The sequence below is a fragment of the Leucobacter sp. GX0328 genome, from assembly GCF_053567315.1.
Map to the genome: position 1 here is coordinate 56,381 of NZ_JBSGPC010000004.1, position 55,847 is coordinate 112,227.

48 protein-coding genes and 1 pseudogene (1 of these 49 cut by a window edge) are annotated in these 55,847 nt (G+C 70.0%); 15 read left to right on the plus strand and 34 right to left on the minus strand.

What is annotated here, in order from left to right; translation table 11 throughout:
* The 5 genes in view from era to ACUYTF_RS12690 are tightly spaced (each overlapping or abutting the next) and all read right to left on the minus strand, a layout consistent with a single transcriptional unit that may run on beyond the window.
* A protein-coding gene (gene era / locus ACUYTF_RS12670; protein ID WP_434143841.1) for a GTPase Era crosses the window boundary here: on the minus strand, window positions 1-674 show its 5' portion. It extends 244 nt beyond the left edge of the window; the window shows 674 of its 918 coding nt (coding positions 1-674); its start codon is at window positions 672-674; its stop codon lies beyond the left edge, outside the window.
* On the minus strand, window positions 671-1,957 hold the full coding sequence (locus tag ACUYTF_RS12675; RefSeq protein ID WP_434143839.1) for a CNNM domain-containing protein: 1,287 nt from the start codon (window positions 1,955-1,957) through the stop codon (window positions 671-673). Before ACUYTF_RS12675 ends, era begins: the two co-directional genes overlap by 4 nt.
* Window positions 1,954-2,415: an rRNA maturation RNase YbeY gene (gene ybeY / locus ACUYTF_RS12680; RefSeq protein WP_434143838.1), complete on the minus strand. Its 462-nt coding sequence runs from the start codon at window positions 2,413-2,415 to the stop codon at window positions 1,954-1,956. Before ybeY ends, ACUYTF_RS12675 begins: the two co-directional genes overlap by 4 nt.
* The gene (locus ACUYTF_RS12685; RefSeq protein WP_449279880.1) at window positions 2,412-3,401 is read right to left on the minus strand and encodes a PhoH family protein; all 990 of its coding nucleotides are present in this window, start codon (window positions 3,399-3,401) and stop codon (window positions 2,412-2,414) included. Before ACUYTF_RS12685 ends, ybeY begins: the two co-directional genes overlap by 4 nt.
* Window positions 3,391-3,741: an HIT domain-containing protein gene (locus ACUYTF_RS12690; RefSeq protein ID WP_434143835.1), complete on the minus strand. Its 351-nt coding sequence runs from the start codon at window positions 3,739-3,741 to the stop codon at window positions 3,391-3,393. The genes ACUYTF_RS12685 and ACUYTF_RS12690 overlap by 11 nt, the downstream gene beginning before the upstream one ends.
* 88 nt (window positions 3,742-3,829) lie before the next feature.
* On the opposite strand from ACUYTF_RS12690, the gene ACUYTF_RS12695 reads away from it, so the two are divergent.
* Window positions 3,830-4,522: a hypothetical protein gene (locus ACUYTF_RS12695; RefSeq protein WP_434143834.1), complete on the plus strand. Its 693-nt coding sequence runs from the start codon at window positions 3,830-3,832 to the stop codon at window positions 4,520-4,522.
* Between the two features lie 24 nt (window positions 4,523-4,546).
* Here ACUYTF_RS12695 and ACUYTF_RS12700 read toward each other — a convergent pair whose 3' ends face one another.
* The 6 genes from ACUYTF_RS12700 to lepA form a co-directional block, all read right to left on the minus strand.
* Window positions 4,547-5,302, minus strand: coding sequence for a 16S rRNA (uracil(1498)-N(3))-methyltransferase (locus ACUYTF_RS12700; protein WP_434143832.1), 756 nt, complete (start codon window positions 5,300-5,302; stop codon window positions 4,547-4,549).
* Between the two features lie 14 nt (window positions 5,303-5,316).
* Window positions 5,317-6,414: a molecular chaperone DnaJ gene (gene dnaJ / locus ACUYTF_RS12705; RefSeq protein ID WP_449279881.1), complete on the minus strand. Its 1,098-nt coding sequence runs from the start codon at window positions 6,412-6,414 to the stop codon at window positions 5,317-5,319.
* A gap of 59 nt (window positions 6,415-6,473) precedes the next feature.
* The gene (gene hrcA, locus ACUYTF_RS12710) at window positions 6,474-7,526 is read right to left on the minus strand and encodes a heat-inducible transcriptional repressor HrcA (protein WP_434143829.1); all 1,053 of its coding nucleotides are present in this window, start codon (window positions 7,524-7,526) and stop codon (window positions 6,474-6,476) included.
* A 210-nt stretch (window positions 7,527-7,736) separates the two neighbouring features.
* The gene (gene hemW / locus ACUYTF_RS12715; RefSeq protein ID WP_449279882.1) at window positions 7,737-8,981 is read right to left on the minus strand and encodes a radical SAM family heme chaperone HemW; all 1,245 of its coding nucleotides are present in this window, start codon (window positions 8,979-8,981) and stop codon (window positions 7,737-7,739) included.
* Window position 8,982: 1 nt separating this feature from the next.
* Window positions 8,983-9,786, minus strand: coding sequence for a DUF1990 family protein (locus ACUYTF_RS12720; RefSeq protein ID WP_449279883.1), 804 nt, complete (start codon window positions 9,784-9,786; stop codon window positions 8,983-8,985).
* On the minus strand, window positions 9,783-11,636 hold the full coding sequence (lepA, locus tag ACUYTF_RS12725) for a translation elongation factor 4 (protein WP_449279884.1): 1,854 nt from the start codon (window positions 11,634-11,636) through the stop codon (window positions 9,783-9,785). The genes ACUYTF_RS12720 and lepA overlap by 4 nt, the downstream gene beginning before the upstream one ends.
* A 231-nt stretch (window positions 11,637-11,867) precedes the next feature.
* Between lepA and rpsT the strand changes: the two genes are divergently transcribed.
* Window positions 11,868-12,128, plus strand: a complete 261-nt coding sequence (rpsT, locus tag ACUYTF_RS12730) for a 30S ribosomal protein S20 (protein ID WP_434143822.1) — start codon at window positions 11,868-11,870, stop codon at window positions 12,126-12,128.
* 81 nt (window positions 12,129-12,209) lie between these two features.
* On the opposite strand, the gene holA is transcribed toward rpsT, so the two are convergent.
* Window positions 12,210-13,223, minus strand: a complete 1,014-nt coding sequence (gene holA / locus ACUYTF_RS12735) for a DNA polymerase III subunit delta (protein WP_434143821.1) — start codon at window positions 13,221-13,223, stop codon at window positions 12,210-12,212.
* A gap of 131 nt (window positions 13,224-13,354) precedes the next feature.
* Here holA and xylA point away from each other — a divergent pair, with 131 nt between their 5' ends.
* Both xylA and xylB read left to right on the plus strand, forming a co-directional pair.
* The gene (gene xylA, locus ACUYTF_RS12740; RefSeq protein ID WP_434143819.1) at window positions 13,355-14,542 is read left to right on the plus strand and encodes a xylose isomerase; all 1,188 of its coding nucleotides are present in this window, start codon (window positions 13,355-13,357) and stop codon (window positions 14,540-14,542) included.
* Between the two features lie 105 nt (window positions 14,543-14,647).
* Window positions 14,648-16,087 carry a xylulokinase gene (gene xylB, locus ACUYTF_RS12745; protein WP_434143817.1) on the plus strand — a complete coding sequence of 480 codons (1,440 nt, stop codon included), beginning with the start codon at window positions 14,648-14,650 and terminating at the stop codon, window positions 16,085-16,087.
* Between the two features lie 17 nt (window positions 16,088-16,104).
* Here the strand turns inward: xylB and ACUYTF_RS12750 are convergent, their stop codons facing one another.
* Window positions 16,105-17,289, minus strand: coding sequence for an ROK family protein (locus ACUYTF_RS12750; protein WP_434143815.1), 1,185 nt, complete (start codon window positions 17,287-17,289; stop codon window positions 16,105-16,107).
* A gap of 254 nt (window positions 17,290-17,543) precedes the next feature.
* Between ACUYTF_RS12750 and chvE the strand changes: the two genes are divergently transcribed.
* The 3 genes from chvE to mmsB all read left to right on the plus strand — a co-directional run bounded on the left by chvE (window position 17,544) and on the right by mmsB (window position 21,480).
* A complete protein-coding gene (chvE, locus tag ACUYTF_RS12755; RefSeq protein ID WP_434143814.1) occupies window positions 17,544-18,662 on the plus strand; it encodes a multiple monosaccharide ABC transporter substrate-binding protein in 1,119 nt (372 codons plus the stop codon).
* 86 nt (window positions 18,663-18,748) lie between these two features.
* Window positions 18,749-20,293 carry a multiple monosaccharide ABC transporter ATP-binding protein gene (gene mmsA / locus ACUYTF_RS12760; RefSeq protein WP_449279885.1) on the plus strand — a complete coding sequence of 515 codons (1,545 nt, stop codon included), beginning with the start codon at window positions 18,749-18,751 and terminating at the stop codon, window positions 20,291-20,293.
* Window positions 20,290-21,480 (plus strand): multiple monosaccharide ABC transporter permease, encoded by a 1,191-nt coding sequence (mmsB, locus tag ACUYTF_RS12765; protein WP_434143810.1) that lies wholly within the window; start codon window positions 20,290-20,292, stop codon window positions 21,478-21,480. The genes mmsA and mmsB overlap by 4 nt, the downstream gene beginning before the upstream one ends.
* A 581-nt stretch (window positions 21,481-22,061) precedes the next feature.
* Here mmsB and ACUYTF_RS12770 read toward each other — a convergent pair.
* The 4 genes and pseudogenes from ACUYTF_RS12770 to ACUYTF_RS12785 form a co-directional block, all read right to left on the minus strand.
* A pseudogene (locus ACUYTF_RS12770) lies at window positions 22,062-23,882 on the minus strand (ComEC/Rec2 family competence protein); the annotation flags it as partial.
* Window positions 23,883-24,077: 195 nt separating this feature from the next.
* A complete protein-coding gene (locus tag ACUYTF_RS12775; protein WP_449279886.1) occupies window positions 24,078-24,959 on the minus strand; it encodes a helix-hairpin-helix domain-containing protein in 882 nt (293 codons plus the stop codon).
* Between the two features lie 166 nt (window positions 24,960-25,125).
* Window positions 25,126-27,648, minus strand: a complete 2,523-nt coding sequence (gene leuS, locus ACUYTF_RS12780; protein ID WP_434143806.1) for a leucine--tRNA ligase — start codon at window positions 27,646-27,648, stop codon at window positions 25,126-25,128.
* 109 nt (window positions 27,649-27,757) lie between these two features.
* Window positions 27,758-29,137 carry an anthranilate synthase component I family protein gene (locus ACUYTF_RS12785; RefSeq protein WP_449279887.1) on the minus strand — a complete coding sequence of 460 codons (1,380 nt, stop codon included), beginning with the start codon at window positions 29,135-29,137 and terminating at the stop codon, window positions 27,758-27,760.
* Window positions 29,138-29,191: 54 nt separating this feature from the next.
* On the opposite strand from ACUYTF_RS12785, the gene ACUYTF_RS12790 reads away from it, so the two are divergent.
* Entirely contained in the window at window positions 29,192-29,998 is an 807-nt protein-coding gene (locus ACUYTF_RS12790; RefSeq protein WP_449279888.1) for an aminotransferase class IV, read from the plus strand.
* Window position 29,999: 1 nt separating this feature from the next.
* Here the strand turns inward: ACUYTF_RS12790 and cydC are convergent, their stop codons facing one another.
* From cydC to ACUYTF_RS12810, 4 genes are read right to left on the minus strand one after another with little or no spacing between them, the layout of a single operon-like run.
* Window positions 30,000-31,679, minus strand: a complete 1,680-nt coding sequence (gene cydC / locus ACUYTF_RS12795) for a thiol reductant ABC exporter subunit CydC (RefSeq protein ID WP_449279889.1) — start codon at window positions 31,677-31,679, stop codon at window positions 30,000-30,002.
* Window positions 31,676-33,379, minus strand: a complete 1,704-nt coding sequence (cydD, locus tag ACUYTF_RS12800) for a thiol reductant ABC exporter subunit CydD (protein WP_449279890.1) — start codon at window positions 33,377-33,379, stop codon at window positions 31,676-31,678. The genes cydC and cydD overlap by 4 nt, the downstream gene beginning before the upstream one ends.
* 10 nt (window positions 33,380-33,389) lie before the next feature.
* On the minus strand, window positions 33,390-34,421 hold the full coding sequence (gene cydB / locus ACUYTF_RS12805) for a cytochrome d ubiquinol oxidase subunit II (protein WP_434143798.1): 1,032 nt from the start codon (window positions 34,419-34,421) through the stop codon (window positions 33,390-33,392).
* A gap of 12 nt (window positions 34,422-34,433) precedes the next feature.
* The gene (locus tag ACUYTF_RS12810) at window positions 34,434-35,903 is read right to left on the minus strand and encodes a cytochrome ubiquinol oxidase subunit I (RefSeq protein ID WP_434143796.1); all 1,470 of its coding nucleotides are present in this window, start codon (window positions 35,901-35,903) and stop codon (window positions 34,434-34,436) included.
* A 293-nt stretch (window positions 35,904-36,196) separates the two neighbouring features.
* On the opposite strand from ACUYTF_RS12810, the gene ACUYTF_RS12815 reads away from it, so the two are divergent.
* Window positions 36,197-36,886, plus strand: a complete 690-nt coding sequence (locus ACUYTF_RS12815) for a DedA family protein (RefSeq protein WP_449279891.1) — start codon at window positions 36,197-36,199, stop codon at window positions 36,884-36,886.
* Between the two features lie 9 nt (window positions 36,887-36,895).
* On the plus strand, window positions 36,896-37,939 hold the full coding sequence (locus tag ACUYTF_RS12820) for an App1 family protein (protein ID WP_449279892.1): 1,044 nt from the start codon (window positions 36,896-36,898) through the stop codon (window positions 37,937-37,939).
* Between the two features lie 93 nt (window positions 37,940-38,032).
* Here the strand turns inward: ACUYTF_RS12820 and ACUYTF_RS12825 are convergent, their stop codons facing one another.
* The 8 genes from ACUYTF_RS12825 to ffh all read right to left on the minus strand — a co-directional run bounded on the left by ACUYTF_RS12825 (window position 38,033) and on the right by ffh (window position 44,779).
* Window positions 38,033-38,590, minus strand: a complete 558-nt coding sequence (locus ACUYTF_RS12825) for a YceI family protein (RefSeq protein WP_449279893.1) — start codon at window positions 38,588-38,590, stop codon at window positions 38,033-38,035.
* 207 nt (window positions 38,591-38,797) lie between these two features.
* Window positions 38,798-39,529: a type 1 glutamine amidotransferase gene (locus ACUYTF_RS12830; protein ID WP_449279894.1), complete on the minus strand. Its 732-nt coding sequence runs from the start codon at window positions 39,527-39,529 to the stop codon at window positions 38,798-38,800.
* Window positions 39,526-40,857 carry a MurT ligase domain-containing protein gene (locus ACUYTF_RS12835; protein ID WP_449279895.1) on the minus strand — a complete coding sequence of 444 codons (1,332 nt, stop codon included), beginning with the start codon at window positions 40,855-40,857 and terminating at the stop codon, window positions 39,526-39,528. The genes ACUYTF_RS12830 and ACUYTF_RS12835 overlap by 4 nt, the downstream gene beginning before the upstream one ends.
* Window positions 40,858-40,897: 40 nt before the next feature.
* Entirely contained in the window at window positions 40,898-41,629 is a 732-nt protein-coding gene (gene trmD, locus ACUYTF_RS12840; protein ID WP_449279896.1) for a tRNA (guanosine(37)-N1)-methyltransferase TrmD, read from the minus strand.
* Complete coding sequence (gene rimM / locus ACUYTF_RS12845; protein ID WP_434143788.1) at window positions 41,626-42,294, minus strand: ribosome maturation factor RimM; 669 nt, start codon at window positions 42,292-42,294, stop codon at window positions 41,626-41,628. Before rimM ends, trmD begins: the two co-directional genes overlap by 4 nt.
* Window positions 42,294-42,605: an RNA-binding protein gene (locus ACUYTF_RS12850; RefSeq protein ID WP_434143786.1), complete on the minus strand. Its 312-nt coding sequence runs from the start codon at window positions 42,603-42,605 to the stop codon at window positions 42,294-42,296. The genes rimM and ACUYTF_RS12850 overlap by 1 nt, the downstream gene beginning before the upstream one ends.
* A 5-nt stretch (window positions 42,606-42,610) precedes the next feature.
* Window positions 42,611-43,039 carry a 30S ribosomal protein S16 gene (gene rpsP, locus ACUYTF_RS12855; RefSeq protein ID WP_434143785.1) on the minus strand — a complete coding sequence of 143 codons (429 nt, stop codon included), beginning with the start codon at window positions 43,037-43,039 and terminating at the stop codon, window positions 42,611-42,613.
* 177 nt (window positions 43,040-43,216) lie between these two features.
* The gene (ffh, locus tag ACUYTF_RS12860) at window positions 43,217-44,779 is read right to left on the minus strand and encodes a signal recognition particle protein (protein ID WP_434143783.1); all 1,563 of its coding nucleotides are present in this window, start codon (window positions 44,777-44,779) and stop codon (window positions 43,217-43,219) included.
* 70 nt (window positions 44,780-44,849) lie between these two features.
* On the opposite strand from ffh, the gene ACUYTF_RS12865 reads away from it, so the two are divergent.
* Complete coding sequence (locus ACUYTF_RS12865; RefSeq protein WP_449279897.1) at window positions 44,850-45,707, plus strand: macro domain-containing protein; 858 nt, start codon at window positions 44,850-44,852, stop codon at window positions 45,705-45,707.
* Window positions 45,708-45,752: 45 nt separating this feature from the next.
* Window positions 45,753-46,481, plus strand: a complete 729-nt coding sequence (locus ACUYTF_RS12870) for an SDR family oxidoreductase (RefSeq protein WP_449279898.1) — start codon at window positions 45,753-45,755, stop codon at window positions 46,479-46,481.
* A 14-nt stretch (window positions 46,482-46,495) separates the two neighbouring features.
* Here the strand turns inward: ACUYTF_RS12870 and ftsY are convergent, their stop codons facing one another.
* The 4 genes from ftsY to ACUYTF_RS12890 form a co-directional block, all read right to left on the minus strand.
* Window positions 46,496-47,374 carry a signal recognition particle-docking protein FtsY gene (gene ftsY, locus ACUYTF_RS12875; protein WP_434143778.1) on the minus strand — a complete coding sequence of 293 codons (879 nt, stop codon included), beginning with the start codon at window positions 47,372-47,374 and terminating at the stop codon, window positions 46,496-46,498.
* 41 nt (window positions 47,375-47,415) lie between these two features.
* Window positions 47,416-48,384, minus strand: coding sequence for a hypothetical protein (locus ACUYTF_RS12880; protein ID WP_449279899.1), 969 nt, complete (start codon window positions 48,382-48,384; stop codon window positions 47,416-47,418).
* 159 nt (window positions 48,385-48,543) lie between these two features.
* On the minus strand, window positions 48,544-52,227 hold the full coding sequence (gene smc, locus ACUYTF_RS12885; RefSeq protein ID WP_449279900.1) for a chromosome segregation protein SMC: 3,684 nt from the start codon (window positions 52,225-52,227) through the stop codon (window positions 48,544-48,546).
* A gap of 5 nt (window positions 52,228-52,232) precedes the next feature.
* Window positions 52,233-52,631 carry a DUF4260 family protein gene (locus ACUYTF_RS12890; RefSeq protein ID WP_449279901.1) on the minus strand — a complete coding sequence of 133 codons (399 nt, stop codon included), beginning with the start codon at window positions 52,629-52,631 and terminating at the stop codon, window positions 52,233-52,235.
* A gap of 131 nt (window positions 52,632-52,762) precedes the next feature.
* On the opposite strand from ACUYTF_RS12890, the gene ACUYTF_RS12895 reads away from it, so the two are divergent.
* From ACUYTF_RS12895 to ACUYTF_RS12905, 3 genes are all read left to right on the plus strand, one after another.
* Window positions 52,763-53,224: a hypothetical protein gene (locus ACUYTF_RS12895; protein WP_449279902.1), complete on the plus strand. Its 462-nt coding sequence runs from the start codon at window positions 52,763-52,765 to the stop codon at window positions 53,222-53,224.
* Window positions 53,225-53,325: 101 nt separating this feature from the next.
* Window positions 53,326-53,814 (plus strand): hypothetical protein, encoded by a 489-nt coding sequence (locus tag ACUYTF_RS12900; RefSeq protein ID WP_449279903.1) that lies wholly within the window; start codon window positions 53,326-53,328, stop codon window positions 53,812-53,814.
* Between the two features lie 105 nt (window positions 53,815-53,919).
* Window positions 53,920-54,963, plus strand: coding sequence for a magnesium and cobalt transport protein CorA (locus ACUYTF_RS12905; RefSeq protein WP_434143767.1), 1,044 nt, complete (start codon window positions 53,920-53,922; stop codon window positions 54,961-54,963).
* 47 nt (window positions 54,964-55,010) lie between these two features.
* Here the strand turns inward: ACUYTF_RS12905 and ACUYTF_RS12910 are convergent.
* Window positions 55,011-55,847: HNH endonuclease signature motif containing protein (locus ACUYTF_RS12910; RefSeq protein WP_449279904.1), on the minus strand; the 837-nt coding region annotated here is incomplete at its 5' end.

Sequence of the window (55,847 nt, forward strand, 5' to 3'; positions counted from 1 at the left end):
TCGCGGTCGTCGACGGTCGCGGCGAGCGAGTGCGGCAGCTCTTCGCGGGCGCCTTCGAGGGCCGCTTCGCGGATGAGCTCGGCGATGCGGTCGTCCTCGCTCTCCTCGGTGGACTCGCTGTCGACGTAGAGCGGAGGCGATTCGGGCATGAGGTCGAGCAGCACGTCGCTCAGCACGTCGAGCTGCTCGTTGGCGACCGAGGAGACCGGTACGACCGCATCCCATTCGCGCAGTTCTCCGAGACGCGTGAGCTGGTCGATGATCTCGGTCTTCGACGCCCGGTCGACCTTCGTGAGGATGGCGACCTTCTTGGCGCGCGGGAAGTCGTTCAGGCGATCGTTGATGAAGCGGTCGCCGGGGCCGAGCTTCTCGTTCGCGGGCACGCAGAAGCCGATGACGTCGACGTCTCCGAGGGTCGACTCGACGAGCGCGTTCAGACGTTCGCCGAGCAGGGTGCGGGGGCGGTGGATGCCCGGCGTGTCGACGATGACGAGCTGGCCGTTCGGGCGATGCGCGATGCCGCGAATCGCCCGCCGCGTCGTCTGCGGCTTCGGGCTGGTGATGGCGATCTTCTCGCCGACGAGCGCGTTGGTGAGCGTCGATTTGCCGACGTTGGGGCGTCCGACGAAGGAGGCGAAGCCGGCCCGGTACCCCTCGGGTGTCTGCGCGTTCATTCCTGTTCCTCCTCGGTCCCGACGAATCGGGCTTCCACTGACATGAGTCGTCGATTGCGCCGCAGCGTCTCCGCGGCGATGAGTTCGATACCCGCGACCACGACGCGGTCCCCCGTTTCGGGCAGCCTGCCGAGGTGCTTCGCGACGATACCGCCGACCGAATCGACCTCGTCGTCCTCGAGCTCGATGTCGAAGAGCTCTCCGAGCCGCTCGACCGAGAGGCGGGCGCTCACGAGCAGCGACCCGTCGGCCTGCAGTTCGACCTCCGCGACCTCTCGGTCGTGCTCATCCGAGATGTCGCCGAGCAGCTCCTCGATGAGATCCTCGAGGGTGACCAGGCCCGATATCCCGCCGTACTCGTCGACCACGATCGCGAGGTGGGTCGCTTCGCGCTGCATCTGCCGCAGCAGTTCGTCGGCGCGCTGCAGCTCGGGGGCGAACATCGCGGGCTTCATGATGCGGGTGACGAGGGCCGTCTCGGCCTCCTCGGGCCGCCTGAACAGGAAGCCGCTGGCGTCGCGCAGGTGGACGATGCCGGCGATCTCGTCGATGTCGCCGTCGAAGACCGGCATGCGCGAGTGGCGCGAGGCGAGCAGCTGCTCGAGCGCTTCGCGCACGCTCGCCTCGTTCGATACCGCGATCATGTCGATGCGCGGCACCATCACCTCGCGCACGAGGGTATCGCCGAATTCGACGAGCGAGTGGATGTATTCGCGGTCGTCATCCTCGAGCACGGCGTGCTCGGCGGCCTGGTCGACCATGGACAGCAGCTGCTGCTCGTCGCGGATGCGCCCCGAGGAGCCGGCCCGCCCCGGGGTGACGCGATCGCCGAGGCGGATCAGCCCGGTCGCGATCGGCCCGAGGATGATGCGCAGACCGCGCACGAGCCGCGCGGTCGTGCGGATGAAGGCGTCGGCGTGATGCGTGCCGACCGTGCGCGGGCTCGACCCGACGAGCACGAAGGTGGCGGCGGTCATGACGAGGCCGGCGACGATCAGCGTGAGCCAGATGCGGTCGAGCGAGTATGCGAGCACGAGCGTGATGAGCACGGCGGAGAGCGTTTCGGTGAACACGCGTACGAAGCCGATGGTGTTCAGATGCGCGCGTTCGTCGTCGGCGATCGCCTGGATCGCGCGCCCGGTCTGGGTGCCCTCTTCCGCGAGGGCGAGCAGATCGGCCTTCGAGCGCACGCCGAGGGCCGCGTCCGTCGCTGCGAGCAGCCCGCCGAACGAGAGCAGCAGCACCGCGGCCGCCAGCAGCAGTGCGGCGAGGCCGGGGCTCACCGGGAGCGCTCGCGCATGGCGAAGGAGAGCAGCAGATCGCGCTGCAGGCCGAACATCTCCGCCTCTTCATCGGGCGTCGCGTGGTCGAAGCCGAGCAGGTGCAGCATGCCGTGCGTGAGCAGCACCGAGATCTCCTGCTGCAGGTCGTGACCGGCGGCCTCGGCCTGCATCTCGGCGACCTGGGGGCAGATCACGACGTCGCCGAGCAGCCCGGCCGGGGTCTTCGCGTCGACGCGCCCGGGGCGCAGCTCGTCCATCGGGAAGCTGAGCACGTCGGTCGGGCCCGGCTCGTCCATCCATTGGACGTGCAGCCGTTCGATCGAGGCTTCGTCGACGAGCAGCACGCCGAGCTCGGTGTCGGGGTGCACGTGCAGCGATTCGAGCACGAAGGCGCTGAGCCGCTGCAGGCGCGTCTCCTCGACCTCGATGGCCGACTCGTTGTTGATCTCGACACTCATGAGGCGTCGTCCTTTCGCTGCTGTATGCGCTCCTCGTAGGCAGTGTACGCATCGACGATGCGCCCGACGAGACTGTGCCGCACGATGTCGTCGGCGGTGAGGGACGCGAAGTGCATGTCTTCGACATCGTGCAGAATGCGGCTCGCGACGCTCAGCCCGCTCGAGCGCAGTGGCAGGTCGGCCTGCGTGCTGTCGCCGGTGATGACCATCTTCGAGCCGTAGCCGAGGCGGGTGAGGAACATCTTCATCTGCTCGGGTGTGGTGTTCTGCGCTTCGTCGAGGATGATGAACGCCTCGTTGAGGGTACGGCCGCGCATGTAGGCGAGCGGCGCGACCTCGATCGTGCCGTTCGCGAGGAGCCGGGGCACGAGCTCCGGGTCCATCATCGAGCCGACCGCGTCGAAGAGCGGTCGCAGATAGGGGTCGATCTTGTCCTCGAGGCTGCCGGGCAGGTAGCCGAGGCGCTCCCCCGCTTCGACGGCGGGGCGGGTCAGGATGATCTTCGCGACCTCGCGCTGCTGCAGCGCCTGAACGGCCTTGGCCATCGCGAGGTAGGTCTTGCCGGTGCCCGCCGGGCCCGTGCCGAAGACGATGGTGTTCTCGTCGATCGCATCGACGTAGGCGCGCTGGCCGGCGGTCTGGGCCCGCACGGACTGGCCCCGCACGGAGAGGATCGGCTCGCCGAGCGCGCGCCCCGCAGCGGCCCCTGCCCCGTTCTGCACCATCTTCGTGACGGCCTGCACATCGGTGCGCGAGACCGCGCCGCTGAGTCGGGCGACCTCGAGCACCTCGGCGACGACCTGCTCGGCCCGGCGCACGGCCTCGATCGGCCCGCGCAGCGACAGTACCTCGTCGCGCGCATGGAAGGACACATCGGGGTGCTGCGCCTCGAGATCGGCGATGAGCTGATCCCTGTGGCCGAGGAAGGCCGCGAGATCGACCCCGGTGAGCCGTACCGTGCGCTGCAGTTCCGGTTCAGGAGCCAACGAGCGAGCTCTCCCCGAATGCGCCGGCGAGCACGTGGGCGTGGACGTGGAAGACGGTCTGGCCGGCGCTCGCGCCGTTGTTGAAGATGAGCCGGAACTCGCCGTTGGCGCGTTCGGTCGCGATCTGCTGGGCCACCGCGATCATCTCTGCGAGGGTCTCGGGAGAGCCGGCCGCGAGCTCGGTCACGTTCGCGTACTCGGTCGACTTCGGCACGACGAGCACGTGCAGCGGCGCCTGGGGGGCGATATCGGGGAATGCGATGACGCGGTCGGTCTCGGCGATGATCTCGACCGGGATCTCGCCCGAGACGATCTTGCCGAACACGGTTTCTTCTGCCATGCGCTCAAGTCTACAGCGAGGTCCGCCGCGGCGTTCCGGGCCCCAGGGGTCGACGGGCCCGCATTCCGCGTTCTGGCAGAATGAAGCGGTGACCGAAACCTCGACCGAGCGGAGCGGCGGGCCCCCGTCGCGCCGACGTCTCCGACGGACTGCGCTCGGGCTCCCCGCAGTGGCGGTGCTCGGGGCGCTGCTCGTCGGCGTCGGTCTGCCGCTCGCGAACCCGCTCTTCCCCGCGAGCGAGGTGTCGTCGTGCACGATCGGCAAGAAGCTGATCCGCGAGCGCCGGGTGATCGTGCCGAAGCAGGTCAGCGACTGCGGCCGGTTCGTCTCGCGCCAGCGGGTCGCCTGCTCGAGCGACCCGGGCACCGAGGTGCCGCTCATCGCGGGGGTCACCTACGATCTCGTGGTGCGCGGCCCCAGGCTGGGCCGGCTGACGTCGCCGACCATCGCCTCGGCCACGGTATCGGAGGTGCAGAAGTACCCTCGGACCGCTGCCGGAGCCGACCTGGAGAATTCGTGGAGCGGGGCCGCGCACGCCCTCATGGAAGAGTTCTCGGTCGAAGCGCTGCGCGCCTTCGACTACGAGCAGCCGCCCTACGATGCGGAGTGCGAGGTCGGTCGCAGCGTCATGACGACGAAGGGCATCCAGTTCGTCGACGCCGAACGGGCGGCTGAACTGCTCGCGCCGCCGCCCGGCACTGCGCCGCGCGCACCGCTGCTGCCGTGCAGGGGCTTCCCGTGCACCGACCCGTTCGACGACCTGCCGCCGCAAGCGCCTTGAGGCGCGGCGTCGCCGCCGAGGGCTCTACCAGCGGCCGAGCGCCGTAGCCAGCACCGCGAGGGCGGCGGGGCCCGCCGACGAGGTGCGCAACACCGTATCGCCGAGCACGAGCGTACGCGCACCGGCGGCCTCCAGGGCATCGAGTTCGGCGTCGGCGAAGCCGCCCTCCGGGCCGACCACGAGCACGATCTCGTGCGCGGCGCGCGCCGCGCCGCCGTTCGCCCACTCGGAGAGTCGAGCGCCGCTGCGCGGATGCAGCGCGATGACCTCGGTGCCCGCGGCACCGGCGAGGGTGCAGAGCTCCGGCAGACCTACGGGCCGGTCGATGCCCGGAATGCGGGCGCGGAGCGACTGCTTCGAGGCCTCGCGGGCGATGCGCGCCCACTTCGCGACGCCCTTATCGGCCTTCTCGGCCCCCCACCGCGACACGGAGCGCGAAGCCTCCCACGGCACGATCGCGTCGACGCCGAACTCGGTGGCCTGCTCGACGGCCCGCTCGTCGCGGTCGCCCTTCGCGAGCGCCTGCACGAGCACCACGCGCTGCGCGGGCGCGGGCGCGGCGTGCCCCGTGTCGAGACGCACCGAGAAGCGGTCCCGCTCCAGCGTCACCACCTCGCCCGAGCCGATCGCACCGGAGCCGTTGCCCACCGAGATCCGCTCTCCGAGGCGCAGGCGCGAGACCTTCACGGCGTGACGCGCTTCGTCGCCGACGACCTCGACGGTCGCGCCGGCGCCGAAGGCACTGTCGTCGAGGTCTTCGCGGTAGTAGAGGTTGGCCATCTCGCGCTCGCCTCCTAGCGGAAGAAGCGGTCCCTGATCTTGCCGAAGAAGCTCTGGTGGAACTCGCCGAGATGCGGCGCGTCGTCCTTCCGGAGCGCGGCGAGCTGCCGCACCAGATCCTGCTCCCGCTTCGAGAGCTTCGTCGGAGTCGCGACCTGCACCGCGATCTTGAGGTCACCGCGGTTCGTCGTGCGCAGCCCCTGGATGCCGCGCCCGCGCACCGTGATGATGTCGCCCGATTGCACCCCGGCCTCGATTTCAACGGGGATCTCCCCGTCGAGGCCCTCGAGCTTCGACTGCACGCCGAGGATGGCGTCGGTCATCGACACCTGCATGGTGCACAGCAGGTCGTCGCCGTCGCGGCTGAAGATGTCGTGGTGGGTGACCCGGAACTCGATGAAGAGGTCGCCGTTCGGGCCGCCGCCCGGGCCGACCTCGCCGCCGCCGCGCATCTGGAGGCGGGTGCCCGTGTCGATGCCGGAGGGGATGTCGACCGGGATCGTGCGCCGTTCGCGCACGCGGCCCTTGCCGCCGCAGGTGATGCACGGATGCTCGATGACGGTGCCGTAGCCCTGGCAGCTGCCGCAGGGGTGCATCGTCACGACGTTGCCGAACAGCGAGCGCACCTGGCGCTGCACCTGTCCCTGGCCGCCGCAGACGTCGCAGGTGACGGGGTGCGTGCCGGGCTGGCAGCAGCTGCCCTGGCACGTGTCGCACAGCACGGCCGTGTTGACGGTGATGTCGCGCTGCGAGCCGAAGATGACCTCGTCGAGCGCGACGTCGACGCGGATCATGGCGTCGTCGCCGCGTTCGGAGCGGGAGCGCGGGCCTCGCTGGCCCCCGCCGAAGCCGCCCCCGCCGAAGAACGTCTCGAAGATGTCGCCGAAGCCGCCCATGCCGCCGTTCGCGTCGCCGCCGACGTCGTAGCGCTGGCGCTGCTCGGGATCGCTCAGCACGTCGTAGGCGTGGGTGACCGCCTTGAAGCGCTCGGACGCCTCCTCGCTCGGGTTCACGTCGGGGTGCAGCTCGCGCGCGAGACGGCGGTACGCCTTCTTGATCTCTTCGGGGGTCGCCTCACGAGAGACTCCCAGCGTTTCGTAGTGATCGGCCACGTTCTCGCTCCTCAGCAGATGGTGTCGTGTTCAAGCGGCGCGCTGCCCGCGCGCCGAGGTCAATGGTCTTCGTCGAGCAGACGGTTCAGGTATCGTGCGACCGCGCGCACCGCGGCCATGTTCCCCGCGTAGTCCATGCGCAGCGGGCCGAGCACTCCGAGTCGCGACGACGATGCGCCGTCGCTCTCGTAGCTCGACGCGATCACGGAGGTCGCCTGCAGCCCGTACGGGGCGTTCTCGCGGCCGATCGAGGCCGAGACCTCGCGCTCGTCCTGCACGAGCTCGCCGAAGAGCCGCAGCAGGGTGACCTGCTCTTCGATCGCCTCGAGCACGGTGTGCAGGGATCCCGAGAACTCCTCGGGCCGGGAGAGGTTCGCGGCGCCCGAGATGACGATCTTCTCGCTCCGGTTCGCCTGCAGCTGCGCGCTCACGAGCTCGAGCAGCAGCCTGACGAGGTCGGTCTCCTGCGGATGCGCCCATTCGGCGATCGTGTCGCCGAGCGCGGAGAGCGCTGCGATGCCGGCGTCGACGTCGGCGCCGACGATGGCGTCGGCCAGCCGGTCGCGCAGCCCGTGCACCCAGGTCTCGGTCACGAACGATGCCGGCAGACGGGTCATCTGCTGCTCGACGACGCCGCTGCCGAGGATGAGTACCGAGAGCACCCGGTCCTGGCCGAGGACGACCAGGTCGATGTGCCGGATGGTCGTACGGCGCAGCGAGGGGTACTGCACCACCGCGACCTGGTTCGTGAGCTGCGCGAGCAGCCGCACCGAGCGCACCATGGCATCGTCGAGATCGCTCGATTCGCCGAGGAACCGTGTGATGGCTGCGCGCTGCGCCGTTGTGAGCGGACGGATCTTCGCGAGCGTGTCGACGTACAGCCGATACCCCTTGTCCGTGGGGACGCGCCCCGACGAGGTGTGCGTCTGGGCGATCAGCTCGTCCTCCTCGAGCAGCGCCATGTCGTTGCGGATGGTGGCCGCCGACACGCCGAAGCTGTGCCGGTCGACGATGGCCTTCGACCCGACGGGCTCGCTCGACGCGATGTAGTCGCCCACGATCGCGTGCAGCACGGCGAGACTGCGTTCGGAGACGTTGCGTTCACCGCTCATGCGCATCCTCTCCCATCGGTCGACCCTCTGCGGGGTGAAGTCCTCGGCCGCGCCCGGCCCGTCGCACTCGGGTGCATTTGGCACTCGCCATGACTGAGTGCCAGTCTAACGCACGAGGAGTTCGCGGCCGATCCCGGCGGTCGGCGTTCGCGCTCCGCTGATTCCGCGGGAACCCGTCGGTGCCGAACCCGCTACGCGGCCCGCCCGCGATCAACCCGCGAGCAAGCGGTGCACGACGGTATCGGCGAGCAGCCGACCGCGCAGCGTCGGAACGATCCTCCCGCCCGCGGTGCCGTCGGCGGCGATCGCGGCGCGACCGTCGATGAGACCCTCGGCGATGAGCCCCGGCACGGCCCGCCGCTCGTCTGCATCGAGTACCGCGATCGGCAGGCCGTCGGCGATGCGGGTCTCGAGGAGGATGCGCTCCTCGCGCCGGGCCTCGTCGCTCAGCACCTCTCGGGCGTGCGCGGGCGAGACGCCGGCGTGCATGCGCTGCGCGTACGCCGCCGGGTGCTTCACGTTCCACCACCGGGTGCCGCCGACGTGGCTGTGCGAACCGGGGCCGGCGGCCCACCAGTCCTCGCCCGTCCAGTACGAGAGGTTGTGCCGAGACCGGGTCTCGGGGCTGCGCGACCAGTTGCTGATCTCGTACCACGAGAACCCGGCGGCGGCGAAGCGCCCGTCGGCCAGCTCGTACATCTCCGCGTGCAGATCGTCGTCGGGTTCGGGCACCTCGCCGCGGCGGATCTGGGCCGCGAGCTTCGTGCCGCGCTCGACGATCAGCGCGTAGGCGGAGATGTGGTCGGGCTCGGTCGCGAGGGCCGCATCGATCGACCGTTCCCAATCGGCGAGGCTCTCCCCCGGCGTACCGTAGATGAGATCGACGCTCACCTGCAGCCCGGCCGCTTTCGCCCAGCTCGTCACGAGCGGGATGCGCTCGGGCGTGTGCGTGCGGTCGAGCGTGGCGAGCACGTGCGGCACCGCGGACTGCATGCCGAAGCTCACCCGCGTGAAACCGGCGTCGGCGAGGGCCGCGAGGTATTCCGCGTCGACGGAGTCGGGGTTGGCCTCGGTGGTCACTTCGGCGCCCGGTGCGAGCCCCCACTCGTCGCGGATGCCCGCGAGCATGGAGACGAGGTCGGTCGCCGGGAGGAGCGTCGGCGTTCCGCCGCCGAAGAAGACGGTGCTGACGGGGCGCTCGACCACGCCGGAACGGCGCAGCACGTCGGCGCCGAACGCGAGCTCGCCGCGCACTTCGCCCGCGTAGTCGTCGCGGCTCGTGCCGGCGAGCTCGGTCGCGGTGTAGGTGTTGAAGTCGCAGTACCCGCACCGTACGCGGCAGTAGGGCACGTGCACGTAGACCCCGAACGCGCGTTCGGCCGAACCGACGGCGGCGCTCGCGGGGAGCAGACCGGTCTCGGGAGCCGGGTCGCCCTCGGGCAGAGCCGACGGCACGCTACTCGCCCGTCGCGCTCTCGTGCGAATCGACGGGCTCCGCGGCGGCCTCCGAATGGTCCGACGTCTCCGCGGGCTGCGCAGTCGCCTCGGGCTCCGCGGCGGCCTCCGCTCGCGCCGTGCCCGTCGAGGCGCCCGCGGTCACGGTCGCGGCGGCGCCCGGCGCCAGCGCGCCGATCTGCAGTTTGACGGCGTCGATGGCCGCGCGCAGGTCGGCGCGCGCCTTGAGGCCCAGCAGGCCGTTCTTGGCCGGGGTCAGGAAGCCGCGGGCCACGGCCCAGACGGTGTCGTCGTCGCGGCGCTCCACGACGAAGCGCTGCTCGCCGATCGCGCCGAGCTCATCGCCGGTGCCCCAGGCGAATCCGACGCGGCGCTCCTCGTCGACGGTGTAGACGATGAGCACGCGCCGCGCGATCCCGCCCTGCAGCGCGATATCCGCGCTCGTACCCGCATTCAGATAGGGCTCGCCGTCGGGCCCGAAGGTGTCCTCGCGGGGCGCGGCCGCCTGCGCGACGCCGTGCTCGTCGAACTCGACGCCTTCGTACTCGTCATCGGGTCCGCGCTCGACGACCTCGACCGTCATGCCGGCGCCGCGCTGCGCGCCCCAGGTCATGAGCAGGCTCGACGCCGAGAGGAAGCGCTCCTCGCCGCTGCCGAGCCGCTGCTCCTCCTCGTAGGGCGTGCTGCCCTCGGGCGGGAAGCGGAGCAGATCGGGGTCGCGGGTCGCGCCGATCGAAGCGTACGCGGCCGGCATGCCGACATGACTGCTGCGCCGCCCGCCGTGGTCCCGGTTCGAGCTCGTCATTTCTTCGACCCCTCCTTGCCCTCCACATCTCCGGACAGCGCGGCGATGAACGCCTCCTGGGGCACCTCGACGCGGCCGACCATTTTCATGCGCTTCTTGCCCTCCTTCTGCTTCTCGAGCAGCTTGCGCTTGCGGCTGATATCGCCGCCGTAGCACTTGGCGAGCACATCCTTGCGGATGGCGCGGATGTTCTCTCGCGCGATGATGCGCGAGCCGATCGCGGCCTGGATCGGCACCTCGAACTGCTGCCTCGGGATCAGCTTGCGCAGGCGCTCGGTCATCATGGTGCCGTAGTGGTACGCGTTGTCCTTGTGGACGATCGCGCTGAACGCATCGACCTTGTCGCCCTGCAGCAGGATGTCGACCTTGACGAGATCGGCCTCCTGCTCGCCCATCGGCTCGTAGTCGAGCGAGGCGTAGCCCTGCGTGCGGCTCTTCAGGTGGTCGAAGAAGTCGAAGACGATCTCGCCGAGCGGCACGGCGTAGCGCAGCTCGACCCGCTCGCCCAGGTACTCCATGCCGAGCAGGCTGCCGCGGCGGCTCTGGCAGAGCTCCATGATCGTGCCGACGTAGTCCTTCGGGGCGAGGATCGCGACGCGCACCATCGGCTCGCGCACCGAGGCGATCTTGCCTTCGGGGTACTCGGACGGGTTCGTCACCGTCACCTCGGTGCCGTCCTCCGCAGTCACCTCGTAGACGACGCTCGGAGCGGTCGCGATGAGGTCGAGGTCGAACTCGCGGCGCAGGCGCTCGGAGATGATCTCGAGGTGCAGGAGGCCGAGGAAGCCGCAGCGGAAGCCGAAGCCGAGCGCCACGGAGGTCTCGGGCTCGTACTGCAGGGCCGCGTCTTCGAGCTTCAGCTTGTCGAGGGCCTCGCGCAGCGCCGGGTAGTCGCTGCCGTCGATCGGGTAGAGGCCCGAGAAGACCATGGGCTTGGGGTCGGTATAGCCGGGCAGCGCTTCGTCGGCGCCGTGGATCTTCGACGTGATCGTGTCGCCGACCTTCGACTGGCGCACATCCTTGACGCCCGTGATGAGGTATCCCACCTCGCCGACCGCGAGCCCCCGGGTCGCACGCGGTTCGGGCGACGACACGCCGATCTCGAGCGCTTCGTGATCGCTGCCGGTCGACATCATCTGGATCTTCTCGCGCGGAGCGAGCTTGCCGTCGACCATGCGCACATAGGTGACGACGCCCCGATAGGGGTCGTAGACCGAATCGAAGATCATGGCGCGCGCCGGGGCCTCGGCGTCGCCGACCGGTGCGGGGATGCGCTCCACGACCCGGTCGAGCAGGGCCTCGACGCCCATGCCGGTCTTGCCCGACACCGCGAGGATGTCGGCCGGGTCGCCGCCGATGAGGTCCGAGATCTCGCGCGCCACGCGCTCGGGGTCCGCCGCCGGCAGGTCGATCTTGTTGAGCACGGGGATGATCTCGAGATCGTGCTCCATCGCGAGGTAGAGGTTCGCGAGCGTCTGGGCCTCCATGCCCTGGGCCGCATCGACGAGCAGAATGGCGCCTTCGCAGGCCGCCAGGGATCGGCTGACCTCGTAGCTGAAGTCGACGTGGCCCGGCGTATCGATCATGTTGAGGGCGTACTCGACCCCGTCGGCCTGCCAGTGCATGCGCACGGCCTGCGACTTGATCGTGATGCCGCGCTCGCGCTCGATGTCCATGCGGTCGAGGTACTGGGCGCGCATCTCGCGCTCGGGCACCGTGCCGGTGATCTGGAGCATGCGGTCGGCAAGCGTCGACTTGCCGTGATCGATGTGCGCGATGATGCAGAAGTTGCGGATCTTCGCGGGGTCGGTCGACGCCGGCACGGGAGGGTTCACACTACGAGGAGACATCGCCTGCCATTATCGCATGATCCGGCCGTGCGACCGGCCAGGCGGGCGCCGTTCGGCGAGGCGCGCCGCGCCGCGAGATTTCGGCCCTCGCTGCCACCGATCGGGGGGCGATCTGCTAAAGTTGATTCTTGGCTTGCGTGTGGAGATCATCCACACCCTCTGCAAGGTGCCCTCTCTCACCGCGCAGAACAATCCCGACTGACCTGAAGAATCGTAAGGAATCACCCCAACGTGGCAAATATCAAGTCGCAGATCAAGCGCATCAAGACCAACCAGAAGGCTACCGAGCGCAACCGCGCGTACAAGAGCGAGCTCCGCACGCTCATCCGCAAGACGCGCGAGGCCATCACCGCCGGCGACAAGGCCGCTGCCGAAGGCAACCTGAAGGTCGCCGCGCGCAAGCTCGACAAGGCCGTCTCGAAGGGCGTCATCCACAAGAACCAGGCTGCGAACCGCAAGTCGAAGCTCGCTGCGAAGGTCGCCGCGCTCTAAGCAGCCGCACCTCTCGGATCCTCCGAAAGGCCCCGCTTCGGCGGGGCCTTTCGTGCGTTCTGCGGGCCTTCGGGGCGACGGTCAGCGGGTGCGACCGCGCCGCGCGATGAAGAGCACGTACTTCTCGAGCGCGTACTCGGGATCCCTGCTGCCACCCTTCAACCGCCATTCGGTCTCGGCGGCGAGATCGACGGCGCGCGCCAGATCCTCCTCCTGCCAGCCGCGCACCTCGCGCAGCGCGCGATCGACCTGCCACGGCGCCATGCCGAGCTGCGAGGCGAGCTGACCGCTCGATCCTCGCGCGCCGTGCACCCGCGCCATGCCGCGCACCTTCATGTTGAGCGCGGCGAGGACGGGGATCGGATCGGTGCCCGTCGAGAGCGCCTGGCGCAGCAGCACGAGCGCCTCAGCCGCGCGGCCCGCGGTCGCCGCATCGGCGACCTTGAACCCCGTGGTCTCGACACGGCCCTCGGTCGCCCGGCCGACTTCGGCCTCCGCGATGCGCGGCCCGACATCGGCGACGAGCTGGGCGCACGCCCCGGCGAGCTCGCCGAGGCCGCCGGAGTACGCGTCGACGAGCATGCGAGCGCCTCCGGGGGTGATCTGCGCGCCGAGGCGCCGGAACTCCGCTTGCACGAACGCGAGGCGATCCTGATCCTTCTTCATCTCCGGGCAGACGATTTCGATGCCGGCCCCCGCCCCCGCGCGCACGCGGTCGAGCAGGGCCTTGCCGCGCTGGCCGCCGGAATGCCGGAGCACCAGCGTCGTATCGTCTGCGGCGGCTTCGACGTAGCGCTTCGCGTCTTCGAGGAAGGCGTCGGAGCACTTCTCGACGCCCGAGACGCGGATGAGGCGCGGCTCGGCGAACAGCGACGGGCTCGCGATCGTGAACAGCTCCCCCGCGGCGTACGATGCCGCGTCGACGTCGTGGACCTCGAGTTCGCCGTGCGACTCGCGCAGCGCCTCGCGGATCGCGTGGGTGGCGCGGTCGGCGAGGAACGCCTCGGGACCGCTGATGAGCACGACCGGCGCGGGGGCCGCCGCGGTCCACTCGAGCTGAGGGATCTTGGACTTCGAACCACGCGCTGCTGCCACGCCACCAGCCTAGTGGGGCCCGCGCGGGCGCACTGCGCTGCAACGCCCGTCGCTGGACAGCACCCGCCGATTCTTATATGTTGTCAGTAAGTACATATTTGATCCTTCATCCCCTTCGCAAAGGAGCGACCATGCATGCACCCACTCGTGAAGACCAGTTCTCGTTCGGCCTCTGGACCTTCGGCTGGCAGGCGCAGGACCAGTTCGGCAGCGCGACCCGCGCACCGATCGACACGGTCGAAGCCGTGCACCGCCTGAGCGATCTCGGCGTGTGGGGCATGACCTTCCACGACGACGACCTCTTCCCGTTCGAGAGCAGCGACGCCGAGCGCCGTGCAGAGATCGACCGCCTCAAGGGCGCGCTCGACGAGACCGGCCTGGTCATCCCGATGATCACCACCAACCTGTTCAGCCACCCCGTGTTCAAGGACGGCGGATTCACATCGAACGACCGCTCGGTGCGGCGCTTCGCGCTGCGCAAGGTGCTGCGCAACATCGACCTCGCCGCCGAGCTCGGCGCCGAGACCTTCGTCATGTGGGGCGGCCGCGAGGGCAGCGAGTACGATGCGGCGAAGGATGTGCAGGCCGCCCTGGCCCGCTACCGCGAGGCGGTGAACCTGCTCTCGGAGTACGTGCGCGAACAGGGATACGGCATCCGATTCGCGATCGAGCCCAAGCCGAACGAGCCGCGCGGCGACATCCTGCTGCCGACCATCGGACACGCGCTCGGCTTCATCGAGACGCTCGAGCACCCCGAGATGGTCGGCCTGAACCCCGAGACCGGCCACGAGCAGATGGCGGGCCTCAACTACACCCACGGCATCGCCCAGGCGCTCGACGCGGGCAAGCTCTTCCACATCGACCTCAACGGTCAGCGCGGGGTGAAGTTCGATCAGGATCTCGTCTTCGGCCACGGCGATCTGCAGAACGCGTTCTCGCTCGTCGACCTGCTCGAGTTCGGCTCGCCCGAGGGCGGCACCGCCTACACCGGCCCGCGCCACTTCGACTACAAGCCGTCGCGCACCGAGGATTCGGACGGGGTCTGGGAGTCGGTAGCCGCGAACATGCGCATGTACCTCCTGCTGAAGGAGCGCGCCGCGGCATTCCGCGCGGACCCCGAGGTGCGGAGCGCACTGGAGGCCGCACGGGTCGCCGAACTGCGCACCCCCACGCTCGCCCCGGGCGAGACCCTGAACGATCTGCTGGCCGACCGCGCGAGCTACGAGGACTTCGACGCGACGCCGTACTTCGACGGTCGAGGCTTCGGCTTCGTCCGTCTGCAGCAGCTCGCGATGGAGCACCTCATGGGAGCACGCTGATCCAGACTATCCTCCTTGAGTGGGCCCCTGCACGGGGCCCACTCAGTTCTCCAACCCGCGGAGGCCGGTCCCCGGTTCCGCACCCGAACCACCGAAGGGCCCGGCATGCTCGTCGCAGGCATTGATAGTTCCACGCAGAGTTGCAAGGTCGTCATCTGCGACGCCGAGACCGGCCGCATCGTGCGCGAGGGCCGCGCGTCGCATCCGACGGGCACCGAAGTCGACCCGCAGGCGTGGTGGGACGCGCTGCAGGTCGCGCTCGCCGATGCGGGCGGCCTCGCCGATGTCGCGTCGATCGCCATCGGCGGGCAGCAGCACGGCATGGTCGCGCTCGACGAGCACGGGCGCGTGATCCGCGATGCGCTGCTCTGGAACGACACCCGCTCCGCGGCCGCGGCCGATGACCTGCGCCGGGAGTTCGGCGAGGAGGCGCTCGCCGAACGCGTCGGGCTCGTGCCGGTCGCATCGTTCACCATCTCCAAACTGCGCTGGCTGCGCGACCACGAGCCGCAGCATGCAGCGGCGGTGGCCGCCGTCGCACTGCCCCACGACTGGCTCAGCTGGCGCCTTGCCGGGTACGGCCCCGCGGACGACGCGCCCCGCGGCGCCGACCTGACCGCGCTCTTCACCGACCGATCCGACGCGAGCGGCACCGGCTACTGGAGCGCTCGTACCGGAGCGTACGACACCGAGCTGCTGCGCGCCGCGCTCGGGCACGACGCGGTCGTCCCCCGAGTACTCGACCCGCTCGGCATCGGCGCCCGCACCGCGGGGCTCGCCGACGCCGGCATTCCCGACGGGATCGCGATCGCTCCCGGCGCCGGAGACAATGCCGCCGGCGGTCTGGGCCTCGGCATCGGCGTCGGCGATGCCGTCGTCTCCATCGGCACGAGCGGAACGGTGTTCGGCGTGTCGGAGACTCCGATCGCCGACCCCAGCGGCACGGTCGCGGGGTTCGCGGATGCGGCCGGCGCGCACTTGCCGCTGATCGCGACCCTGAACGCCGCGCGCGTGCTCGACAGCATCGCGGGGCTCCTCGGCGTCGACCACGAGGAACTCGGGCGCCTGGCGCTCACCGCGCCCCCGGGGGCGGACGGTCTGGTGCTCCAGCCCTATTTCGAGGGCGAGCGCACCCCGAACCTGCCCGATGCGACCGCCACGCTCTTCGGCATGACGCTCGCCTCGACGCGGCGGGAGCACCTCGCGCGCGCCGCCATCGAGGGCCTCCTGTGCGGGCTCGCCGACGGCCTCGAAGCGCTGCGCGAGGTCGGCCTGGCGGCGCGCTCCGTCACGCTGATCGGCGGCGCCGCGATGAACCCCGCCGTGCAGTCGATCGCGGCCGAGGTCTTCGGCCTCCCGATCCGGGTGCCGCAGCCCGCGGAGTACGTCGCTCTGGGGGCCGCGCGTCAGGCGAGTTCGGCGGCACGTGGCTCGTGGGCGGAATGGCCCGTAGACCTCGTGCGCGAACTGCCCGTGAACGAGCAGCCGATCATCCGCGAGCAGTACGGGCGGCATCGCCGGTCAGGCGTCGGCGCGCAGCGCTGAGCCCGGCTCCGGCGCGCTCACGCGGCGGTCGCGGATCCGAATACCACCGGGTCTGCGAACACGCGCTCGAACACCCGCTCGCTGATGCCGACGAGCACTTCGTGCGCTCCCAGGCCGCCGCTCACGACGCGGACGTCTGCCGAGAGCGCCCCGAACGATCGCTCGGCGAGCCGTGCTGCAAGGCGCTCCGGCCGTGCTCGGTAGAGCGAGGAGAGGAAGCCGCCGAGCACCACGAGCTGCGGCGCGAGCGCGCTGACGAGCACGGCGATGCCGTCTCCGAGGCGATCGACCTGCTGATCCATCGCCCGAGCGAGGGCGGCATCGGTGTTCGAGACGAGCGCCTGCTCGAGCTCATCGGCGTCGAGGGATCCGCGCCCGATCAGCTCCAGCAGTTCGCTCTGCCGCACGACCCGCTCGAAGCAGCCGCGCTGACCGCAGTAGCAGGCCTCGCCGCCGGGATCGATGACGATATGGCCGAACTCGGCGCCGAATCCCCGGTAGCCCCGGAGCTCGTGGCCGTCGACGTACGCTCCGCCGCCGATGCCGCCGCCGGAGCCGTTCACGTAGATCATGTGATCGACTCCCCTGCCCGGCCCGAACTGCCGCTCGGCGGCGGCGCCGACCTGCGCATCGTTCGCGAGTACGACCGGAATATCGAGGCGCTCCTCGAGCAGGCGCGCGAGCGGCTCCCCCGTCCATTTCAGGTTGGGAGCCAGTTCGACCGTGCCGGTCTCCACATCGACGAGCGCGGGCACGGCGACGCCGAGGCCGACCACGCGGTCGTAGGCGTCGAGCTCGGGGCGCAATCGCTCGACCGCCACCGCGATCTCGTGGACCACCTCGACGGCGGAGGGGCGCTCGGAGAGTTCACGGCGCTGCCGCACATGCACGACGCCGCCGAGGCCGACGATGCCGACGACCACCGCACCGACGTCGGGGTACGCGACGAGTGCCACGATGCGCGGGTTGATGGCCACGATCGGGCTCGGCCGCCCGACCCCGGTCCGCTCCTCGGGAAGCGCCTCGGAGGCGAGATCCAGCTGCACGAGTTCGCTCACGAGCGCCGCGATCGTCGAACGGTAGAAGCCCGTGCGCTTCGTCAGCGCGGCGCGCGAATGCGGACCGTCGTAGTGCAGCGCATGGAGCACCCCTCTGAGGTTCGCGCGTCTCACCTGCTCGTTGCTGCGCTGATGCTGGCTCATCTTTCGCTTCCGCCTGTTCCGGGCTCTCCGCTCCCCGTTCGGACCGATTTCTTCCCCTATAGAACATCCCAGTTCGGGCATCGCCTGCGCAAGTCGCGAAGGGTCCGATAACGGTTCGGAAACGAAGCGATCCCCAGCAGTACGGGAGTTGACAGGGTCCATATCCATGAATAGGTTGTTAGACGCGACAAATTCCCGAAAGGCAGTTCGCACCGATGCAGTATCGACTGCAAGATGTTCAGAGAGGAACACCGATGAAGACCACCCGTACCCTCGCGGCGCTCGCCCTCGCGGGCTCCGCGGCGCTCGCGCTCTCGGCCTGCACGGCCAGCCCCGCGAACACCTCGGACGCCGGCACCGAGGGAGTCGATTGCAACGTCGGCATCTCCATGCCGACCCGCAGCCTCGAGCGCTGGATCAACGACGGCGAGCAGCTGCAGGCGTCGCTCAAGGACGCCGACTGCACCACCGATCTGCAGTACGCCGACAACAAGACCGACCAGCAGATCTCGCAGATCCAGAACCAGATCGCCGGCGGCGCGAAGATCCTCGTCATCGCCGCGATCGACGGCGAAGCGCTCGCGCCGGTGCTCGAGGAGGCGAAGACGCAGGGCGTCACCGTCATCGCGTACGACCGCCTGATCAACGGCAGCGAGAACGTCGACTACTATGCGACGTTCGATAACTACCAGGTCGGTCAGCTGCAGGGCGAGTACATCGTCGAGACGCTGGACCTCGAGAACACGGAAGAGACCTTCACGCTCGAGCCGTTCGCCGGCAGCCCCGACGACAACAACGCGAAGTACTTCTTCTCGGGGGCTTGGGACGTGCTCCTCCCCTATGTCGAATCGGGCCGGCTGACCGTGCCGTCGGGCAAGGCGCCGAAATCGAACGACGACTGGGCGTCGATCGGCGTCCAGGGCTGGGACTCCGCGAAGGCGCAGGCCGAGATGGACAACCGCCTCTCGTCGTTCTACACCGGCGGCGACAAGGTCGATGTCGTACTCTCCCCCAACGACAGCCTCGCGATCGGCATCATCGCCTCGCTGAAGTCGGCCGGCTACACCCCGGGCGCCGACTACCCGGTGCTCACCGGCCAGGACGCCGACAAGGCGAACGTGAAGGCCGTGCTCGACGGCGAGCAGTCGATGACCGTCTGGAAGGACACTCGTACGCTCGGTGATCGCGTGTTCCAGATGACGCAGTCGATCGTGAACGGCGAGGAGCCCGAGGTCAACGACACGGAGACCTACGACAACGGCGCGAAGGTCGTCCCGTCGTTCCTGCTGCCGCCGGAGACCGTGACCGCCGATCTGGTGCAGTCGAAGCTCATCGACTCCGGCTTCATCCAGGCGAGCGACGTCGGCCTCTGACCCGTCTCGGGGGCCGGGAGCCGTTCGGCGACTCCCGGCCCCCGTCCCCCTTTTCCGTCACGTTCGGTCAGCACCGAGGAGGTCATATGTCCGAACCAGCAATTCTCGAGATGCACGGCATCGTGAAGGAGTTCGCCGGCGGCGTGCGCGCGCTCGACGGCGTCTCGCTCACCGTCGCCTCGGGCGAGGTGCACGCCATCTGCGGTGAGAACGGCGCCGGCAAGTCCACGCTGATGAAGGTGCTCTCGGGCGTCTACTCGCACGGCAGCTTCGGCGGCAGCATCGAGTTCGACGGGCACTCCGCCGAGTACCGCGGCATCAACGACAGCGAGGCCGACGGCATCGTCATCATCCATCAGGAGCTGGCGCTGAGCCCGTACCTCTCGATCGCCGAGAACATCTTCCTCGGCAACGAACGCGCACGCGGCGGCGTCATCGATTGGAACGCCACGAACTCAGAGGCGATGGCCCTGCTCGAACGGGTCGGCCTCGACGAGAACCCCGCGACGCCCATCAACCAGCTCGGTGTCGGCAAGCAGCAGCTCGTCGAGATCGCGAAGGCGCTCGCGAAGGAGGTGAAGCTCCTCATCCTCGATGAACCCACCGCAGCGCTCAACGACACCGATAGCGCGCACCTGCTCGGGCTGATCGACCAGCTGCGCACGCAGGGCATCACCTCGATCATCATCTCCCACAAGCTGAAGGAGATCCAGCAGATCGCCGACTCCGTCACGATCATCCGCGACGGGCAGAGCATCGAATCGTTCTCGATGTCCGAGGGCGATGCGGACGAGGGCCGCATCATCCGCGCGATGGTCGGGCGCGAGCTCTCGCAGCTCTTCCCGGAGCACCGCCCGAACATCGGCGCGGAGAAGCTGCGCGTCGAGGGCTGGACCGTGCGCCACCCGAACGACCACGACCGGATCGTCATCGAGGACGCTTCGTTCTCGGTCCGCGCCGGCGAGATCGTCGGCTTCGCCGGTCTCATGGGCGCCGGCCGCACCGAGCTCGCCATGAGCATCTTCGGCCACAGCTACGGCACCGTGCTCTCCGGCCGCGTGTTCAAGGACGGCGTCGAGTTCCAGACCCGCACCATCCAGGAGGCGATCGGGCACCACATCGCCTACGTCACCGAGGATCGCAAGCGCTACGGCCTGAACCTCATCGAGTCGATCACCTCGAACATCTCGATCGCCGGCATCGGCGAGGTGTCGAAGCGCGGCGTGATCGATCAACATCGCGAGAACGCGGTCGCCGAGCGCTTCCGCAAGATCATGCGCATCAAGACCCCGGATGTCTCGGTGCACACCGGCAAGCTCTCCGGCGGCAATCAGCAGAAGGTCGTGCTGGCCAAATGGCTGCACACGAAGCCCGACGTGCTGATCCTCGACGAGCCGACCCGCGGCGTCGACGTCGGCGCGAAGCAGGAGATCTACACCGTGATCAACGAACTCGCGCAAGAGGGCAAGGCGATCGTCGTCATCTCCTCCGAGCTTCCCGAGCTCCTCGGCCTCTCGGACCGCATCTACACCATCTCCGAGGGCCGCATCTCCGGCGAGCTCTCACGCGCAGAGGCCACGCAGGAGGCCCTCATGACTCTCATGACCTCAGGAAAGGAACGCGCCGCATGAGCACCCAGACTCCCGCGCGCACAGCGCCCCGCAAGAAGATCAGTTTCAACGTCCGCCAGTACGGCATCCTCGTCGCGCTCGTCATCATCATCCTGCTCTTCCAGGTGCTGACCGCCGGCCGTCTGCTGATGCCCGGCAACGTCAACAACCTGATCCAGCAGAACGCCTACGTGCTCATCCTGGCGATCGGCATGGTGATGGTGATCATCGCCGGCCATATCGACCTCTCGGTCGGCTCCGTGGTGGCGATGGTCGGCGCGGTCTCGGCGATCGCGATGCAGCAATGGGGGCTGCCGTGGTGGGCGGCGGTGCTCGTCGCGCTCGTCGTCGGCGCGGTCGTCGGCGCGTGGCAGGGCTTCTGGATCGCCTACGTCGGCATACCGGCGTTCATCGTGACGCTCGCGGGCATGCTGCTCTTCCGCGGCCTCACACTCGTGCTGCTGACCGGGGGCACCATCAGCGGCCTCCCGAAACCCTTCATCGCGATCGGCGCGAGCTGGCTGCCCGGAGTCTTCGGCGGTATCGCGAACCGGGATGCGCTCACCCTCATCCTCGGCCTGATCGCCTGCGCGTTCTTCTTCGCCGACCGGTTCCGGAACCGCCGCACGCTGCAGAAGCTCGGGCTTCCAATGGAGCCCGCAGGTCTCTACTGGGGCAAGTTCGCCGCGGCCGTCGTCGCCATCATGGCGCTGTGCTGGCTGCTCGCCGGGTACAACGGCACGCCGATCATCCTCGTCATCCTCGGCGCGCTGATCCTCGCGTACTCGTTCGTGCTCAACCGCACCGTCTTCGGCCGCCACATCTACGCGATCGGCGGCAACCGTTTCGCGGCGGAAATGAGCGGCGTGAACACGAAGCGCGTCGACTTCATGCTCTTCGTGAACATCGGCGTGCTCGCCGCCGTCGCCGGCGTCGTCAGCACCGCCCGTGCCGGCGGCGCGGTCGCCTCGGCGGGTGTCAACTACGAGCTCGATGCGATCGCCGCGGCGTTCATCGGCGGCGCCGCGGTGCAGGGCGGCGTCGGCACTGTCGTCGGCGCGGTCATCGGCGGCCTGGTGATGGGCGTCCTGAACATGGGCCTGTCGATCCTCGCCGTCGATGCCGCATGGCAGATGGCGATCAAGGGCATGGTGCTGCTGCTGGCCGTCGCCTTCGACATCTGGAACAAGCGGCGTTCGGGTCGCTGATCCAGCGCACCGCGCACTCCCGCTGGAGCGGGCACCGGTCGTTCCGGGGCCCGCTCCAGCCATATGCCCCATCGTTCGCGCGCGACATCCCCCGACCCGAAACTGATGGCGATGGAGCCGTGCTCGTCGGTGCGGAGCACCCGAGTGCCCGTCGACGCGTAGTCGTCGAGCGTCTCGGCCACCGGATGCCCGTACCGGTTCTCGGCCCCGACCGAGACCAGCCCGAGCGCTGCGCCGGCCTCCGCCGCGAAGCCGGCGTCGCGATCCCTGCTGCCGTGGTGGGCGATCTTCACGATATCGGCACGCAGCTCCGCACCGGCCGCGCGCAACGCGCGCTGCTCGGCCTCGCCCGTGTCGGCGAGCAGCAGCGCTCGCAGGCCGCGGATCTGCACGGCGAGCACGAGGCTCGCCGAGTTCGCGTCGGCCGGCCGGGCGGCCGCATCGGGCGCGAGCACCTCCCAGGACATCGCCGGCCCGCCGCCGCGCATACCGCTCGCGCCGACGATCGTCGGCACCCCGGCTTCCCCGAGTGCGCCGAGCACCGGACGGTCGTCGCCATCGAGCGCGTTCGCCGGTGCGACGAGCGCCTCGCGAGTGCGGCCGACCACCTCGCCGAGCGCTCCGACATGGTCGCGGTCGTCATGGGTGAGCACCAGCAGTGCGATCTCCGAGACTCCGAATCGGTCGAGGCAGGCTCGCAGCTTCTCGGGGTCGTCCCCGGTGTCGACGAGCATGACCTCGCCCCGCGGCTCGCCGTCGCGCAGCAGCAGCGCGTCGCCCTGACCGACATCACAGGCGACGACGCTCCAATCCGCGGGCACCGTCGATCCGGTTGCGATCGGCACGACGAGCGTGGGCCCGGCGAACACGCCGAGCGCGGCGCAGACGAGGCACGCGACGATGCTGCGCGAGCGCAGCGGCGTCTGCGCGCGACCCGCCCACGGCGCCGTGCGCGACTCTTCGGGGTCGCCGAGGCGTCGGGGAGCGAACCGGCCGCTCGCCAGCAGCCACGCGACGAGCACGGAGCCTTCGACCGCCGTCAGCAGCAGCGCCCCCGGCCAGTCGCCCGGCCAGGCCCAGCGCGCCGCGGGCAGGCCCGCCGCGATCTCGGAGGCCGCGGCGACCCAGCTCGCGGGCCAGCTCCCGAGCCGTACGAACGCATCGCCGAGCTCGGCCGACAGGGGCAGGGCGACCAGGGCCGCGAGCCCGAGGCCCGTGCCGAGCGGCGCCGCGGTCTCGATCAAGCAGTTCGCGAGAATGCCCGCGGCAGGGATACCGGGCTGCAGCAGCAGGAGCAGCGGGCCGCAGGCGAGCTGCGCGGAGAGTGCCACCGCGACCGGCAGTACGAGCCATCGCGGCGGGCCCGCGGCGAACGGCCAGCGCTTCGCCGTTCCGCGTTCCAGGGCAGGCACGATCAGCAGTATCCCGGCGGTCGCCGCGACGGAGAGGGCGAATCCGGGCTGCAGCGCCTGCCACGGGTCGGCGATGAGCATCGCGTTCATGGCGAGCCCGAGCGCGGGCAACGACCTCGAGCGGTGCCCGCCGAAGTCGGAGACCAGCATGACGACGGCCATGATCGCAGCCCGCTGCACGCTCGAGTCGGGGCCGACGATGATGACGAAGCCGCCGAGCGCGATCGCGGCCGCGAGGATGCGCAGCCTGCGGCCGAAGCCGAGACGGCTCACCAGCCCGATGACGCAGGCCGTGAGCAGGCCGATGTTCGCCCCGGACACGGCGGTGACGTGCACCGTAGACGCCTGCTTCATGCTCGATTCGAGCGCGTCGGAGACGAGCGACGTGTCGCCCACGGCGAAGCCGGGCAGCAGCTCGGCTCCGGACACCCGGCTCGCGGTCTCCCGCAAACCGTTGCGGAGATCGGCCGCGACCCGCGCACTGCGTTCGGCGAGCCGCTGCCGCGCGCCCGCCGCCGGGGACGACCGCGTGCCGGGCGGCGGAGGGCCGATGACGTCGAACGCGTCGACGCGGATGCCGTAGGCCGACATCGCCCCGGCTTCAAGCGGCACCGCCGTACCTGCGATGAGCACCCGGCTCCCGGGTCCGAGCCGCGCACCGGCCGCTGCCTCGGTCTCGCCGAGCCACAGCACGACCGGCACGGACCGGTACGGCGCATCGAGCACCGCCGTCGCCCACGCCGATCGCACGGCGCCGTCGTCGCCGAGCCGCAGTTGGGGGAATGCGCTCAGCGTCGCGGCGGCTCGGATCGGTTCCCGGCGTTCAGCCGCCGCGAGGATCTCCGGATCGGCGCGCTGCTGACCGTGGACGGCGACGCTCGACCCGAGCAGCACGAGCAGCGCACAGCCCACTGCGCCGCCCTCGAACAGCAGGCGGAGCCGGTGCGCCGAGGCCGCCGACCGGCCCCGCCCGAAGAGCGCCGATCCCATCAGCGCCAGGCCGCCGCAGGTCGCCGCCGCGATGGCGATGCCCCAGCCCGCCGCGGGCCGCAGCACGGCGCATGCGGCGACCGCCCACACGACGAGCGCGGGCGCGAACAGCCGCCAGGTACCGGGCGGGGACCGCTCGCGCTCCTCGCGCCAGTGCAGCGTCTCCCCCTGCGGGTGTGCGCGGGTTCCCGGCGGTCATCGCACCGACACCAGCTCTCGCAGCCCGTCGAAGGTCTTCTCGCCGATGCCCGAGACCTCCCGCAGCTGGTCGACGGCGGTGAAGCCGCCGTTCGCCTCGCGCCACTCGAGAATCCGCTGCGACAGGGCCGGGCCCACCCGCGGCAGGGTCTCGAGCTCCGCGGCGGTCGCCGCGTTCAGGTCGACCGATGCGGCTCCCTGCCCCGACCCGCTCGCGGCGGCACCGGCCGGCTCCGCGGCCGCGGGCGCGTCCACCGCGGTGCCGGTTTCGATCTGCGCCGCGTTCGGCACGAGCAGCTGCTCGCCGTCCACGATCGTCCGCGCGAGGTTCACCGCCGAGAGCACTGCGGCCTCCGTTGCTCCTCCGGCCGATTCGATCGCGTCGGCGGCGCGCGAGCCCGCGGGGAGGCGTACGACACCGGGCGCGGCGACCTCTCCGATCACGTGCACGATGATCTCGGAGTCGGCGGAATCCACCGCGCCCCCGGCGGCTTCGGGTTCGTCATCCGCTCCGCTGCCGGCCGCGGTCGCTGCCGACAGCGCGGGCTCCACTTCCGACGCTGCCGCGGCTCCCGGCCGCATCTGCAGCGTCGCCATGATGATGGCGATCGCGACCGCGACGACGAACACCGTCGCGCCGGCGAGCACCGGCACCGCGACCGCGCGCTTCAGCTGCGCCGCGAGCCCGGGCGCCTCCGCACGTGCGATCGGCGCCGACACGGCGCGATGCGCGGCAGCGGGCCCGCTGCCGTCCGTCTCCGCGGCCCGCGCGCGCAGCACCGCTTCGGAGCTCCAGATCACCGCGCCCGGCGAGGCGGACTCCCGCAGCGCCGCACTCCCCCGCGTCCTGGGCTCGATCTCTTCGATGTCCGGCTTCATGCGGCCAATGTAGGCCGAACTCCGGGTGCCGGTGCGCGCGGATCCGGCTATCCGAACAAGTCGCCGCTGAAATGCCCGATTCGTCGCCTGTGGAGGAAGGTACTGCCCGCACATGCGACGATCCCGGCCCCGCGTCAGACGCCGGGCCGGGATCGGGAGAGCAGCGTCAGCCGCGCGTCGCGATGCTCACGATCTTCGGCACGCGCACGACGACGTTCACGACCTCGCGTGCGCCGATCGAGCGCTGCACGGAGGCCGAAGCGCGGGCCGCCGCCTCCGCCTCCGCCTCGGTGACGTTGGCGGGCAGCGTCAGGCGATCCCTGACCTTGCCGTCGACCTGCACCACCATGGTGACCTCGTCCTCGACGAGCAGCGATGCGTCCGATGCCGGCCACTCGGCCAGGGCGACCGAGGGTTCGTGACCGAGCTTGGCCCACATGTCCTCCGCGGCGTACGGGGCGAACAGCGACAGGATCATCGCGATCGCCTCGGCCGATTCGCGCACGGCCGGATCGGCGACGCCGCAGCCCGAGTCGATCGCCTTGCGCGTGAAGTTCACCTGATCCATGAGTCGCGCGACGACCACGTTGAACTTGTACGCTTCGACGAGGCCGGGCGCATCGGCGAGCAGCTGATGGGTGTGCTTGCGCAGCGCCTTGTCGCCGGCGGCGAACGCCACGCCGGGGGCTGCGCCCCGCTGCTCCACGTCGTCAGCGATGCGCCAGGCGCGCGCGAGGAACTTCGCCGACCCCTGCACCGACACATCGGCCCAGTCGATATCGTCCTCGGGCGGGCCGGCGAAGGCGAGCGTGACGCGCAGCGCGTCGGCGCCGTGCTCCTGCAGCTCCGAGGCGAACTCGACGAGGTTGCCCTTCGACTTCGACATCTTCGCACCGTCGAGCAGCACCATGCCCTGGTTCAGCAGCGCGGTGAAGGGCTCCTCGAAGTCGAGGTAGCCGAGGTCGTGCAGCACCTTCGTGATGAAGCGCGAGTACAGTAGGTGCAGGATGGCGTGCTCGACTCCGCCCGCGTACTGGTCGATCGGGCCCCACTGCTTCGCGAGCTCCGGATCGAACGCCTGGGTGTCGTCGTTCGACGACAGGAAGCGCAGGTAGTACCAGCAGCTGTCCACGAAGGTGTCCATGGTGTCGGGGTCGCGCAGCCAGACGTCGCCGTCGGCCTCCGCGACCGTGGCCCATTCCGTGGCGGCGCCGAGCGGCGACGCGCCCTTCGGCTTCAGATCGAGGCCCTGCGATGCGGGGAGCTCGACGGGGAGCGAAGCGGCGTCGACGGGCTTCATCCGACCCTCGTTGCCGCCCGTGCCGTGCAGGATCGGGATCGGGGTGCCCCAGTAGCGCTGGCGCGAGATGAGCCAGTCCCGCAGGCGGTAGGTCGTCGCGGCGCGGCCGGTGCCGCGCGCCTCGAGCACCTCGATCGCCCGCGCGATCGCGGCCGACTTCTCGAGGCCGTCGAGCTCGCCCGAGTTCACGAGCACGCCATCGCCCGCTGTGGCGATGCCGCTCGCGGCGGGATCGGGCAGGGCCGCGCCGTCGGCATCGCGCACGTCGACGACGACGCGCACCGGGAGGTCGAACTTCAGGGCGAAGTCGAGGTCGCGCTGGTCGTGAGCGGGCACTGCCATGATCGCGCCGTGGCCGTAGTCGGCGAGCACGTAGTCGGATACCCAGACGGGAATGCGCTCGCCGTTGACCGGGTTCACGGCGAAGTGGTCGAGGGAGACGCCGGTCTTCTCGCGCTCGGTGCTCTGGCGCTCGATCTCGGTCTGCTTCTGGGCCTGGTCGAGATATTCCTGGAAGCGGATGCGCGTCTCCTCGGACGCTCCCGCGGCCAGCTCCGCGGCCAGCTCGGAATCGGGTGCGACGACCATGAAGGTGGCGCCGTGCAGCGTATCGGGGCGGGTGGTGAACACCGGCACCTTCTCCTCGCGGCCCTCGATCTCGAACTCGACCTCGGCGCCGCGCGATCGGCCGATCCAATTGCGCTGCATGTTCAGCACCTTGGTCGGCCACTTGCCCTCGAGCTGGTCGAGGTCGTCGAGCAGCCGATCCGCGTAGTCGGTGATGCGGAAGTACCACTGGGTGAGCTTCTTCTTCACGACGACGGCGCCCGAGCGCTCGGAGGTGCCGTCGGAGAGCACCTGCTCGTTCGCGAGCACCGTCTGATCCACCGGGTCCCAGTTGACCCAGCTGGCCTTGCGGTACGCGAGCCCCTTCTCGTACATCTTCAGGAAGAGCCACTGGTTCCAACGGTAGTACTCGGGGTCGCTCGTGTGCAGCACGCGGCTCCAGTCGAACGACGGGGCGTACTTGCGGAACGAGTCCTTCTGCTGCGCGATATTCGCGTACGTCCATTCGCGGGGGTCGACGCCGCGCTTGATCGCGGCGTTCTCGGCGGGCAGCCCGAACGAGTCCCACCCGATCGGGTGCAGCACCTCGTAGCCGCGGCCGCGCCAGTAGCGCGCGAGCACATCGCCGAAGCAGAACGCCTCGGCGTGCCCCATGTGCAGGTCGCCCGAGGGGTACGGGAACATGTCGAGCACGTACTTGCGCGGCTTCGGCGAGGCCTCATCGACCTCGAAGGGCTTCAGCTCGTCCCAGACGGGCAGCCATCGATCCTGGATCGCCCTGAAGTCGTAGCCCTCTGATTCTCGCCGCTGCTGGTCGGTCACGCGCACCTCTACTAGTCGTCGGATCGCTCGCCGGAGCGAGCACACACCGTTCAAGGATACCGCGCCGAGCCGGCCGCATTCGCCCTTCGGCCGGGCAGTGCGCGATCGGTCAGCGAGGGCCGAGCGCCGAGAAGATCGCGGCCGCCTTGAGGTGCTTCTCCGCGACCTCCCGCGGCGGGTCGGAGTCGGCCGTGATGCCGCCTCCCGCCCCGACGAGCGCCGCCGCGAAACGCCTGGCGCTCGAGACCCCGTCGCGCAGCGGTTCGCGCAGTTCGATACCGCGGATGGTCATCGCGAGTTCGGCGTCGCCGCGATCGTCGATCCATCCGAAGCAGCCGGAGTAGAGCCCTCGCGGCCGCTCTTCGAGCTGTTGGAGGATCTGCACGGCGCTCCGCTTCGGCGCGCCGGTCATGGAACCGCCCGGGAAGCAGGCCGCGATGGCGTCGGCGATGCCGAGCCCCGGAAGCAGGCGACCGGAGACCGTGCTCACGAGCTGGTGCACGTGCGGATGGGTCTCGACGCGGAGGAAGTCGGCGACGCCGACGGTGCCGGCCGCGCAGACCCGGCTGAAGTCGTTGCGCATGAGGTCCACGATCATGAGGTTCTCGGCGCGCTCCTTCGGGTCCGCTGCCAGATCCGCGGCGAGCACCGCGTCTTCGGCTGCGTTCGCCCCGCGCGGTCGGGTGCCCTTGATCGGATGCGTTTCGAGCGCCCCGTCGTGGAGGCCGAGGAAGCGCTCGGGGCTCGCGCTCACGAGCGAGCGATCGTGGGCGACCACGACGGCGCCGCGGGCAGCCGGGCCGCTCCGCCGCAAGCGGAGGTAGGTGCGGAGCGGATCGAACTCGCCTCGAGCCGCTGCGGTGTCGGTGAGGCAGAGCACGTAGGCGTCGCCGTCGCCGATCGCGGCGCGGCAGGCTTCGATCTCATCTGCATAGCGGACGTCGTCGCGCCGCCACGAGGTCGGGACGGGCCGCTGCCCCTCCCCCGGATTCGGTATCGGCGCCGGTGCCGGTTGCGGTGCGGCGGCCGGTGCCGGGAAGCGCGCGGCCCACGCGGCGGCATCCGCTCCATGCACCTCGGCGACCCCCGAGTCGTGGTCGACCGCGAGCACGGCATCGACGCGCAGTGCGAAGGCCGGTGCGCCGTCATCGGGCGAAGGGTGGAGCCCCATGAGCGAGACGCCGAACTCGTAGCTCAGTGCGACGACCCAGCCGCTGCGGAACCCGCGGCCGGCGCCGGCGCCGACCTCGGTCTCGGCGCGCAGCCCGTCGAGGAACTCCCGTTCGCGGCCGCGCTCCGCGATGCGGATCGCGCTCGCCGTACCGAGATAGCTCGTGCGGCTCTCGCCCGCCGGCGCCGCAGCGCCGTCGAACCAGAACCACGGCTCCCCGCTCGCAGCGAGCCGCTCGGCGATGCCGACGACCTCCGCGGAAGCCATGACGAACGGGCCGCGCGACGCGGCCGCCCCGCGTTCGTCGCTCTGCTGCACAGGAACAGCGTAGCGGCCGCGGGCGCGGCATTCGCGCGGCAGTAGGGTGAAGGCATGACTGCAGCGACGAGCGCCGGCGAGCTCCTGGTCGCCGATTCGTTCCGAGTGCGCATCGACGACGCGAGCGGGCGGGCCGAGGTGCGGGGATTCCCGCTGCACCTCGACCGCTTCCGCGCCGGTGTCGTCGAGGCGATCGGCGGCGCGGAAGCGGAGAACGCGGTCGGCACCGACTGGTTCGAACGCGTCTGCGATCCCTTCCTCGCATCGACGCCCGAGCGGATCTCGCGCGGCGGTGCCGGCTTCCCGCGATTGGAGCTGCGAACCGACCCCGGGCTCGAGGCGCGCCGGGATGCCGCCCCGTTCGCCCTCGACCTGCGGGTGCGCCCGCTGCCCGCGCTCGGCCGCCGCGTCGACCTCGTCTCGGCCGCGTTCGAGAACGCCCGCACCCCGTGGGTGAAGGGGCCGAACCTCGCGCGCCACACTGCGCTGAACCGTTCGAGCGGAGCGGAGGCCCTGCTGCTCGGTGACGCCGGCGAAGCGCTCGAAGGGGCGACCACGGCGATCGTATGGTGGGACGACGATGCGCTGTGCGTCGTCGAGTCGCCCTTCCGCGTGGCATCGGTCTGCGAGGCGCTCATCACCGTCATCGCCGAGCATGCCGGGGTAGCGGTGCATCGCGCGACGATCGCACCTGCGCAGCTCGCGGCGCACGAGGTCTGGGCGCTCAACGCGCTGCACGGCATCCGCCCGGTGCGCACCATCGACGGAGTGGCACTGCGCACCCCGGAACGGGCCCGGCTGGCGCAGTACCGGCGGGCGCTCGAAGCGACCTGGCACCCGGTGCTCGGCGAAGAGTTCTGACTCAGGCGCGCCCGGCCGGGAGGTCGATGACGCGCGCGATCGGCAGGCCCTCGGGCAGTTCGGTGTGCGTGATCAGGATCACGGCCCGGTCTGCGGGCACGGACCCGAGCAGGTCGATGAGCAGCCGATCCGCCAGGTCGCGATCGACGCCCGCGGTCGGCTCGTCGAGCACGACCACGGGGAGGTCTGCGAGGATCGCCCGCGCGAGCGCGATGCGCTGCGCCTGCCCGCCCGAGACGAGTGCACCGCGTTCGCCGACCGGCGCGTCGAGCCCGCCCCGCTCCACGGCCCAGTCGCCGAGCCCGACCCGGTCGAGCACCGACTGCAGTGCGTCGTCGCTCGCGGTGTCGCGTGCGAACTTCAGATTCTGCCGCAGATCGGTGTCGAAGAGGTGCGGCGTCTGTTCGCAGAGGCCGACGAAGCGGCGCACCTCATCGGGGGCGAGGCCTCGAGCCTCGACGCCGTGCAGGCGATACGAGCCGCGGTAGTCGATGAACCGCACGAGCGCCTGCGCGAGCGTGCTCTTGCCCGAGCCGCTCGGCCCCCGCACGACCACCGCCTCGCCCGCGCTCACGTCGAACGAGACGCCCGACACGGCATCGCGCGCGGCCCCGGCGTGGCGCACGGCGAGGCCGCGCACCGAGATCACGGGGGCCGCGGGGTCGGCAGGCCCATCGAGCCGGGCGCCCGCCGTATTCGAGACCACCTCCGGCGCGATCGGAGTCTCGGTCAGCGCGGCGACGCGATCGGCGCTCGCCGCGACGGCTCGACGGGCGACGAGCGCGGCCGGCACCTGCGCGAAGACTTCGAACACGGCGGCGGGCACGACGACCGCGGCGGCGAAGAGCGGGGCCGAGATCTGCGCCCCGAGCTGCGGCATCACGAGCAGCAGTACGAGCACGGAGGCGACCCCCGACCCGAGCGCCAGCAGCGCGCCGGTGAGGCCGGCCGAGCGTGCGCGCCGCAGCTGCACCCGCTGCAGCCGTGCTTCGGCCGAGCGCACCCGTTCGCGGTGCTGCGGCAGCGCGCCGAACGCGGCGAGCACGTCGGCCGATGCGAGGTGCTCGAGCAGCGCGTCGACGAGGGCGGCACGCGCCGCGCCCAGCGCGCGGTCGAAGCGGCTCGCCATCCGTCGCGACAGGACGACCGCGGCACCACCGCTCAGCAGCAGCATCCCGAGCACGATCAGGGCCGCGAGCGGCGACGCGCACGCCATCGCGATGAGGCTCAGTGCCACGACGACCGTGCCGACGACGAGCGGCTGCCGCACGCGCAACGGCTCGTCCTGCAGCTGGTCGACGTCTTCGACGAAGGCGGCGAGCACGTCGCCCCGGCGGCTCGACTCGATGGCGCCGGGCACCCGCGGCACCAGCGCCTCGAACGTGCCGGCGCGCAGCCCGGCGAGCTCGGTCAGCGCCGCATCGTGGCTCGACAGCCGTTCGGCGTAGCGGAGGCCCGCGCGGCCGACGGCGAACGCGCGCACGCCGACGATCGCGAAGGTCAGGTAGAGAATGGGCGGCTGCTCCCCCGCCCTGACGATCAACCACATGCTCAGGCCGAGCAGCCCGACGACGCAGACGTCGGCGAGCACCCCGAGCACGATGCCCATGAGCCGCTTCGCGCGCGGCGGCATCGCACGGGCGATCACCCGTCGCCGCATCGCCGCATCCGCCGCGCTCACCGGGCGGCCTCCGCCTCGAGGCCGACGGCGGCCGCGCAGGGGGCGCCGACGCGCACGATACGATCGGCCGCAGCGAGCACGGCCGGCCGGTGACTGACGACGAGCACCGGGCGCCGCTCGAGTTCGGCGGCCTCGCGCACGACGCGGATGATGCGCGCCTCGCTCTCCGCGTCGAGCGCCGAGGTCGGTTCGTCGAGCACGAGGGCAGCCCCGGGTCGGGAGTCAGCCCGGTAGAGGGCCCGTGCGATCGCGACGCGCTGCGCCTGGCCTCCCGAGACCCCCGAACCGCCGGCGCCGAGCTCGTGGTCGATGCCGAGGCCCTCGAGCCCGACGCGAGCGAGCGCCCGCGCGGCGCGCGCACGGTCCGGGGCCGCATCGCCGATCGCGATGTTCTGCGCCAGCGATCCCTGCAGCAGCCCGGGCCGCTGCCCGCACCACGCGAGCTCGACGGAGCGCGAGATCGACCCCGAGGCCGGCGGCACGAATCCGAGGAGCGCGGCGACGATCGAGGATTTGCCCGCCCCCGAGGGCCCTGCGAGCGCGACGACGCTGCCCGGCTCGACCGCGAGGCTCACCGGGCCGATCCGGCGGTCGCCCCGACGGATCTCGAGCCGATCGATGCGGAGCGCCGCGCGGCCCGCGCCTGCCTCGACGACGGCGGCCGATGGCGCGAGCCCCGCCGTGCGTACGGCCGGCTCGGCCTCGCCGTCGCCGTCGATGATCGAGAACACATCGGCCGAAGCCGCGAGCCCCTCGGCGGATGAGTGATAGGCGGCGCCGACCTGCCGGATCGGGATGAAGGTCTCGGGCAGCAGGAGCAGCACGAAGAGCCCGAGCGCGATCGGAAAGGCGCCGTCGACCAACCGGGTACCGACGGTGACGGCGACGAGCGCGATCGAGAAGGTACCGGCGAGATCGAGCACGAACCCCGAGAGGAAGGTCACGCGCAGCACCTGCATCGTGCGCGACCGGTACTCCTCGGTCTCACGGGCGATGCGCGACGACTGGCGCCCCTCCCGCCGGTACAGCTTCAGCGTCGGCACTCCCGAGACGGCGTCCATGAACGATGACGAGAGCCGCTGCAGCTGGCGCCACTGCCGGTCCTGCACCGCCTGCGTGGCGAGGCCGATGAGGATCATGAAGACGGGGATGATCGGGAACACCGCGATCACGATGGCACCGCTCACGGGGTCGGCGAGCAGCACACCGAGGACGAGCACGGGCGTCGACACCGCAGTGAGGATCAGCTGGGGCACGTAGCCCGAGAAGTACCCGTCGAGCGCATCGAGCCCGCGCCCGAGCACCGTCGCGAGCTCCGCGTCCGGTCTCCCGCCGGTCCGCAACGGCGAGCGGGCGTCGAGCGCGTCGAGCGCCGCTTCGCGCAACTGCGTCTTCACGAGCGCGGCGCCGCGACTCGCCACGATGTCCATTCCCCAGCCCGCGGCGGAGCGCACCACGAGCGCCGTGAGGCCGACGGCGATGATCTGCGGCAGGGCCGAGGCGGGGGCGGCGTATTCGAGCGGGCGCCCGGCCGGTTCGCCCCCCAGCACCGGCAGCACCGCGATCGCGAGGGCCTGGGCGAGGCACCAGCACCAGGCCGTGATCGCGACGGCGCGCACGAGGCCGAGCGCGGCCCCCGCGCCCAGCACCCACCGCGAGGCGCGGGCCGAGCGCAGCAGCCGCGGGTCGAACGGTTTCATCGTCGCGCTCCTACGCGTGGGCCTCGACAGGGATCATCTCCCGTGTCAGCCGCTTGCGGAAGATCCAGTACGTCCAGGCCTGGTAGGCGATGACGAGCGGCAGCGTCAGGAGCGCGAGCCAGGTCATCAGCTCGAGGGTCTGCTGCGAGCTCGCCGCTCCCTCGATCGACATGGAGAACGTCGGATCGATGGTCGAACGCATGAGGTGCGGGAACATGGCCATGAAGATCGCGAGCAGCGCGAACACGATGCCGAGGGCATTGCCGGTGAAGGCCCACCCCTCCCGGCCCCGGAAGTTCGCGATCCAGGCGCCGATGAGCCCGATCGCGGCGATGGCGGAGCAGAGCGCGACGACCCCGGCCGTCTCACTGCCGAGATGCTGCACCACGGTCCAGCCGAGGAAGACGGCGCCGGCGCTGATCGCCGCGACGCCGACCTTCGACGCGAGCGCCCGCGCCCGCAGCCGCATCTCGCCGGCGGTCTTCAACGAGATGAAGACGAGCCCGTGCGTCCACACGATCAGGAGCAGCGTCAGGCCGCCGAGCAGCCCGTACGGGTTCAGCAGCGTGAGGAGCGTGCCCTCGTACAGCCATCCGCCGGTCTCGGTCGGGCGGATGGGCAGCCCCTGCGCGAGATTCGCGAACGCGACGCCCCACAGGAGCGGAGGCACGACCGACCCCCAGAAGATGAACTGGTCGAACCAGCGCGTCCACTCGCGCCCCTTGCCGAGATGGCGGTATTCGAACGAGACGCCGCGCAGGATGAGTGCGACGAGGATCACGAGCAGAGCGAGATAGAGCCCCGAGAACATGGTCGCGTACCACTCGGGGAAGGCGGCGAAGAGCGAGGCGCCGGCCACGATGAGCCAGGTCTCGTTGAGGTCCCAGACCGGGCCGATCGTGTTGATGATGACGCGGCGGTCGGTGTCGTCCCTGCCGAGGAACGGGAGTGAGATGCCGACTCCGAAGTCGAATCCGTCGAGCACCAGGTAGCCGATGAGCATGATGCCGACGATGAAGAACCAGAGTGTCGTGAGTTCCATGATCCTGCGCTCCTAGTAGACCGTCGCGAGGCTGCGCGCATCGGGAGCCCCCGGTGCGCCGTCGGGCCCCTCTGGCGCTTCGATGTCGGGCGGGCCGTCTTTCGCGGCCTTCGTGATCAGCTTGAATTCGACGACCGCGAGGGCGCCGTACACCACGGTGAAGACGATGAGCGATACGAGCACCGCCCATCCGGGCACGCCGGGCGAGACGCCGTTCTCCGTCGTCATCACGCCGAACACGATCCAGGGCTGGCGCCCCATCTCGGTGAAGACCCAGCCGACGAGCGAGGCCAGCATCGGCAGGGGCGCCGACCACACGGCGACCTGCCAGACCCACTTCGGCAGTTCGGCGTTCTTGCGGGTGACCCAGAGCCCGACGGCCGACACGAGCGCGGCGAGGGCGCCGAGGCCGATCATCCAGCGGAAGGCCCAGTAGGTGACCCAGACGATCGGCACGAAGCTGCCGTCGCTCGGGCAGGTGAGCATCGAATCGGCTCCGCAGTACAGCGCCTCGTAGTCGGCCTGCAGATCGCGGATGCCCTCGACGCTGCCGTCGAAGGTGCCGTTCGACAGGAACGAGAGCAGGTACGGGATGCGGATCGAGAAGATCTCGTGCGCGCCATCGGGCGTTCCCCAGCTGAAGATCGAGAACGAGGCATCGGCGCCGCTCGCGTTGTTGTACAGCGCCTCGGCGGCGGCCATCTTCATCGGCTGGGTCTCGGTCATGACCATGCCGAGCGAGTGCCCCGTGAGGCCGACGCCCATGAACGAGACGATGTTCGCCCAGGCGCCGAAGCGCAGCGCGGTGCGCATCTCGTCGACGTACTGGCCCCGCTGCAGATGCCAGGCGGCGGTGGCCACCACGACGACGGCCGCGAACATGATGGCGGCGAAGATGGTGTGCGGGAACTGCGTGACCGCGACCGGGTTCGTCAGCACCGCCATGATGTCGGTGAGTTCGGCTCTGCCGCGCTCGGCGTTGATCTCGAAGCCGACCGGGTTCTGCATGAATGCGTTCGCCGCGAGGATGAAGTAGCCCGAGAGCACCGTGCCGATCCAGACGAACCAGATCGAGAGCACGTGCACCCGCTTCGGCAGCTTGTCCCAGCCGAAGATCCAGACGCCGATGAAGGTCGCTTCGAAGAAGAAGGCGAAGAGCCCCTCCATCGCGAGCGGTGCGCCGAAGATGTCGCCGACGAAGCGCGAGTACTCCGACCAGTTCATGCCGAACTGGAATTCCTGCACGATTCCGGTGACGACGCCCATCGCGAAGTTGATGAGGAATATCTTGCCGAAGAGCTTGGTGAGGCGCAGGTACTTCGTCTTGCCGGTGCGCACCCACGCGGTCTGCAGCAGCGCGACGAGCAGCGCCATGCCGATCGTCAGCGGCACGAAGATGAAGTGGTACAGCGTCGTGAGCCCGAATTGCCAGCGGGCGAGGGCGAGCGGGTCGAGTGCCGCCGTGCGGAGGAGTTCGTTCACCTGTTGCTCCAGGTCGATCGAGGTGCGCGATCGACCACGGAGGCGATCGCACTTCCGTAGTGGATTCCGACGCGGAGCGGTGCGCTCCGGAAGGGGGCCGGTCGACGACCGACTGCCTCGATTTTATCGATTCTGAGAGTTTCCTACGAATGCGTCTCGACGTCGAGACATCAATATCTCGGCCTCGAAATACATTCCTCTCGGCCTCGAAATACATTCCTCTCGATGTCGAGAGACCCCGTATCCGAGCGGCTCCCCGGGCCCACCGGTGTCGCCTCGCATACACTCGTCTCGTGACCGAGGTACTGCAGACGTTGATCGAGTTCGTGCGCGACCTCGATCCCCTGCTGCGTACGCTCGTGGCAGGGATCGGCATGATGCTCGAGACCTCCATCTTCATCGGCCTGATCATTCCGGGTGACACGATCGCGCTCGTCTCGGCCGTCGGCGTCCAGGGCCCGCTCGAGTTCGCGCTGCTCGTCGTCGCACTCGTGCTCGGCGCCATCGCCGGCGAGTCGATCGGCTTCGCGATCGGCCGCTGGCTCGGGCCGAAGATCAGGACGAGCCGCCTCGGCCGCAGGCTCGGAGACCGCAACTGGCAGATGGCCGATCGGTACCTCGGCAGGCGCGGCGGCTTCGCCGTCTTCCTCTCCCGCTTCATCCCGGTGTTCCACTCGCTCATCCCGCTCTCGGCCGGCATGATCGGCATGTCGTACCGTCGCTTCCTCGCCTGGACCTCCTCCGCGAGCGTGATCTGGGCGGTGCTCGTCGTCGGGCTCGGGTCGGGGGCGGCCGCCGGGTACGAGCAGCTCGCCCGCCATGTGAAAGGCGCGGGCTACGTCTTCGTCGCCGCCGCACTGGTCGTCGTTGGGGGCGTCTGGCTCGTGAAGCGGCTGCTCCTGCGCCTCGAACGCGTGCATCTCATCGCCGACGATACGGGGCAACGCGAGTCGCGCGGCGAAGCGGGCGACCCCACGCCCTAGACTGGCTGCGTGACTTCGTCAGCAGCTTCGCGCCCGCGCATGGCCGCGCGCCTGGAGGATTGGCTCCACGGCAAGCGCACGAAGCGCGCGACCTCGCGCGGCAAGACCCCCTCGGTCATCCCGTACATCGGCTACGGCAGCACGCAGTGGGTGCGCGTGCTCGGCCGGGTGCTCTATCTGAAGCCCGAGACCCGCGAGCACACCCGGTTCCGCCCCGATGTCGCCGCGGTTTCGCGCGTGCGCGGATGGCGCACCTTCACGAGCCTCTACGCGCCGCACGAGCAGGTCGACGTGCTGATCGGCGACCGCCTGATCGGCACCGTTCGGGCCGACCGCGGCGGAGTCATCGATTCGAACGTCCCGGTCGAGCTCGCACCCGGATGGCACACGCTCACACTGCGCACCGGTGACGGCGAGACGGCCGATGCCCCCGTCTCGATCGTCGACCCGGAGGCGAGGGTCGGCGTCATCTCCGATGTGGACGACACGGTCCTCATCACCGCGCTGCCGCGGCCGTTCCTCGCGGCCTGGAACAGCTTCGTGCTCGACGAGCACGCGCGTGCGGCGACCCCCGGCATGGCCGTGATGCTCGATCACCTCGTGGCGGCGCACCCCGGCGCACCCGTGATCTATCTCTCGACGGGCGCCTGGAACGCGGCGCCCGCCCTCAGCCGCTTCCTCGCGCGCAATCTCTACCCGATGGGTCCGCTGCTGCTCACCGACTGGGGCCCGACGCACGACCGGTGGTTCCGCAGCGGCAAGGAGCACAAGCGGCTCGAGCTGCTCCGGCTCGCCCGAGAGTTCCCGTCCGTGAAATGGGTGCTCTTCGGCGATGACGGGCAGCACGACGAGACGCTGTACCACGAGTTCGCGATCCGCCACCCCGAGAACGTCGCGGCCGTCGCCATCCGGCAGCTCTCCGTCGGCGAGGCGGTGCTCGCCGGCGGCCGATCGAAGGCCCGCGTGCACCGCACCTCGAGCGGGGTGCCCTGGCTCTACGGCCCCGACGGCGCGAAACTGCGCGAGGAGCTGCGGCGGCTCGACCTCATCTGATGCCGAACAAGCCGACGGCGGCCCGCACTCCTCGAGAGGAGGCGGGCCGCCGTTGTCGCGCGGGTCAGAGCTCAGCGCTCCGCAGTGCGGACCTTACGCGTTGAGCGCGGCCTGAACATCCAGGGTGATCGTGACGTCCGAACCGAGCATGAAGCCGCCCTTCTCGAGCGCGGCGTTCCAATTCAGACCGAAGTCCTCGCGCTTGACCACTGCGGTCGCGGTGAAGCCGGCCTTGTAGTTGCCGTACGGATCCTCGCCGAAGCCGCCGAAGTCGAAGTCGAAGGTGACGGGCTGGGTCACGCCGCGCAGGGTCAGGTCGCCGTCCACCTTGAAGTCGCCGCCCTCGGTGCGGACGCCGGTCGAGACGAAGCTCAGCTTCGGGAATTCGTCGGCCGAGAAGAAATCGCCGGTGCGCAGGTGCTCGTCGCGCTGCGCCTGATTCGTGTTGATCGAGGCGACATCCGCCGTAGCGGTCACCGTCGAATCGATCGGGTTCTCACCGGTGACGAACGTTGCGTCGAAGTTCTCGAACTTGCCGCGCACCTTGCTGATCGCGAGGTGGCGAACGGTGAAGCCGACCTCCGAGTGCGTCGGGTCGATGGTCCAGGTGCCCGCACGGTAGCCGGGGATCTGCTCAGCGGTGATGGTCATAGAAGCGCCTTTCGTTTCACGGGTGCGGCCGGGTCGCCGGCCTGTCACAAGGGAACAACGGGACCCCCGCAAACTATATTCCCATGCATGTAAATTTTTTCGAGAAAGTTCTTCGGGGCCGACGCCGCGCGTGGTGCTCCGGCCCCGATCGCTACGATCGCGCAGCGCAGACCGCCGCGCAGGCCGACTGCACGGGGGCGCGGGCGATCAGCGCGGGCGCCTCTTCGCGCTGGCGCGGGCCCGCTCCACCGATTCGGGCATCGCGGCCGACGGCGCAAACGAACCGTAGCGGCGCTCCGCGGCCGTGCCGATGAGGAAGTCGCTGATCGCGGGATTCTTCGGCAGGAGTGCACCGTGCAGGTAACTGCCGATGACGTTGCCGGTGCGGGCGCCCTCGGTGCCGTCGTCGGGGTTGTTGCCCGATCCCTGCAGCACCCGCCCGAGCGGCTGCGAGCCCGGTCCGAGCTTCGTGTTGCCGCTGTGGTTCTCGTAGCCGATGATCTCGCCGAACTCGTCGGAGTGCAGCACGATGTTGCCGATCATGCGCTCGTCGCCACCGCGGGTCTCGACGTCGAGCACGCCGATGCCCTTGAGCTCCGAGCCGGTCTGCGTGACGAAGCGGTGGCCGAACAACTGGAACAGGCCGCAGATCATGAGCATGGGAACACCGCTCGTCGCGAGATCGCGCAGCTCATCGGCACGGTGCTGCAGGTCGTCGGCGACACGGCCCTGCCCCGAGTCCTGCCCGCCACCGCCGATGACGATGTCGACGCGGTCGGGCATCGGGTCGCCCGGGTTCACTTCGACGATGCGCGGTGCGAACCCGTGGGCGCGAGCGCGCCGCACGAGCGAGAGCACGTTGCCGCGGTCGCCGTAGATGTTCATGTCGCGCGGGTAGAGCGAGACGATGACGAGCTCGTTCGAGGGGTTCCCGGTCACCAGATATCCTCCACATCGGTCATCTCGCCGAGCATCTTGCGCAGCGCCAGCATCGCCGTGTAGGTGCAGTAGATGCGCCGCGGATGCCCCATCGTGCGCTCGCGGAACCCCGAGAGCGCGAGCGCCAGGTCCTCCTCGACGTGCCGTACCGCGACGTCGTCGTGCTCGAGGCGCAGCGCCATGTCCCAGGCCCGCACCCCGGAGACGGTGTCGACCCCGGCTTCGGCAAGGGACCCGAAGTCGACGTCCCACAGCCACGACATGTCGCGGCCATCGGCGTACTGATCGTTGATCGCGATCATCGCTTCGACGTCGCGAGCATCGAACGAGGCGAGGCCGAGCCTGAAACCGGCCGGGTTCTTGACGAGCACGAGTTCGAGGGGCGCCCCGTCGAGCTCGAGCTGCTCGCCGCGCCCGAATGCGGGCTTGACCTCGGCGAGGGAGGCGAGCACCGCGGCGGCCGAGGCGTCGCGCGGCGCGCGTCCGCTGCCGGTGCGCGGCCCGGCGTCGAGCACCATGCGCACGGTCGAGAGGGCCGCAGCAGCGTTGAAGGTGTTGTAGAGCCCTTCGAGCTTCAACGTCGTGCGGTGGGTCGCACCGTCGAACTCGAACTCGGCGGCGTGGTCGCCGAGCCCGACGAGGGTGACGTCGCACGCCTCGCGGGGGCCGCCCGGTGCAGCAGCACCGGAGTGGAAGTCGTCGTCGCCCGGGAAGGTCGCGAGCAGCTCGTCCGAGAGGCCGAATTCGCGCACCTCGGGATGCTCGCCCGCCGACGCCTGGCGGGCTCGCGTGCGCTGCCCGATCTCGGCCACGAGCCGGTCCTCGCGATTGACCACCAGGCCGTCGGTCGTGGCATCGGCGATGCGCTGCAGCAGGCGGGCGGTGGTGTCGATCTCGCCGAAGCGGTCGAGCTGGTCGCGCAGCACGTTCAGCAGCAGCGTGAACCGGGGCTTCACCCGATCGATGAAGTACATCGCGTGGGCCTCGTCGAGCTCGAGCACCGCGATATCGGCGTCGAGGCGGCCGCCCATCGAGCATCCCTGAATGGCCGCGGCGACGACGCCGCGCGAGAAGTTCGACCCGGTCTTGTTCGTGAACACCCGCAGCCCCTGGGCCTCGAGCATCTCGGTGATCATCTTCGTGGTCGTCGTCTTGCCGTTCGTGCCGCTCACCGCGATCACGCCGTAGGGCAGCCGGCCGAGCACGCGGGAGAGGAACCCGGGGTCGATCTTCTCGACGACGAGCCCGGGCAGCGCCGACCCTCCGCCGCGCAGCCTGGCCGCCTGCCGCACTGATTTGCCGATGATGGCCGAAAGAGCGTCGCGCATGCGAATAAGAATATCGGGCTTCACCTGCGACGAAGCCGCACTATTCGGCGGCGTGCCGGCCGCGACGCCCGCCGTCGAAGTCGCGGGGCAGCAGATCGGGCCTCACGCGGCGCGTGCGCTCGACGCGCTGCTCGTGGCGCCAGGCCTCGATCGCGGCATGATTGCCACTGAGCAGCACCGGAGGCACCTCGCGCCCCCGCCACTCGGCGGGCTTCGTATAGCTCGGGTACTCGAGCAGGCCGTCGGCCTCGTGCGACTCCTCGACGAGGCTCTCGGGGTTGCCCACGACTCCCGGAATCAGCCGGCCGATCGCCTCGACCATCGCGATCGTCGCGACCTCGCCGCCGTTGAGCACGTAGTCGCCGATGCTCACGAGGCGCACGCGCCCGCGCTCGGCGTACTCGTCGAACACGCGCTGATCGATGCCCTCGTATCGGCCGCAGCCGAACACGAGGTGCGACTCCCCCGCGAGTTCGCGCGCCATCTTCTGCGTGAACACATCGCCTGCCGGCGACGGGAAGACGATGAGCGGGTCGGCGTCGGCGGAGCCCAGGATGCCGTCGAGGGCCTCGCCCCACGGTTCGGGCTTCATGACCATTCCGGCGCCGCCGCCGGTCGGGGTGTCGTCGACCGTGCGGTGCCTGTCGTGCGCGGAGTCGCGCAGGTCGTGCACGCGCAGGTCGATCAGCCCCTGCCGCTTGGCCTTGCCGAGCAGCGAGATCTCGAGCGCGTCGAAGTATCCCGGGAAGATCGAGACGACATCGATCCTCATGCAGTCGGCTCGCCGTCGGTCGCAGCCTCCGGGCCGGCTTCGGCCCGGACCGACTCGTCGACGTCTCCCTCTGTCTCGGGTATCGCATCGAAGAGCCCTGCCGGCGGCGTGACCCGCACGACTCCGGCTTCGATATCGACGCTCGGCACGATGGCCTCGACGAACGGCACGAGCACGGTGCCCGATGCGGTAGTCACGGCGAGCAGATCCTGCGCCGGGAAGTGCTGCACCTCGGCGATGACCCCGAGCTTCTCGGGCGCGCCGCTCTCGGATTGGCGTACGACGTCGAGCCCGACGAGCTCGTGGTTGTACCAGGCGTTCGCCTCTGCGCTGCTGGCGACGGTCTCCGCATCGATCCAGAGGATCGCGCGCACGATGCTCTCGGCGGAGGTGCGATCGGGCACCTGCTCGAAGAAGCCGACGGGGGCATTGTTGAACCAGCGCAGTTCGCGCATCGTGATCGTGCGGCCGAACCACGGCGATGCCTCGGGCACCTGCAGGTGGAACTCGGCGCCCGGCACGAATCGCGCTTCGGGGTTGTCGGTGAAGAGTTCGAGCTTGAGCCCGCCCTTCAGGCCGTGCGGCTTGGTGAGCCTGCCGACGCGCAAACTCCCCGTCCCGCTAGCGGGACGGGGAGCGCGCTGACGCTCGGAAGCATCTGCCATCAGGCCGAGACCTCCGAGTCCAGGCTCGTCTCGGCACCGGCCGCGTCGTGCTCGTCGACGCCATCGGCGTCCGTATCGACGACATCGACGCGAACGCGCTCGCCCTGGGACAGCGAACCGACCACCGTGCGCAGCGACTGCGCGGTGCGCCCGCCGCGACCGATCACGCGACCGAGGTCGCTCGGATGCACGCGCACCTCGAGCACATCGCCGCGCGAGGCCTCGCGCAATTCGACGCGCACGCGGTCGGGGTGGTCCACGATGCCCCGCACCAGATGGTCGAGGGCCTGGGCCAGTGCCTGGTCAGCCAAAGGAGTCAGCCTTCGGTGGTCTCGGCCTCTGCGGCCTCTTCAGCGGGAGCCTCTGCGGCCTCTTCGGCTGCCGGAGCGGGCTTCTCGGCCTTGGGGCGCAGCACGGTCTTCTTCGAAGCATCGGCCTCGAACGCGGCCTTGGCCTCGGGTGCGAGCACCTTCGACTCGGTGTCGCCCTCGCCCGTGAACTTGCCCCAGTCGCCGGTGAGCTTCAGGAGCGCCGCGACCTGCTCGGTGGGCTGAGCGCCGACCGACAGCCAGTACTGCGCGCGGTCCGAGGTGATCTCGATGAACGAGGGGTGCTGGGTGGGGTCGTACTTGCCGATCTCCTCGATGACGCGGCCATCGCGCTTGGTGCGCGAGTCGGCGACGACGACTCGGTAGTAGGGCGAACGGATCTTGCCGAAGCGCTTCAGACGAATCTTGACAGCCATGACTGACTCCTTCAGAACAGTGGAAATGATGTGCCGCACCGAAAGCCAGTGCGGAAGCCTGGGCGCGCGGAGCCGCGCGAACTCAACAATTCTGCCACAGAATGGCGCGGAAACGCAATTTATGTTGCGATCGGGGGTTTTAGAGCCTCGACGTCGCCCGCTGCCCGAGATCGCGGACTACCGGAGGCCCTTGCCGAGCATCTGCTGCAGCTTCGCCATGTCCTCCTCGGTGGGCGCGGCGGCACCGCCCGCACCGAGCCCGAAGCCGGAACCCGCGGCCGCGGGGCTGGTCTGCGCCGCGGTGCCCGCGGCCTGCTGCGCGCGCTTCGCCGGGTTGCCCGACTGCTTCTTGCCCTTGCCCTTGGTCTGCGGCTTCTTCTTACCGCCGTGGCCCATTCCGGGCATCGGTCCCATGCCCGGAATCTGCGGAACACCGCCCTTGGCGACGGTCTTCATCATCTTGGCGGCCTGCTCGAAGCGCTGCACGAGCGAGTTCACCTCGGTCACGGTCACGCCCGAGCCCTTGGCGATGCGCAGGCGGCGCGAACCGTTCAGCAGCTTCGGGTTGTCGCGCTCGGCCTTCGTCATCGACTGGATGATCGCCTCGGTGCGCACGATCTCGCGCTCGTCGAAATTGTCGAGCTGCTCCTTCATCTTGCCCATGCCGGGCAGCATGCCCATCATCTTCTTGATGGAGCCGGCCTTGCGCAGCTGCTGCATCTGACCGAGGAAGTCGTCGAGCGTGAACGCGTCCTTCGCGATCTTCTCCGCGACCTTGCGCGCCTCGTCCTCGTCGAAGGCCTGCTGGGCCTGCTCGATGAGGGTGAGGATGTCGCCGAGGTCGAGGATGCGGCTCGCCATGCGGTCGGGATGGAAGGGCTCGAAGTCGCCGAGCCCCTCACCGGTCGATGCGAAGAGGATCGGCCTGCCGGTCGTGCCGCGGATCGACAGCGCCGCACCGCCGCGCTGGTCGCCGTCGAGCTTGGTGAGCACGACGCCGGTGAAATCGACGCCCTCCTGGAAGGCGCGCGCCGTCGCCACCGCGTCCTGTCCGATCATGGCGTCGATGACGAAGAGCACCTCGTCCGGGTTCGTGGCCCGGCGGATATCGGAAGCCTGCTGCATCAGTTCGGCATCGACGCCGAGGCGGCCGGCAGTATCGATGATGACGAAGTCGTACTGCTTGCTCTTCGCCTCGGCGACGCCGTTCTTCGCGACCTGCACCGGGTCGCCGACGCCGTTGCCCGGCTCGGGCGCGTAGATCGCGACGCCCGCCTGCTCGGCGACGACACCGAGCTGCGTGACCGCGTTCGGGCGCTGCAGGTCGCAGGCGACGAGCAGCGGCGTGTGCCCCTGGCCCTTCAGCCACTTCGCGAGCTTGCCCGCGAGCGTCGTCTTGCCGGCGCCCTGCAGGCCGGCGAGCATGATGACGGTCGGCGGGTTCTTCGCGAACTCGAGCCGGCGCTGCTCGCCGCCGAGAATCGCCACGAGCTCCTCGTTGACGATCTGCACGACCTGCTGCGCAGGGTTCAGAGCCTGGTTGACCTCGTCACCGAGGGCGCGCTCGCGCACCTTGCCGGTGAAGTCCTTGACCACGTCGAGCGCGACGTCGGCCTCGAGCAGCGCACGACGGATCTCGCGAACCGTGCTGTCGACGTCCGAGGCCGACAGCTTGCCCTTCGCGCGCAGATTCTTGAAGGTGTCGGTGAGTCGCGAGGACAGGTTTCCGAAAGTAGCCATAGTGGCTCACATTCTATCCCGTGCGCGCGGGCGCCGCCGCAGGTCGCGCCGAGCGCGCAATACTGGACCCATGGCCGGCATCAGCATCGCGCGTGGGGACATCACCGAGCAGCGCGTCGACGTCATCGTCAACGCCGCGAACCGCGCGATGCGCGGAGGCGGGGGCGTCGACGGCACGATCCACCGGGCCGCCGGGCCCGCCCTCCTGCGCGAGTGCGTCGAGCGCTTCCCGAACGGCCTGGCGACGGGCGACGCAGGCTGGACCCCGGGCGGAGACCTGCACGCCCGCTGGGTGGTGCACACGGTCGGCCCGGACTTCCATGCCGGTGAACGCGACGCGGCCCTGCTGGCCTCCTGCTACCGGCGCTCGCTCGAGGTCGCAGCATCGCTCGGGGCACGCAGCGTCGCTTTCCCGATCATCTCGTCGGGCATCTACGGCTGGCCCCTCGGCGAAGCCGTCGGTACCGCTATCCACGCGGTGATCGATGCCGATGCCTCGGGCATCATGACGGCCGACGAGATCGTTTTCGTCGCGCACGAGCGCTCGATGGAGGCGCGGCTGCAGGCGATGCTGTGGTCGCGTCGGCCGCCGGCGACCACGGAGGGATCGATCGGTGCCCTCTTCGACCGCGTCCCGGCGATGACCGATCCACCGCACTCCGACCTCGGCCCGCTTCGGGGCGACACGTACCTCGAGGCCCTGCTGCGCGGCAGGCTGGCGCAGACCCCGCAACCGGCGGACCCGGCGGAGACGTCTGCGCTTCTGGCGCGTGAGATCACCGAGATCACCGGCATCCCGCTCGATTCGGTCGAAGGCGACGGTCTCGCTCAGGTTCCCGAGCTGAATCCCGGTCACGGCGTGTCGGCGGGCGTCGTCGCGATGCGGTGGTGGCGCGAGGTGCGCATTCCGATGCTGCTCGGCGGGTGAGGGGCACCTCTACCCGGGCGCGCATCGGGCGCCTAGGCTGGGACCATGAGGATCGCGATCGCAGGAGGAACGGGGCAGGCGGGAGCGCAGGCGGCGCGCATCGCGCGGGAGCGGGGCCACGAGGTCGTCGTGCTGGCGCGTTCGGCGGGCGTGGATCTCGTCGGCGGAACGGGCGCGGCGGCGGCGCTGGAGGGAGCGGACGCCGTCATCGACGCGTCGGGAGTGCGGCCCGGCGACGACCCGGCGGCATTCCACGAAGCCGTCATCGGTACCCTCGCGGGCGCGCGGCCGCCCCATCTCGTCGTGCTGTCGATCGTGGGCTGCGATCGCGCCGCGGAGTATCCGCTGTACGGCGGCAAATTCGCGCAGGAGCGCGCCGCCGAGACGAGCGGCGTGCCGTTCACGATCGCCCGCACCACGCAGTTCCACGAGTTCGCAGCGCAAGTGCTGCGCATGGGGGCTCGCGGCCCGCTCAGGTTCAGTCCGCGCATGCGCACGAACCCGGTCGCCGTGCGGGAGGTCGGGGCGCGTCTCGTCGATCTCGCCGAAGCGGCGCCCGCCGGCCGCGCCCCGGATCTCGGAGGCCCGCAAGAGGAGTCGCTGGTGCGGATGGTGCGGGCGTACGCCCGGGCGAGCGGTGCCGGTCGCCCGGTGATCCCGATCAATCTCGGCGGCGCGTTCGGCCGTGCTCAGCGCGACGGATCCCTGCTGCCCGGGCCCGAGGCGCTGCAGGGCGTCGAGACCTTCGACGAATGGCTGACGCGCGGCTGCTGAGATCGTGAGCGGCGTCAGCCGACCAGCTGCCCGGCGAAGACGTGCGGGGTGAAACCGGTGAGGTCTGAGATGCCTTCGCCCTGGCCCACGAGCTTGATCGCGAGGCCGGTCTTCTGCTGCACCGAGAGCACGAAGCCGCCCTTCGCCGATCCGTCGAGCTTCGTGAGCACGAGCCCCGTGACGCCGGCGTGCTCGATGAAGGCTTCGGCCTGCGAGAGCCCGTTCTGGCCGGTCGTCGCGTCGAGCACGAGCAGCACCTCCGACACCGGGGCGAGCTTCTCGATGACGCGCCGCACCTTGCCGAGCTCGTCCATGAGGCCACCCTTGGTCTGCAGCCGGCCGGCAGTGTCGATGATGGCGATGTCGTAGCTCTCGTCGATCGCCTTCTGCACGGTCTGGAAGGCGACGGAGGCCGGATCCTGCCCCTGCTGCTGCGGCCTCACGATGTCGACGCCCGCACGCTCGGCCCAGGTCGCGAGCTGCTCGACGGCCGCGGCACGGAAGGTGTCCGCCGCCCCGACGATGATCTTCTTGTCGAACGCGGTCAGATACTTCGCGAACTTGCCGATGGTGGTGGTCTTGCCGACTCCGTTGACGCCGACGACGAGGATCACGGCGGGCCGCTCCGACAGCTTCAGCGTCGGGTCGTAGGCGGCGAGCCGCTCCTCGATCGCGTCGCGCAGCATGCGCCGCATCTCCTTGACCTCGGTGACGCGATGGCGCTCGGTGTCGGCGCGCAGCTGGTCGAGGATCGACTCGGTGATGTCGGGCCCGAAGTCGGCGGTGATCAGGGCGGCCTCGAGATCGTCCCAGGTCTCGTCGGTGATCAGTTCGGGACCGGTGAAGAGATTGCGGAACGCCTTACCGAATGACCATTTGCCCTCTGCTGCCATGCTCACGAGTCTAGCTGGCGAACGGGCGCCGCTCGCCGAACTCAACGCGGAGTGCAGACCGTCGCTCCCGTCGCGGTCGACGTGAGCGTCCACCACGTGCCGAGACCGGCCGACGAGGAGCATCCGGGGCCGCCGTCGCCGCTGCCCTCCTGCCGCTCCACGAGGGTCCAGAACGCGGGTGAGCGCAGCTGTTCCGCGACCCGCTCCTCGCTCTCCTCGGAGACGACGAGTGCGATGCTCGCGCGCTCCGTCGGCGCGAAGGAGCCGTCCGTGGGGCCGAGCTGCGCGGTCTCTCCGGCCAGGAGCGTCGCCCGGCCGCCCCCGAACTGCCCGTTCTCGCGGGGTTCGCGATCCAGGACCGCGAGCTCGGTGACTCCCACGCGGCAGTACCCGTTGACCTCGTAGTCGGTCTCGAGGAGCAGCTGCTCGTGCGCCTGCGCGCACACATCGGAGCCCGGTGCCCAGACCGGCATGAGTCCGAGCGCCGAGTACGGGGTGTCGCGCCCCTCCGTGGTGTTCTCGACCGTCGCCGTGATGGGGTACGAGGCGGTGAGTTCCACTTCCCCAGGCTTCTGGCTCGCGACATCGCGACTCACCTCGATCCCGTCGGGCACCGCGACATCGATCGTGTAGGTGTAGCCGTCGGCGTTCTCGAACGCGTAGACCAGGCGCTCGCGGTTCGCCTCGACGTACGCGGTCCAGGTGCTCATCAGGCTGTCGCTGCTCGTCGCGCACCAGTCGTCGATGAAGGTCTGCGTATCGCTGTCATCGGAGAAGCCGTGCGCACCGATGAGCAGCCCCTCGACCTTCTCGAGCCGTTCGTCCTCGGGAACGTCGAGGATCTCGGAACAGGTCGAGGTCGCGCCGAAGGGCATGGCCGCGGGTGCCGGCTCCTCGGTCCGCTTCTCGGAGGACTCGTCCGGCCCGGGATCGGGGTCAGACGAGCACGCGGCGAGCACGGCGAGGGAGAACAGAACCGCTGCCGCGGCGACGAATCGACGATTTCTCAAGATGAACTCCTTGCAGACCCGGAAGCGGTGCCGCGACGGTCGAGGCACCCCGCTTCCAGAGTCGCAGCGGTGGGTTCCCTTCGAGGAGCGGTTCGAGCCGCATCCGGAAAATCCGAAAATCTCGTACGCGGGCCCGACTCCGGCGTCGGAAGACGGGGCCTATTGCTCGTGGCCGACGCGCTGCCCGACGACGGCCGAGATGCCGTCCTGGCGCATGGAAACGCCGTAGAGGGCGTCCGCGATCTCCATCGTGCGCTTCTGGTGCGTGATCACGATGAGCTGGGAGCTCTCGCGCAACCGTTCGAATACCTGCAGCAGCCGCCCGAGATTCGCGTCGTCGAGCGCCGCTTCGACTTCGTCCATGATGTAGAACGGGCTCGGGCGCGCCTGGAAGATCGCGATGAGCCAGGCGACCGCGGCCAGGGATCGCTCGCCGCCCGACAGCAGCGACAGTCGCTCGACCTTCTTGCCGGCCGGCCGCACCGCCATCTCGATGCCGGTGTTCAGCAGATCGTCGGGGTCGGTCAGCGCGACCTCTCCCGAGCCTCCCGGGAAGAGGATCGGGAAGACTTCGGAGAACGCCGCCTTCGTGTCGGCGAATGCGGCTGCGAAGATGCCCTGCATCTGCTCGTCGAGCCCCTCGATGATCGAGAGCAGGTCGGTGCGGGTCTTCGCGAGATCCTGCAACTGCTCCGAGAGGAAGCTGTGGCGCTGCTCGAGCGCCGCGAACTCCTCGAGCGCGAGCGGGTTGATGCGGCCGAGCTGGGCGAGGCGCTTCTCGGCCCGTGCAAGGCGATGCTCCTGCTCCGCCCGCACGTACGGCGTGCCCTCCTCTGCGAGAGCGGGGTCGTCCGCGCCCGGCGTGCTGTCGTCGCCCGAGGAGTCCGCGGTTGCCGCGTCGCGCAGCCCGAGCTCTGCCTCCAGCTGCTCCTCGAGGGTGAGCTCCGCACCGGGATCCCGATCGGGTTCCGTGTCGGGCTCGGGTGCCGCGGGGCGCGCCGCAGCGACAGGGATCAATTGGTCCGGGCCGTACTCCGCGAGCAGCACGTCTTCGACGAGGCCGAGCTCGCTGCCCGAGCGTTCGAGCAGCCCCGAGAGCTGCAGCTTGCGCTCGTAGCTCTTGAGCTCCGAGCCGTGCACGCGCTCCGTGAGCGACTGCAGTTGATGACGCAGCTCCGAATCCTCGGAGCGCAGCAGCGTCAGTTCCTGGCTGTGCCGGGCGCGCTCCTGCTCGGCGGCCTGCTGCACCGTGCGCGCCTCGAGCAACGATCGGTCGCAGGCGTCGAGGATCGCGGGCAGCATCTGGGCCACGCGTTCGGCCCGCGCCATCTGGCGCGCACGCAGCACCGATCGGCGTGCGGCCTCCTCGGCAGCGCGTTCTTCGGAAGCGAACTGCTCGCTGAGCGTGACGTGGTGCGCAGCCCCCGCGCGGGCGCGTTCGCGCGCGGTTTCGAGCGCGAGTCGGGCCTCCACTTCGGCGGTGCGGGCCGCGTCGACCTCCTGCTGCAGCGTGTCTCGCTGGCCGACATCGAGGATCGGGCGCGGCGCGGCCTCTGCCTCGGCGAACGCCTGCGCGGCGCGCGCTTCGTCCTTCTCCGCGTCCTCGACCGACGCAGCGACCGACGCACGCGCCTGCCGGGCTCGCTCGGCCTCCGCCTGGGCCGCTTCGGCACGGGCGAGCAGCCGATTGCGGTGCTTCGCCGCCTCGGCGAGCCGGGCGTCGGCGGCGCGCAGTTCGGCGAACGCCTGCTGGGCATCGACCTTGGCGCGGGCCGCGGCCGTGCGCAGATCGGCGAGCTCGATCTCGAGGTCGACGATGCGCGCGATGACCTGTTCGCGTTCGGTCTCGGCCTGCTCGAGCTCGGCCGTGAGCTCGATGCGCGACGGAGCGCCGCCGGAGCCGCCCGACAGGGTATGGCGGGTGACGATATGCCCTTCACCCGATACGACTGTGAAGCTCTCATTCGGCCAGCGCTCGCGCAGCGCCGCGGCACCCGCCACCGCCTGGTCGATGGTGTCGGCGAGGTAGCTGCGGCCGAGGAGGCCGATCACGCCCTGCGGCGCTTCGGTGATGACGTCGGTCGCGCGGGTGAGCCCGTCGATGCGCGGTGCTTCGTCGAACGCCGCGGCGCCCGCGATCACGGCGCGCAGCCGACCGAGATCCCGCTCCGTCGCGGCCGCCACGGCGGCGGCGGCATCGTCCTGCTGCTCGACGAGCAGCGCATCGGCGAACACGCCGAGGGCAGCCCCGATCGCGGCCTCGTGCCCGGGCTCGACGCGCACATGGTCGGCGACGCGTCCGGTCACGCCGCGGGGGGCATCCTCGATGATCTGCCCCGAGGCGTCGCGCTGGTCGAGCGACCGGGTGAGCGCGCCCACTCGGGCCTCGAGCCCGGCGCGCTCCTGCTCGAGCGCGTGCAGTCGCTCCCGGGCGGCGTCGCGCGCCTGCTCCGCCGCGGCCTGGCGTTCGTCGGCCTCGCGGTGCGCGGTCTCGCGGCCGGTCGCGGCCCGGTCGCCATCGCCTCCGCCATCGCTGCCCTCCTGGGCCTCGAACTCGGCGAGTTCGCCCTGCGCTTCCGCTGCGCGCGCCTCCGCCTGCTCGACGGCCTGCGCGCGACGCGACGCATCCTGCGCGACCGCGGCGCGCTTCGCCGCAGCCGTCTCGGCGCGCCCGCGCAGCTGCGAGAGCTGCAGGTCGTGCTTCGAGACGAGCGCGCTCTGCGCGGCGATGTGCTCGTCGATCGCGTCGAGGGAGCGCTGCGCCTCGCGCGTCGCGGCGGCGCGCTGCTCCCAGGCGCCTTCCGCCTCCGGGATGAGCTCTTCGAGCCGGGCCGCTTCGGCGGCCGCCTCGTCGACCGCGGCTCGGCCGAGGCGTGCCGTCTGCGCGGCGCCCTCGCCCTGCGTCGCGAGGAAGGTCAGGCGCTGCTGCGCCTGCGACAGCAGACCGCGGAGCTTCGACTGGGCGGCTTCGAGCCCGATCGTGACGCGCCGCGCCGCGTCGAGCTCGTCGCCCTGCTGCTCCTGCTCGAGCCTCGCAATGCGCAGCTGCTTCTGCTCCAGCTGCTCCTGCATGACGATGCGCTCGGAGTGCCGTTCGGACTCGTCGCGCGAGAGCTCCTCGAGCTCTCGTCGCAGCCTGAACACGTCGTCGGCGAGGAGGCGGGCCTTCGCGTCGCGCACATCGGCGGCGATCTCCTGCGCCTGCCGCGCGACTTCGGCCTGGCGTCCGAGCGGCTTCAGCTGCCGCCTGATCTCGCCCGCGAGATCGTTCAGACGGGTGAGGTTCGTCTCCATCGCATCGAGCTTGCGCAGCGTGCGCTCCTTGCGGCGGCGATGCTTCAGAATGCCTGCGGCTTCTTCGATGAAGCCGCGCCGGTCTTCGGGGGTCGCCCGCAGCACCGCATCGAGCTGGCCCTGGCCGACGATGACGTGCATCTCGCGGCCGAGACCCGAGTCGCTCAGGAGCTCCTGCACGTCGAGCAGACGGCAGCTGTCGCCGTTGATCGCGTATTCGCTCGATCCGTTGCGGAAGAGTGTGCGGCTGATCGTCACCTCGGAGTACTCGATCGGGAGCGCGCCGTCGGAGTTGTCGATCGTGAGCTTGACCTCTGCGCGTCCGAGCGGGCCGCGCGTGGAGGTGCCCGCGAAGATGACGTCCTCCATCTTGCCGCCGCGCAGCGTCTTCGCCCCCTGCTCCCCCATCACCCATGCGAGCGCGTCGACGACGTTCGACTTGCCCGAGCCGTTCGGGCCGACGATGGCGGTCACTCCCGGTTCGAACTGGAAGACCGTCGGCTGCGCGAAGGATTTGAAGCCCTTCAGGGTGAGACTCTTGAGATGCATGGGAGTTAGCGGAGCTCCACTCCCACGGGCAGCATGCTGCCGTCGGCGTCGCGCAGGCCGAACCCGAATGCGCGATTGGCGGCGATGTGCACGAACCAGGCGACGCCGGCGAGGGCGAGCGGCCAGAAGCCGGTCTCGAAACCGCCGGTGAGAAACAGCACAACGATGCCGAGCACGAGCAGCGCGACAGGGATCGTCGTGACGTGCAGCGTGTTGTACAGCTTCACCCGGTCGGGGTTCAGCCGCCCCTTCTCGACGAAGCCGCCGATGAGCGGAAGGTCGGGCACGAGGCCGAACAGCACGGTGATGCCGACCGCCGGCCAGCCCCAATACATGCAGCACATGATGGCCATGACGAGCCACACCGCACCGCTCATGCCCCAACTCACGCGCACAGGATTCATGGACTCCACTCTATTGGGTGGCAGGCGATACGGCGGCTCACCTACGGGACGTGGCGTTCGAACGGATCCAGGGCTTCCGCATGCACGCGACGGTGCGCGGGGGCGTCCGGAGGACCGGTACGCTGTGGTCCATGCATGCACGACGTCCAGTACCCGCCCTCGCTGTTTTCTTCGCCGCGGCCGCCATCGGTCTCACCGGTTGTTCGAGCTCGAGCGCCACGAACAGCGCCGAGAGCTCGAGCAGCGCGCCGAACTCGCAGAGCTCGGAGACTTCGAAGAGCGCTGCCGGCTCCGATGACGCGGTCTGCGACGTGCTCACCTCCGATACCGCGCTCTCGTCGACCGTATTCTCCCCCGCTATTCCCGGCATGACCGATCTCTCGCGCGTGGAGGCGCAGAATGCGCTGCTCGCGCAGATCGAGCAGCCCCCCGCCGGCCTCGAGGCCGAGTGGGCGACTTGGATGGACTACCGGGAGTTCGCTGCGGAGAGCTTCGATTCCGATCCGGGCGCTGTCGTGACAAAGTTCGGCGAGCCCGAGGTGACGGGCGCGAGCGAGAAGCTGGTCGATTTCTACACGGGCACCTGCCTCTGAGCCGGGCCGAACGGTGCCGGGCCGGTCACGGCCCGGCACGATGATCGATTCGCGGTCGCTATGCGGCCCCGTTCGATCCCTCTGCCCGGTACAGTGGCCCCATGACGGCCGAAGCAGCAGCGGACACGCGAGTCGACGAGGACGGTTTCGTCTGCCTCGTCTCACCCGACACCTATGCGGGATTCGTCGACGAGGACTGGGAGCTCGATGCACTGCTCGGGCGCTTCGTCGAGCAGTGCAATCTCGGGTCTCTCTTCATCGCCTACCCGGGCCCGGATCACGCTGACGATCGTCTCGTCGTCGACCCCGGAGCGCCGCGGCCGACGCATGCGCTTCGCGAGATCGGCGGCATCGTGCATGTCGGAGTCGGCGGCCTGTGGCTCACCGACTACATGCAGCTCACGATGGCCGCACAGTTCTCGGACTCCGGCCCGCTCGCGAATTACGCGGTACGGCTCCCCGTCGCGGCGGGTTCGTATCTGGTGACCCTCGCTCAGGACCCCGGGGAGGAATCGGTCTTCCGGTTGACATGGCGGGACGCGGGTTCAGAAACCCCTGCCCCGATAACCGCGGTCCCCTGGTTCGAATGATGGACCGATCGTACGCAGAGGCAGGCGACCACGCCCATGCGCACTAGGAGCAGCGACGACGCGAGCGGGCGTGCGCGTCGTTTCCGGACGCCCGGCACACCGCCGGTGACCGATCGCGCCGTCGCCGGGCGCCGCACGCGCTACATCGTCGACGGCCGTCTGACTCCTGCGCCGGCGGATGCGTCGATCGCCGATGCGCAGGAGTTCGCGCAGGCGGGGCCGCATCGGATCGCGCTCAATCTCTTCCCGTCGCCGCGGGCGCGCGACATCGACGAGCTGGCAGAGGCCTGGAGGCTGCACCCGCTGCTCGTCGAAGATCTGCAGCGCGGCGGGCAACGGGCGAAGCTCGAACGCTACGGCGATGTGCTGTTCATCGTCGTACGCTCCGCCCGCTACGATGACGAGGCCGAGGGCGTCGAGTTCTCCGAGTTCCACGTGCTGCTGCGACCGAACGCCATCGCCGTGCTGTGCCAGAGCGGCCGATGGATCGACGGGACCGACGCTGCGCAGTTGCCGGAGAACTCGATCGATACGGTCGCTCGCGGCGACGAGACGCTGCTCGACGATTCGGGCCTCTTGCAGCTCGGGTCGGAGGCCGTGCTCTATCGGCTGCTGGATGCGATCGTCGACGGCTATGTTCCGGTGCTGCGCGGCATCGCGATCGACAAGGAGCAGATCGAGCGTCAGGTGTTCAGCGGCGATGCGGCAGTGGCCGAACGCATCTACCGCCTGAGCCAGGAGGTCATCGACCTGGAGCATGCGACCTCATCGCTCACCGAGGTGCTCGCTGCGTTGAGCGACGGGTTCGAGCGCTACCGGATTCCCGAGGCGCTGAAGGCCTACCTGCAGGATGTCGCCGACCACCTCACGCGCATCGAAACGCGTGTGATGGCGCTCCGGGAGTCGCTCGGTCAGATTCTCAGCGTCAATGCGACGCTCGTCGGCCAGCGTCAGAACGAGGATATGAAGAAGATCTCGGGATGGGCGGCGATCCTGTTCGCGCCGACGCTCATCGGCGCGATCTACGGCATGAACTTCGACGATATGCCCGAGCTGCACTGGACGTTCGGCTACCCGCTCGCGATCGGCGCGATGGTCGGGCTCGGCGGCGTGCTGTACGCCGTCTTCAAGTACAAGAAGTGGATGTGACCGGACCGAACCCACCGCACTGACCGGTCCTGCGGTCGGTGCTCGCGTTAGAACGGTGGGGGTTCGCCGGTCTCGACGAACCTGACCCGGCCCTCCGGCACCGTCCGGGTCTTCCGGTCGGTCGGCGAGGTCCATTCGTAGGTCGCGTCCGGCAGTTGGACCACCCGCCAGCCTCCGTGATGCTTCACGAGATGATGGTTACGGCACAGGAATCCGAGGTTCGTCATCGCGGTCTCGCCGCCGTCTTGCACGGCGATCGTGTGGTCGATATCGCAGCGGAACCCCGGCATCCTGCAGCCCGGCCACCGGCAATGCACGTCTCGGACCTGGAGCTTGCGCTTCTGATCCGCCGACGGCACCCGCGATGCGACCTCACGGATGTCGCCGGTACCGGGATGCACGGTGATCTCCGTCCACGAGGTCGCGGCCCCCGCGATGCGGCGGGCCATGTCGGCCGGGATGGGGCCGCAGCCCTCGAGCTCGGGCTGGAGCGTGGACTGCAGTCGCGCCCCGGGGCCCGAGGATGCTTCAGCATCGGGGTCGCGTGCCATGTCGGTGTCGAGGCCGGGGCCGAGGTCGGGTTCGAGGTCGGGTTCGAGGCCGGTGTCGAGGTCGTCCGCGTGAACGATCACCTGCACGATGCCCTGCACATTCCCCGCAGCCGCCGACTCCGCGGCCACTGCCGCATCCGCGACCGCCTCGGCGCCTGCTTCGGTGGTGAAGTCGATGCCGAGGAAATCGGCGAGCAGATCCGCCCGGATCTCCCCCACACCCCGCGGCCGCACCACCGGCAGTTCAGTGCCCTGCTTCTGGGCGTCCTCCCGCGCTGCGCGTGCCTCTGCCGCCTCGGACTGGGCGGTAGCTTGCGCCATACGGGTGAGGCG

Coding starts and splice junctions, on each gene's coding strand:
- ybeY (WP_434143838.1), bottom strand. CDS start 2,415: ATGAGTGTCGAGATCAACAACGAGTCGGCCATCGAGGTCGAGGAGACG.
- ACUYTF_RS12690 (WP_434143835.1), bottom strand. CDS start 3,741: ATGGCAGAAGAAACCGTGTTCGGCAAGATCGTCTCGGGCGAGATCCCG.
- ACUYTF_RS12700 (WP_434143832.1), bottom strand. CDS start 5,302: ATGGCCAACCTCTACTACCGCGAAGACCTCGACGACAGTGCCTTCGGC.
- hrcA (WP_434143829.1), bottom strand. CDS start 7,526: ATGAGCGGTGAACGCAACGTCTCCGAACGCAGTCTCGCCGTGCTGCAC.
- ACUYTF_RS12720 (WP_449279883.1), bottom strand. CDS start 9,786: ATGACGAGCTCGAACCGGGACCACGGCGGGCGGCGCAGCAGTCATGTC.
- lepA (WP_449279884.1), bottom strand. CDS start 11,636: ATGTCTCCTCGTAGTGTGAACCCTCCCGTGCCGGCGTCGACCGACCCC.
- xylA (WP_434143819.1), top strand. CDS start 13,355: ATGCATGCACCCACTCGTGAAGACCAGTTCTCGTTCGGCCTCTGGACC.
- xylB (WP_434143817.1), top strand. CDS start 14,648: ATGCTCGTCGCAGGCATTGATAGTTCCACGCAGAGTTGCAAGGTCGTC.
- ACUYTF_RS12750 (WP_434143815.1), bottom strand. CDS start 17,289: ATGAGCCAGCATCAGCGCAGCAACGAGCAGGTGAGACGCGCGAACCTC.
- chvE (WP_434143814.1), top strand. CDS start 17,544: ATGAAGACCACCCGTACCCTCGCGGCGCTCGCCCTCGCGGGCTCCGCG.
- mmsA (WP_449279885.1), top strand. CDS start 18,749: ATGTCCGAACCAGCAATTCTCGAGATGCACGGCATCGTGAAGGAGTTC.
- mmsB (WP_434143810.1), top strand. CDS start 20,290: ATGAGCACCCAGACTCCCGCGCGCACAGCGCCCCGCAAGAAGATCAGT.
- ACUYTF_RS12775 (WP_449279886.1), bottom strand. CDS start 24,959: ATGAAGCCGGACATCGAAGAGATCGAGCCCAGGACGCGGGGGAGTGCG.
- ACUYTF_RS12790 (WP_449279888.1), top strand. CDS start 29,192: ATGACTGCAGCGACGAGCGCCGGCGAGCTCCTGGTCGCCGATTCGTTC.
- cydD (WP_449279890.1), bottom strand. CDS start 33,379: ATGAAACCGTTCGACCCGCGGCTGCTGCGCTCGGCCCGCGCCTCGCGG.
- cydB (WP_434143798.1), bottom strand. CDS start 34,421: ATGGAACTCACGACACTCTGGTTCTTCATCGTCGGCATCATGCTCATC.
- ACUYTF_RS12825 (WP_449279893.1), bottom strand. CDS start 38,590: ATGACCATCACCGCTGAGCAGATCCCCGGCTACCGTGCGGGCACCTGG.
- ACUYTF_RS12835 (WP_449279895.1), bottom strand. CDS start 40,857: ATGCGCGACGCTCTTTCGGCCATCATCGGCAAATCAGTGCGGCAGGCG.
- trmD (WP_449279896.1), bottom strand. CDS start 41,629: ATGAGGATCGATGTCGTCTCGATCTTCCCGGGATACTTCGACGCGCTC.
- rimM (WP_434143788.1), bottom strand. CDS start 42,294: ATGGCAGATGCTTCCGAGCGTCAGCGCGCTCCCCGTCCCGCTAGCGGG.
- rpsP (WP_434143785.1), bottom strand. CDS start 43,039: ATGGCTGTCAAGATTCGTCTGAAGCGCTTCGGCAAGATCCGTTCGCCC.
- ffh (WP_434143783.1), bottom strand. CDS start 44,779: ATGGCTACTTTCGGAAACCTGTCCTCGCGACTCACCGACACCTTCAAG.
- ACUYTF_RS12865 (WP_449279897.1), top strand. CDS start 44,850: ATGGCCGGCATCAGCATCGCGCGTGGGGACATCACCGAGCAGCGCGTC.
- ACUYTF_RS12870 (WP_449279898.1), top strand. CDS start 45,753: ATGAGGATCGCGATCGCAGGAGGAACGGGGCAGGCGGGAGCGCAGGCG.
- ftsY (WP_434143778.1), bottom strand. CDS start 47,374: ATGGCAGCAGAGGGCAAATGGTCATTCGGTAAGGCGTTCCGCAATCTC.
- smc (WP_449279900.1), bottom strand. CDS start 52,227: ATGCATCTCAAGAGTCTCACCCTGAAGGGCTTCAAATCCTTCGCGCAG.
- ACUYTF_RS12890 (WP_449279901.1), bottom strand. CDS start 52,631: ATGAATCCTGTGCGCGTGAGTTGGGGCATGAGCGGTGCGGTGTGGCTC.
- ACUYTF_RS12895 (WP_449279902.1), top strand. CDS start 52,763: ATGCATGCACGACGTCCAGTACCCGCCCTCGCTGTTTTCTTCGCCGCG.
- ACUYTF_RS12900 (WP_449279903.1), top strand. CDS start 53,326: ATGACGGCCGAAGCAGCAGCGGACACGCGAGTCGACGAGGACGGTTTC.